Below are 57,671 nucleotides of genomic sequence, written 5' to 3'. Positions count from 1 at the left end.
AAAGGGTACCTCCTCATTTCCGACAATAGCCTCGATTCTCTGAATAAATGGCAGTAGCTCTGGATTATTTTTGATAGCTGCCTTATTAGCAATCAGGCGAGAAGAAATACGGCAAATATCTTCAAAGACCACCAAACCGTTGGCTACCAAGGTATTACCTGTCTCCACAATATCAACAATAGCATCTGCCAACCCTAAGACAGGGGAAATTTCCACACTTCCTTGAATGGAGATGATTTCCACATCTTCCCCTTTTTTCTTGAAATAATCTCTAGCCACCGTTGGGTACTTGGTCGCAATGCGCTTACGCTTATGGTCATCCGGATCATAACTAGGAATGGAGGCCACAGAAAACTTGCAAAGTCCTAAATTCAAGTCCAGCATTTCCAAATAACCTGTTGGATGCTCAATCAGCACATCCTTGCCGACCACACCAAGGTCTGCAACCCCATGCCGCACATAAGTCGTTACATCAGGTGCCTTAACCAAGAGAAAACGAAACTTTTTATCAGGACTTTCAAAGATTAAATTGCGTCCCTTGTCCGCCATAAAGCTCATATCAAGGCCAACTTTTTCCAGTAGCTTAATTGTGTCCTTCTCAATACGCCCCTTGGTGAGGGCAATTGTCAGTTGATTATTTGTCATTTTGCCCCTCCTTGCGAGCTTAAATCATCATGAATGGCCTGGTAGATACTATCCACATCAATAGCCCAGCCAACTGCTGTTAATTCCTTAGCGCCGAAGCGTTCAAAGAGTTTGTCGTAACGTCCGCCTGACACAAAAGCATCAGGTACTTTTTCGCCAAAAACCTTAAACATCATACCTGTGTAGTAAGGCATACGGGACAGCTGGCCAAGATCCACAGTCGCTGGAGCAAAATCTTCTCCAAGCCAAGTCAGCAGATTTTCAATGTCATCAAGGGCTGCCAAAACCTGGGCATTTTGCACCAGATCACGTGCCTTACTGATAACAAGAGCCACTTCTCCAAACAGATAAGGAAGATTTTTGATGAAATCATCAAATTCGCTAGGATGAGACTTGGTAAATTCATTGAGTTCGGTGATATTCTTATCTCTGATAGCAGTTGACAGCTCCTCTGCCACTTCCTTATCCAGAGCCAACTCAGCAAAGATGGTCTGTAAGATAGCAGCGTGCGAAAACTCAAACTGATAGTTTTTAACCTTAGCAACATCTAGGGCTTCTTTGGCAGAAAGCACAGCTTCTTTGAGGGCTTCCTTAGCTGAGAAACCAACAATTTCAATACCTGCTTGTGTGTGCTCATTAGCTAAGCCCCGCATTTCCTCATTGTAGTTGAAAACCTTGCCAGAGTAGGAAAACTTAACAGGGGTATTAACCCGTGTCGATGCAATAACCCGCCCAATCTGGCTGGTAATATCAGGCCTCAGCGCCAACAATTCTCCCTGCTTATCAAAGAGGTTATAATTATTGGCACTAATTGTGTCTGAGAAAACCTCAAAATGCTCCAAAGTAGGTGTTTCAATCCGGTTGAAACCCTCATTTATCAAAAGATCACTGATATCTCGTTCGATCTCATACATGACACGCGCCCGTTTAAAGAGCTTATCATGCATGCCAACTGGTAAACTTGTTTTTTTCATTTCAAATCCTCAATAGTCTTGATAACTGCTTCCATCTCTTCCTGACGGCCAATTGAAATCCGCAAATAATCCTTAATCCTGTCAACTGTTGGAAAATAACGCACATAAATTTTTCTGGCTTCCAAGGCTTTAAACAAGGCTGCCGCAGAAATTCCTGCTGGCTTTGTCAGCACAAAATTTGCCTGACTAGGTAAAACAGCAAAACCCTGCTTGACTAACTGCTGAGAAAACCAATCTCGGGTCTTTTGGATTTTCTTAGCAGTTTTCTGATAGTAAGGCCAATCCTCAACAGCTGCTGCTGCCAATTTTTCTGCCAGCAAATCAACAGAATAAGGATTGATAGAATGTTTGACTGCATTCATCACCGCAATCAGCTCAGGACTCGCAATCGCATAACCTACACGCAGGCCGGCTAAAGCCGCATCTTTAGAAAAGGTCCGCGTAATCACAAGATTATCGTATTTACTAAGAAGAGGAATGGCCGACTGACCGCCAAAATTGATATAGGCCTCATCTAAGATAACAACCACATCACGATTAGCCTGTAAAATAGCTTCAATCTCTGCAAGTGGTTTGTAAATGCCGGTAGGGGCATTAGGATTAGTTAAAATAATCCCGCCATTATCGGCTAAATAATCCTCTGTTTTGATGGTGAAATCCTCTGCCAAAGGAACTTCATGGTAGTTAACCCGATAAAGATCTGCCCAGACCTTGTAAAAACCATAGGTTAAATCCGGAAAAAGAACAGGCTCGTCATTATTGAAAAAAGCTAAGAAGGCGATGGACAAGACATCATCTGAACCATTAGCAATCATCAATTGTTCAGGTCTGACCTGTAAGTTTTCAGCCAAGACAACTCGTAAATCAGCCTGATCCAAAGTCGAATACTTGCGCAAACTATCTGCATCAAAACTTGCTAAAGCCTCACGAACCTTGGGGCTGGCACCATAGGCATTCTCATTAGTATTGAGCTTAATCATATTCTTCTCAGCAGGCTGAGCACCTGCTACATAGGGTTCAATTTGTCGCAATCCTCTAATCATCTTATCACCTCTGCCAGCGATGCAAAAAACGCCCTCGCAAAAAACTTGCAAGGACGCTTGAAACGTGGTTCCACCTTCAATTCAGCAGCCTGTCGCCAGACTACCCTCAGGGAGTTTGAAACTCCAATTCGTAACGTGAATGACCCGTCGAGCACTACTTTCCTCAGATTTGGCACCCGCACTCAAGAATGTGTCGTCTAAATGTCCTGTATGTTCTCAGCTACCATACTCTCTGTTGCTGCCGGATAGATTATCAGCTTGTTCGTGCCTGCAACCCATCCGGTGACTTAGACTTTTTCTCTCATCGCTTTTCTATTTTTCTCTATTTTACAAGAAAATTCTGAATATTGCAAGCCTTAAATTATCATCTGACTTCCGCTAGCCCCCTGTTTACGCTTACTAAAGTAAGCCCCTTGAAGTTAGCGATACCATCACTAACAACCAAAAAGCAACGGCTGCAAAGCCGTTGTGCAGACTGAAGACAAATCTCCATTTGCCTATTTTGATCAGCAAAAGGAGACTACAGACTACCATATAAATTTCCACGAACGCAAACGAGTTAGATAAAGGATACTTCCGCCGTGATGAAAGTGTCAGAAATAGTGAATTTTAGCCAATTCTGACACTCGGAAACTTTGAGACCGTGGCTCAAAGTTTAGGCATGAAATTCCCTAGGAAGTCGCTGCCGTCCGACATCACCTAAGGAAGTATCAAACTTTTTATTTGAGCTAGGTCACTATTATTCCAGTTCTTGGTCATTAATTCATCTATCTACTGTTTTTCAGATGAAAATTGAAAAATAGCAGCAACCATAATTAGAATAAATACAAAACCAGCTAAAACCTTTGACATTGGCCACAAGAGCCAAGCAAGTACCATTGAAGCTAACAGCATAGCCAATAATTTAAGTAGCCTTTTTTGATTCGTTTTTTCTGCCAAAATTCCGCACCTCATTTCCCTACTGCTGAGCATATGCAATTTCAGCAGCTAATGCCAAACCTTGAGCACCCAGAAATACCTAACCAAGTGGATTTGAGGCCTCTGCGATTGCGGCTGCACCAAACCCAAGACAAGTCTTACTTTTCTATTTATTTTTCATAAAATCTACAGCGCCCTTGAAGATTTTGACGAAATCTTTCCAGCAAAGCGCAGTGACCAAGATAGATTCAGCCATAAAAATTCCAAAAATAATAATCTTAACCGTTGTATTTTCAGAAACAGCTGAAACCAATAAGATAATTGGCAGGCTAAATAAATAGGCATAACTTAGATAAACTGATCTTTTTGAAGGTATCATAATGACTTGCCTTTCTATATATTAACTTAAAATGGTAGATTATATCCGGCAATGCCTCCAGTAATAGCACCGCCGATACCGCCAATTGCGGCTGCGTCTTTTCAGCCACAGATAATATTAATTGATGATGTAATCATTAGCGACTAAGATAATTATTTTTCAAATAAATATAAATAATTGCCAGTGCATTAATCACGAGTAGGGCATAGATGAACAGTCTCATTTTATTATTTGGAAATATAACCAACAAAAGTAACAGTATCGGTATAGCTCCCATGATAATATTAATAAATTTAGGAAAGTGCATTTTAATACCTTCTTTAAATCCATGGTCCCCACATGTTAACAGCTGCATTAGTAATAGCGAGCAGCAAGCCTTCTTCTGATTTAAAAAGAAGAGCTGTGTCCGCTGCCCCAAAGTTGTCAAATGTTATTGACTCCAAAGTTAAGGAATTCATCAAAATTTTTCTTTTATTTTTTGCCAATTATCCTTGGCTAACAGTGCTTAGTTTAACAATTTTCCTTTCATTTGACAATATCGCTCAACTTGCCTTAATAAAACGCTAAAAAAAATTGTCTCACAAAGTATAATTTTCTGTATTTTTTAATTACTATCTATTCGGCTACTAAAGTCAAAAACACTGATTAGCCTTGCTAACCAGTGTTGTCAGTATTATTAAAAGCGAATGGTTTCACGCGTTTTTTCATAGGAGGAAACAAAACGATCTGTAACACCAGGCTCTACAGTTTCCAAAGCATAAGAAATTTCATCGAAGGAACTTTGATAATCATAGTCTTCTTCAAAGAGTTTAAGAGCAATATCAAAGCTTTCCTGAACACTCGGCTCAAAGCTGCGGTAGCGGTTTGAGTACTGTAGAAGCTGCTCTGTCAATGTCGCATTTTGAACCACCCGATAGGCTGTTTCTTCCAGGTTTTCAACTGCAGCTGTGGCTGCTTCTGTCATACGGCTCACTGTCTCAATGTGGATGCGGGCACGATTCAGCTCATCCATCAAGGCTTCCAGCTGAGCACTGGTTGTAAAGAAAACACTTAAAAATTCTTGAGGAATACCAGGGAGATTGCGTTTCTCCATAAAACGTTTAATTGCATGCAGATGATTAATATAGCTGTCCAATTTTTGACGCGATGTCTTTTCAATATCTTCAATATCTTTCAAACCATTGAAAACATCCAACTGACCTTCTTCAACAAGATCAAGCTTTTGAATAGCACGGTCAAATTTATCCTCTAGCAGCGAGAATGGTTTTTCCTGTGCCTCAAAGTTTTCAATAATCGGCAGAACATCTTTTTCAATCGTTGTCAGATCTTCATTGAAATCACGGACATTGATTTCTTCTTTTTCATTTAAGATATAACGCTGTGTCAGACGCTCAATTTCTGCTTCCAGCTGCTCGTTGTTTTTCTTAGCATGTTCCAAATAAGCCGGAATAATCTTCTTGCTCTTGACAATTTTCTTATGAGCCCTGATTTCGCGCTCAAAAATATCGTAGAGAGCATCAATTTTTTCTTGAATGGATTTATTTTCTGACTCAGCCTTATCCAAGTCCAAAGAGACCAATTCACTAGAATTACTGCTAATTGCTTCGCGGATTTCTTGGAAACGTTCTTCGATATTTTTCTCAGGGAAATGATAATTTTCTTCCAGAAGCCGGCGATAACCAGACTCTAAATCATCCAGCTGATCAGGGAAATCATCTTCCAATTTAGCAACGATAGCCGGAATCTTCTCAGTCATTTGACCCAGTGCAATGGTATGTTCTTCAGCACGATCAAGAATTTCAGAAGCTTCTACAGGGTCACCTGAAGAATTCAAGGTAACAAACTGTGAAAACTCAGCTTCAATATTTTTGAGCTGTTTCTCAATTTCAGGCATGGTGGTCCCAAAATTGCTATCCCCTTCTTCAACCGAAGCCTGCAGCTTTTCATACATTTCAAGCGCATGCAAAACACGGGCGCTATTCTTTTCTTCCTGTTCTTTTAAGACAGCAAGAGCTTCTCTAATTGCTTTAATATCTTCTTCTGCAAGATTCAGCTGACTTTCAATACTGTTGATTTGATTGTGGGCACGGATAAAATTGAAGGTGTCATTTAAATTTTCTGCTTCAAAAATATGATTTTCAATATCACTGAATGAATTGAGAGACAAGTCAACCCACTTTTGATTCCATTCACGAAAAGTCGTCTGACTCTGACCGATTAGATGGAGTTTCTTAACTTCTTCAATTTCATCATTGACAGGCAAATCAAAAAGATTTTGTTTGCGTTCTTCTAATTTTGTGATTAACGAATCATTTCGTTTTCTGATGATAATAGCAATCAGGTAGGCAGTAATCACCACCAGCACAATTGCCACTATCAGCAATACAATTCCGCTAGACATCCTAATCTCCTTAAATTGTCTTATTATTGTCAAAATAAGCTATAACGTTACGATTATAACATACTTCTAGCTGCTTTTCAAAAAATCTCAGATTAAATGTCAAGCGTACTATAAACCGCATTTTCTTCAATAAATTCGCGGCGAGGTTCAACACGGTCTCCCATAAGCATGTCAAATATCTTGTCAGCTTCTGCTGCATCATCCACTGAAACGCGAGCCATCAGGCGGTTATCTGGATTCATCGTCGTTTCCCACAGCTGATGGTCATCCATTTCCCCTAGACCTTTGTAACGCTGTACCGTCGGCTTAGAGCGACCTTGACTGTATTTTTCTAAAGCTTCCTTCAGTTTTTCTTCCTGATCATTACCCGGCTGGATGTATTCCTTAATGTCGCTGCCAACCTTGACTCCGTAAATTGGCGGCTGTGCAATATAAACATAACCAGCTTCAAGGACAGGACGCATGAAGCGGTAAATAAGCGTCAACAGAAGCGTTCTGATATGGGCACCGTCAACGTCGGCATCAGTCATGATAACCAGTTTTTGATAGCGTGCTTTGGAAACATCGAAGTCTGCTCCAAAACCAGTCCCCATGGCTGTAAAGAGACTTCTAATCTCATCATTGGCTAAAATCTTATCCATGGTAGCCTTCTCAACATTGAGAATTTTACCACGAATGGGCAAAATTGCCTGAAATTCCCGGTTGCGGCCTGACTTAGCAGAACCGCCTGCAGAATCCCCCTCAACGATAAAGAGTTCATTTTGCATAGGATCGTTTGAGGAGCAGTCTGCCAGTTTGCCCGGCAAATTGGAAATTTCCAAACCAGACTTCTTGCGGGTCACCTCACGCGCTCTCTTAGCAGCAATCCGCGCCTTGGAAGCCAGAATACCCTTTTCTACAATCTTTTTAGCTACCTGAGGATTTTCCAGCAAAAATCGACTGAAAGCATCGCTGAAAAGACGGTTAGTAATTTTAACGACTTCTGAATTACCAAGCTTGGTTTTAGTCTGGCCTTCAAACTGCGGATTGGGGTGTTTAACTGAGATAATAGCAGTCAAACCTTCGCGGACATCTTCCCCAGTCAAATTGTCCTCATTTTCTTTGAGAATCTTATTTTTCTTGGCATAATCATTGATGACCCGAGTCAGGGCTGTACGGAAACCTTGTTCGTGCGTTCCGCCTTCATGGGTATGGATGTTATTGGCAAAACTCATGATATTTTCATGAAAACCAGTAGTGTACTGCATAGCCACTTCTACAGTAATACCTTCCATTTCACCGTCTGTATAGATAGGCTGATTAAAGATAACATCCTTATTTTCATTGATGAATTCCACATAGCTGACAATACCGCCCTCGTAATGAAATTCTTCATTTTTTTCCTGGCCAGAACGCTTGTCTGTAATGGAAATTCTCAATCCCTTATTCAAAAAGGCAAGTTCCTGAATACGTTTGGCCAGTTTATCAAAATCAAATTCGGTTGTTTCGGTAAAAATTTCAGGATCAGGCGTAAAATGAACAATTGTACCTGTAGTATCAGTATCGCCAATAATTTTCAAATCATCAACAACTACACCGCGGCGATATTCCTGAAAATGAATCTTGCCGTTCTTATGGACACGAACATCCAATTGCGTTGACAAGGCATTAACAACAGATGAACCAACACCGTGAAGACCGCCAGATACCTTGTAACCGCCACCGCCGAATTTACCGCCAGCATGAAGAACCGTAAAGACTGTCTCAACTGCCGGACGACCGGTTTTTTCTTGAATATCAACCGGAATCCCGCGGCCATCATCGATAACTGTAATGGAATTGTCCTCTTCAATGAAAACCTGAATGTGGCTAGCAAAACCTGCCAAAGCCTCATCGATGGAATTGTCAACGATTTCCCAGACAAGGTGGTGAAGACCTTCTTTAGAAGTTGAACCGATATACATCCCTGGACGCATACGCACAGCTTCCAGACCTTCCAGAACCTGAATCTGGCTGGCATCGTATTCTTGTGCTAATTGATCTAAACTTTTGTTTTCTTCTGTCATTATCCTAACCTTTAATTAATGATTTCTATCAGAGATTTAGAGCCATCTGTCAATACTGTATCAAAACCAGCTGCCTGGCCGGCTTCGATATCAATCCTGCGGTCACCGATAACCAGCGCCTTTTTGATAGCGTATTTTTTCTTGAGGTAAAACATGCTGGCGGGATCTGGCTTTCTGGCAAAGCCGCTACTACTGGTAACAACTTCTGTAAAAAAGGGAGCAATCCCTGTTTTTTCCAGAATCTCCAAAACCTGATCATCTCGGTGAGAGACCAAAAAATTGCGTCCCCCGCTTGCTGTAATCTTCTCAAGAATTTCCTTAGCTCCCTTGAAAAGAATGGGATGTTCTAAAAATTTAGCCTCATTTTTCTTATAGGCCTTTAAAAAATCCGGCTGATCAGGCACAAAATAAGCAATCGCAGCATCTGTTGACTCCCGCAGCTTGTCATAGACCTGCTGATAAGAGGCCAAAATACCAAAATCTGCCAGTGTAACAGCAAATGCCTTGGCTGACATGCCATAATTATCAAGCAGCGTTCCGCCTAAATCCCAGATATAATCCTGATAATTCATATCTTTCATTGTAACATATTTTTAAGATTTTTGATAGTTAGGGCTACAAGAAAAAACAGGATAAACGCATGAAAGATGATGTTTCTCTCTATCCTCTTCTGGTCTTTTTTCTTACAATAAATGATCCAAATAGTGCTCAAGTGCCATACTGATACAATTAAGCTAAATGCCATTTGCTTGTTCAAGGTTTTATTGGCATCTTCTCGAAAAACAGTGTCCAGCTGTCAATGCAGGCTCTCTATATGCTAATGACCTCGCACATAAGCAGCGATAGTTTTCCCAAAAGTCTTCAATATCTCCTCAGTATTTGGCTCCTACTAGTCGGGCAAAGAAAATCAAAAGAACACTATCAGACAAACAGTGTTCTTTTGATTTTCTGCTTATCACGATCATTACGCACCACAATCAGAAAATTAAAGATTTCAGTCATTCAAAACACCACCTAAGTCTATTATACTTAAAGAGGAGAGGTTGTGCTTATGAAATTTTTTCTGACAACATTTTTCTCCATGTGTTTGGCGTATCTGCGTAGCTTAAAATTTGACTTTATATCCTTATCAATGTTAAAATGCAAAGGAACATTGGTAGGAAAATCAGGTTGCGTTATCTGCTCAATGGGCTGCGGTGCTGTCCCTATAGATTCATCTCTTAAAAAACTGGAACTGCGATTGAATAATTCGCCCACAATGTTAGAGAGTGGGACAAAAATCAGTAAATCGTGGTAAAATCACGATTCAGACTGTAGACAAATCTCCAATTGCCTATCTTGATCAGTAAAAAAGTCTGCAGACTACCATATAAATTTCCACGAACGCAAACGAGTTAGATAAAGGATACTTCCGCCGTGATGAAAGTGTCAGAAACGGTGAATTCAAGCCAATTCTGACACTCGGAAACTTTGAGACCGTGGCTCAAAGTTTAGGCATGGAATTCCCTAGGAAGTCGCTGCCGTCCGACATCACCTAAGGAAGTATCAAAGAAAAAGGACTTTTTCTTCAAGCTAAGACTAACTTTAGTTAGTGGGCAATTTTTATCCGAGTCAAAAAAGAAAAGAGTGAGGAAAAATCGATTTCTGCGAAATCACGATTAATCCTCGCTCTTTTTTATATTCCCTTATTATCAGCAGTGATACTGACTTCTCAGACTGCTTCTCTCAATCAACTGATTTGAGTGCTTCCAGCATGTCCAGATTTTTTAAGCGGCGATTAACCAGCAGACCCAAAATCAGCAAAATGAAAACAACAGTAAAGACTGGAACAGCGTAAATATAGCCATCAATAATATTGCCAAACATGATATTATCATTACCAATCATAGACATAATAATCTTATGGAGATAATGACCTGCCAATAGCCCCAGCAAAATACCGATAAGAGACAGCGAAACGGTTTCTCTGTAAATGTACATGGTAACTTCTTGATCATAAAAACCAAGTACCTTGATAGTTGAGAGTTCTCGAATGCGCTCAGCCACATTAATATTGGTTAAATTATAGAGAATAACTACTGCAAGCAGCACCGAAGTCACAACCAAAACGGTCATGGCTCCGTTGAGTGACTTCACGACCAGCTCAACCGTCTTAACAACAGACAGGCTTTGGGAAACAGCCAACACGCCATCCATGGCCAAAAGCTCTCTTGCCTTAGCAGAAATATTATTCGAAGAAGTATCTTTAAGATTAATGAGATAGGCATTGTTTTTAGCGATTTTGCCAAATTTCTTTTGATAATAGCTGTCTGTCATCAAAAGATAATGGCCAACATTCATCTCAGCTACTGCTGCAACCCTCAAACGAATCTTTTTACCATTTTCATCCTTGAAGGTAAATTTATCGCCAGCCTGAACGTGATAATACTTAGCTAACAGTTCGGTGATAATAACGCCCTTATCTGTCAAGCGGAGTTTTTTGCCGCTTTTTATGTCTTTGAGGTTAATGAAGCCATCAAAATGATCATGGCTACCTGCCAGCAAAGAAACAGTCTGCTTGTCAGCAAGCCCGGAAATCTCTGTATTAGTCTGTTGATAGAAAACAGGCAGCTTTTTTGCAATATCTTGGTCCTGCAAAGCCTTGGCCAAGGCTTTTTTGTCTGCTTCATCTGCCTTATCATTCACTGCTGCTAGCAGATTGTAAGGGGTAATCTGATGAAACTGATGATCTATAATTTTATTCAAGGAGGATTGAATTCCCAGACCAGCAAAGAGCAAGGCAACTGAGCCTGCGACTCCGAAAACAGTCATCAGCATCCGCTGCTTGTAACGGAAAATATTTCTAACGGTGACTTTATAAGTAAAGCTCAGACGGTTCCAAATAAAAGGAAGTCTTTCCAGCAAGATCTTAGCCCCCTTGGCAGGCGGTTTGGGCAATAGGAGCTGGGCGGGGTTTTCGGTCAGTTCCCTTTTAGCTACCAAGAAAGCCGGCAAGACTGCACTTAAAAAGCTAATAACAAGTGCCAGCAAACTGTAATCCCAGTAAAAATAATAGTGCATCTGATTAAAGGTCAGACTGCTGGTTGTACTGTTGGAGACGATTGGAGCCAAGACATAATGGCCTGCTAAAATTCCTAAAACTGTACCAATCAGACTGGCAGCTGCACCATAGATGACAAATTTTTGGATGACATCCTTATCGGAGTAACCTAAAGCCTTTAAAACACCTGAATTTGTCCGCTCTTCGTCTACAAAACGTGTCATCGTTGTAAAAGTTACCAGCACGGCAACAAGATAAAGAACAACCGGAAAAAGGTTGCCAATAGCACTGACATTGGCAGAACTGGAAGAAAAAGTCTGATAACCGCCGCCTCCTGGCAGAGTCGAGCGATTGTAGCTGTTGTATGATGGCTCTGACATAGCAGCAATATCAGTTTCAGCCTTTTTGATATCAGCCTCACTCTTGACAATTTTCTTTTCTGCTTCTGCAACAGCTTTTTGGGCAGTAGCCAATTGACTGCCCGACAAATAAGAAAGAGCACCCTTTTGCAGCGTCAGCTGATCTTTGGCTGCCTTTACCTGCTGCCGACTTTTAGAGACTCTTGCCCGAGCAGAATTTTGCAAGGTCTGCAATCGCTTTTTGCCATTGTCACTAAGGAGGCGATCCAAGTTATCCTGATGTGCCATCAGTTTTTTGGTATAGGCATCTGAAAAAGGATCAAGATTTTTTAAATCATCATAGCGAATGCGGGCAATAGTGGCTGTATCGCTATTAAAAGCACCATCAGTAACTACAGCATAATTAGACAGAGAACCATCTCCAGCAGTTGATGTCCCCATGTAGGTTTTAGACCAAATTTCTGAGGAAGTTACAAAACCGACAATACGATAGCTATCCTTCTTTAACAGAGCGTTCTCGGACTGTGTAAAGGCAATCCTGTCCCCAATTTTATAGTCATCTCTCAGTGTGACATCCAAAGCAATTTCTCGGCTGTTTTGAGGCAGACGCCCAGAATTGATGGCGTAGGTTGATATCTTGTCAGCCTTTGAATAGACGCGGACAGCAGAATTTGCCTTCTTAATGGTCACATCAGTCATGCGGCCATAGTCCACCTGAGCCCTTTTCAGTTGGTTTAATTCCTTTTGATCATCCTTGCTCAGACCATAGTTAGCAATCACAGCCAAATCCATAGTATTATGTTTATCCAGATATTCAGCTGCTGACTGTCTCATATCGGGTTCTGTTACTTTGAGACCTACTAAGGCAAATGATCCTAACATCAACAAGAGCAGAATAGATAAAAAACGGCTCTTTGATTTTCGAATGGACTTCCAAATATCCTTCCAATAAGTTTTCTTCACTATTTCCCACCTCCTAGTACTCAATCAAATCAATATCCTGCGGGGATGGGTTAGTTTTAATATCAGCCACCTGTGCATCATGCATATAAATGACCCGGTCTGCAATTGGTGCCAGCGAGCTGTTATGAGTAACGATAATAACAGTTGCTCCTTGTTTCTGCGACATATTTTGCAAAATTTTTAAAACCTGCTTGCCTGTCTTGTAGTCAAGTGCTCCTGTCGGTTCATCACAAAGTAGAATTTTGGGATTCTTAGCTACTGCCCGTGCAATGGATACCCGCTGCTGCTCGCCGCCTGAAAGCTGAGCAGGAAAATTATTGAGGCGTTTTCCCAAACCCACACTCTCAAGCGTTGCTGCAGCATCACGCGCATCAGGAACAATTTCTGAAGCTAACTCTACATTTTCTTTGGCGGTCAGATTGGGTACCAAGTTGTAAAACTGAAAAACAAAGCCAACATCTGTGCGGCGGTAAGCCGTTCGCTGCTTGGCACTGTAACCTGCGATATCCTGACCGTCAATGATAACCTGTCCCTCATCATTGGTATCCATACCTCCTAGAATGTTCAGTACCGTTGATTTGCCAGCGCCAGAAGCTCCCAGAATGATGACCAATTCGCCCTTTTCAATTGAAAAGCTGACATTATTATTAGCTACAATTTCTGTATCACCTGTTTGATAGCGCTTATAGCTGTTTTTCATTTCTATATAAGGCATAATAATTTTCCTTCCAGTCTACCAGATTGAACAGTCTGTTGATTTAATACGGTGCTTATTGTATAATGCTTGTGACAAAATGACAAGAACAAAAATAAACATTCTGTTGATTTAAGCATTTATTTTTTTGAAACTGTTTTTTGACAAGGAGTCACAACATGAGCCAAGCTCGTAAAACTCAAAGTGAAGCTAAAATAAAAGCCGCCTTTATTAGTTTGCTTGAGAAAAAAGAGTTATCTGAAATCACCATTAGTGATATTACAAGTCTTGCTGGCATCAACCGCGGTACTTTTTACCTACATTACTTGGATAAAAACGATCTGGCAAATTCTATTTCCGAGGAGGTCACTCAACGCTTCGCCCTTATTTTCGTCCACAATAATTTTACCAATCAAGATGCTATCACAAAAGCTCTGTATAATATCAAACAGGAGTATGAGAGCTTTTTCAAAATCGTTTCCCAGTTGTCTTTCATTGATTTTCCTAAAAAAGTCCGCCAGTTTTTAGAAGAAGTGATTCACAACAATCCCTCTTCTGTCAAAAAAATCACAAGTAGTATTCACCTACCCGAACCCTATGCGGTAAGCAGTCTGTGTGCAGCTATTGAAAACATTGTTGTTCTCTGGATCAAAAACGGCGTGCGCGAATCACCGGAAGAAATCGCCGCCATGATTGCCAAAATTGACCAGATTTTTGGTATTTCCTAAACAATCAGTTAATATCGTAAAAAGAATTTGTCACAGCTATTGAAGCAGCCTAGCTAAATTTGACAGATTCTTTTATTTTTGGCCTTTCTGAAAAGGTTTTCTTTTTGTATAATAGACTACATAGGATATTTTATGAACAAAGGAGATTTATTATGTCTAAACATTATTTGTCCAAGAGTGTACTGCTACTCTCTCTTTTTGCCATGGCTGGCGGTGTTAATTCTATTGTTCAGGCAGACGAAGCAGCTCCAGCCAATGACATAAATGCTGCGGTTCCATCAGGAGACAACAATGCAGCAACAGGTATGACCCAAGCTGCTCCAGCTGAAAGTCCCGAGCAGCCTGCGGCAGTTCCTAATCAAACAGAAAGCGCTGCAGCACCTCTTAATGCCACAGACAATACTGGATTAAACCCTCAGACACAGGAAGCTGCAGAAAGTGATGCCACTGAAACAGCTCCCGCATCTAAAATAAATATGCCAGTAACTGCAGCAGCTCAGGCTAAAGAGACTGTGAAAACACCAGAGCCTGTTGAAGGACAGACTGTTGACATGCGTATTCTCTCAACGACTGATCTCCATACCAACCTAGTCAACTACGACTATTATCAAGACAAGGCTTCCCAAACTGTCGGACTTGCTAAAACTGCTGTGCTTATTGAAAAAGCGCGTAAAGAAAATAGCAATATCGTCCTTGTTGACAGCGGAGATACTATTCAAGGAACTCCATTTGGCACCTACAAAGCTCTTATTAATCCTGTTAAAGAAGGCCAAACCCACCCCATGTACAAGGCCTTTGAAAAATTAGGCTATGACGCTGAAACTTTGGGCAATCATGAATTTAATTACGGACTTGATTTTCTCAACCGAATGGTTAATACATCAGACGTCCCTATCGTCAATGCCAATGTCCGCGATGCTCATACAGGTCAGCACTATTATCAGCCCTATATCATTCTCAACAAAGTTTTCACTGATACGAAAGGCAGACAAACAACTGTCAAGGTCGGCATTACAGGCGTTCTGCCAAGACAAATTCTAGTTTGGGATAAGGCCAATCTTGAAGGCAAGGTTATCGTTGATGATCCTGTTGAAGCAGTAAAAGCCATCGTGCCAAGCATGAAAGAAGCTGGTGCTGACATCGTTTTGGTTCTAGCTCATTCGGGTATCGGTGATGATAACTATGAAGTCGGCGAAGAAAATGAGGGTTATTTCCTAGCTGGCATTGATGGGGTTGATGCTGTGGCTACGGGACATTCACATGCTGATTTTCCTAATGGTGACGGTACAAGCTTTTACGCCAAATACAAAGGTGTCGATGATATCAACGGTCTCATCAACGGCAAGCCTGTTGTTATGGCCGGAAAATTTGGTGACCACCTTGGTATTATGGATTTGACTTTGACCTACAAAGAGGGTAAGTGGCAGGTAACCAACAGCAAGTCTAAACTCCGTAAAATTGATACGACTTCTCCTGTAGCTGACCAAGAGCTGATTGATATGGTCAAAGAAGAACACCAAGGCACCATTAATTATGTTCGCCAAAAGGTTGGGCAAACAACAGCGCCGATTAATAGTTACTTTGCTCAAGTGCTGGATGATCCGTCCATTCAAATTGTAAATAATGCACAACTCTGGTACGGTAAAAAACAATTGGCTGGTACAGCTGATGCCAATTTGCCAATCCTTTCTGCTGCCGCACCGTTTAAAGCGGGTACGCGCGGCGATGCCACTTACTACACAGACATTCCTGCCGGAGCATTGGCTATTAAAAATGTTGCCGATCTTTATCTCTATGACAATGTCACTGCTATCATTAAACTTACAGGTGCTCAAATCAAGGAATGGCTGGAAATGTCTGCTGGACAATTTAACCAGATCGATCCTAACAGCAGCAAACCTCAGCAGCTGATTAACAGTAACTATCGTTCCTATAACTTTGATGTGATTGATGGCCTGACTTATAAGTTTGATATCACGCAGCCCAACAAGTATGACTACGAAGGAAAATTGGTTAATCCGACTGCCAGTCGTGTTCGCGAACTTAACTATCAGGGACAGCCAATTGACCCCAATCAAACCTTTATCGTCATCAGCAACAACTACCGAGCAACAGGCAATTTCCCTGGTGTCAGAGATGCTGCTGAAAAACGGCTGCTCAATCTGGAAAACCGGCAGGCCATCATTGACTATATAATATCTGAAAAAACCATTAATCCTTCAGCCGATGGCAATTGGTCCTTTACAAGTAGTATCAAGGGCTTAGATATTCGCTTTTTATCGTCTGAAAATGCTCAAAAATACCTAGCTGACCATGCTGAGATTTCTTATATTGGACCATCTGCTTCTGAAGGTTTTGGGGAATATCGCTACAGCTACAAAGATCCTGAGACAGCTCTTCCTGATAGGAACAAACCAACAGACAACAAAACTTTAGATCAGTCCAAACATCAAGATATTTATATCTTGGTAGCCAAAGCCTATGCTGAAACCAAGGCTGCAGCTAACAGTAATACAAGTATTGCCAGCAAAACCAATACCCAAAAGGTCCAAACAAAAGCTAAAGCAGCTTTGCCAAATACAAATTCATCTGAAACCAGCAGTATTTTATACAGTTTATTTGGTTACAGTTTCCTCGCCTTAGCAGGAGTCTTTGGCAAGAAAAAGAAAAAGGGCTAAACGCCAATATTATAGAGCAAAAGGCTAAAAGCCTAATCGATAGCTGTCGATTAGGCTTTTAGCCTTTTTTATATTAAGAAAGACCATTCTAACGGACTTCTGCTCCAAGCAATTCCATCAGTGACTTGGTGATTTTATCCATGTATTTGGCAACTTCTTCGTCTGTTAAGTTGTCGTTTGGATTTTGGAAGGTCAAACTGTAGGCCATTGATTTTTTGCCTGCTTCAATATGATGACCAGCATAAACATCAAAAAGTTTAACCTTGGTCAAGCGTTTCACGCCGCTTGCAAAAATAGCATCCAAGACCTCTTGATGAGTAACTTTCTCAGGAAGCAGCAAGGCAATATCACGGGAAACAGCTGGGAACTTGGTAATATCTTCAAAGACCATAGATGGTTTAAGGACTGCTTCCAGAGCATTGAGATTTAATTCAGCGACATAAGTTTCAGGGATATTATAGTCTTTAGCGGTCTGCGGGTGAACTTGACCCAGATAGCCGATAACTTGACCGTCAAGTTCAATCAAGGCTGTACGGCCTGGGTGCATGTTAGTCATTTCTTTAGTAGCGACAAATTGAACATTGAGACCCAACTTTGCTAGAATTGCTTCAACAATTCCTTTAGCGTAAAAGAAATCAACTGGAGTTGCCTGAGTTTGGAAATCTTTTTCTGCAATTAAACCTGTCAGAGCCATGGCAAAGGTATCAACTTCCTTTGGCAGATCTTTTTGTGGATCAGCTGTCTGTTCGAAAACTTTGCCGATTTCATAAAGAGCAAGATTGCTGCTTTTACGAGCTACATTATAAGCAACGGTATCAAGCATACCAGAAACCATGTTTTGGCGCAGTGCCGAACGCTCAACAGTCATAGGCCAAAGCAACTCTGTTAATTTTGTCGGATTAGGTGTAAAGGCTACTGCTTTTTCTGGTGTTGTCAGAGCATAGGAAATAATTTCTGACAGTCCAGCACCCTCAGCCAAGCTTCTTACCTTGCGACGGAGCTGCTGCATCTGAGTCAGCTCTCCTGCAGTCCCCTCAGCCTTTGGCAGGGTTGTTGGCAGCTTATCATAACCATAAATCCGGGCAATTTCTTCAACTAAATCAGCCTGAATACTAATGTCCCAACGACGGCGCGGAACTGAAACGGTAAAGGAAGCCTCATTTCCAGACAAACCAAAGCCTAAACGAGCAAAGATGGTTTCAATATCTGAAAAGGTCAGTTCTGTTCCCAAACGAACATTAACATAATCAAGGGTCGTTGACACCTCTACATCATCTGTCGGCACAGCACCGGCACTTACTTGGCCAGACAGGACTTCAGCGTCAGCCAATTCAGCAATCATGGCAGCCGCAAAATCGAGAGCCTTAGCAACATCGTTGTAGTTAATTCCCTTTTCAAACCGTGATGAACTTTCAGAACGCAGATTCAAGCGGCTGCTGGTCTTGCGGACAGCCTTGCCATCAAAGACAGCTGCTTCAAGAACAATATTTTTCGAAGCTGCATCAATTTCAGTTGAGGCTCCGCCCATGACTCCAGCCAGAGCAACTGGCTTGTCTGCCACAGTGATGACAAGATCTTCGTCGATTAAATCGCGTTCTTCTCCATCAAGAGTGACCAATTTTTCACCCTGGTGTGCCTGGCGGGCAATAATCGTGTCTGATTCGAATTTGTCTAGATCAAAAGCATGCATGGGCTGACCAAAATACAGTAAAACATAATTGGTTACATCAACCACATTATTGATGGGGCGGATTCCCGCATTCATCAGCAAGTTTTGCAGCCACTGAGGACTTGGTTTTATCGTAACATTTTCAAGAACGCGGGCCTTGTAGGTCAGAACACCGTCAGATTCGATGGCTACTTTGATAAGATCTGCTGCCTTTTTCTCACTTTCACGCAGCGTTTTCTCTTCAAAGTCAACAGTTTTATCGTAGATTGCAGCCACTTCGTGGGCAACGCCGCGCATGGACAGAGCATCCGCCCTGTTAGGTGTAATGGATAGCTCGATAATCTCATCATCCAAATCAAGATAAGGGAAGATACTGTCACCAACTACAGCCTCATCCGGCAAAATTTGAATCCCATCCGCAAATTCTTTAGGAACAATCGAATCAGACAGCCCCAGTTCCTGAAGAGAGCAAATCATGCCGAGCGACTCCATACCGCGGATTTTACCTTTTTTGATTTTGTAATTATCCGCAATACGGGCTCCTGGAAGCGCTACAATAACCTTAATACCAGCTCTGATATTGGGAGCACCGCAGACAATCTGCCTAGCTTCCTCATCACCAGTGTCTACCTGACAAAGATGCAGATGAGTTTCCGGAACATCCTGACAAGAAAGTACCTGACCAACTACAAGCTTAGAAAGTCCTTGTGATGGTACTTCCACACCTTCAACTTCAATACCTGTTGTTGACATTTTCTCTGCCAATTCCTGACTGGGAACATCAATGTCAACCAATTTTTTTAACCATTTATAACTTACTAACATATTAAAACAGCAAAAACCTTATGCCTCTTTAAAACGAGGGAGTCACTTTCGCCTTTGCTGGCAAAACAAACTCAGCCTCAAGCAAAGAAATTCTAAACCTTCAAACTTCTTTGCATAAGATTTTCTATCCCTTCCTTTTTTAATTTAAAAGCCTTGATTACAGGTCTATGCCTGCTTCAGGCTCTTTTTCAGCAGCCAATCCGTATCAGCCTTGTCACCAACCATAAAACGGTGCTGACTAAAACGCTCAAAACCATATTTTTTGTATAAGGCCTGCGCCTTAAAATTATATTCCCAGACACCAAGCCACACCCAGTCACAGCCTGAGGCATAGGCTTTCTCCAGAGCAAATTCTAGTAACTTTTTCCCTAAACCCTGTCCTTGGAAGGCTTTGAGAATATATACCCGCTGAATTTCGATGGCATTATCAAGCTTTTGTTCAGTCTGAGCTGACCCTTGATTAAGTTTGAGAAAACCAACGATACTGCCATCTATTTTAAGAAAATAGTTTTGAGATTCAGGATCTGTCAGCTCTTTAGATAAAACAGCGATTGATAAATCCGAGTTAAAAAATGCCTGCAGTTGCTCCTCAGTATTATCGTGCCCGAAGGTCTCACGAAAGGTTTTGATGGCAAGCTCTCTTAAAGTCTCAACTTCTTCTAGTAAAATAGGTTCAATTGTTATCATTTAAACTGCTCCGTAAAGCGGCTGTCACCTTGATAGAAGCCGCGGATATCATTAATTCCATAGCGCAGCATGGCAATTCGTTCCTGACCAAGACCAAAAGCAAAACCTGAGTATTCTTCAGAGTCTACACCAGCCATCTCCAGGACTCTTGGATGAACCATACCAGCCCCGAGAATTTCAATCCAGCCTGTTTTCTTGCAGACATTGCAGCCTTTACCGCCACATTTAAAACAAGAAACGTCTACTTCAACAGAAGGTTCTGTAAATGGGAAATAGGATGGACGCAGGCGAATCTTGCGATCTTCACCAAACATCTTTTTACTAATCATCTCAAGCGTACCTTTAAGATCACCCATAGAAATATTTTTACCAACGACCAAGCCTTCAATCTGATGAAATTGATGAGAGTGTGTCGCATCATCCGTATCACGGCGGAAAACACGTCCCGGTGAAATCATCTTAAGCGGACCCTTTGAAAAATCATGCTTATCCAGAGTACGTGCCTGAACAGGACTGGTATGTGTCCGAAGCAAAATATCTTCAGAAATATAGAAAGTATCCTGCATATCACGCGCCGGATGGTCTTTAGGCAGATTCATACGTTCAAAGTTATAATAATCTTGCTCTACTTCATAACCATCAACAACCTGAAAGCCCATTCCCAAGAAAATATCTTCTATTTCCTCAGTTACTTGGCTGAGAACATGACGGTTCCCCACCGAAATCTTGCGGCCTGGCAGTGTGACGTCTAAAGATTCAGATTCTAATTGAGCCTGAATCTTAGCCGCTGCAAGAATCTTGCCCTGCTCTTCAAAAGCCTTGGTCAAGACATCGCGCACCTCATTAACCTGTTTACCGACAACAGGCCGCAGTTCATTGGGCAGATCTTTAAGTCCTTTTAAGAGTTCTGTCAAAGAGCCTTTTTTACCCAAAACCTTAACACGCAAATCCTGCAGTTCCTTAGCATTTTCAGCCTTGATGGCCTGCAACTGAGCCTGCGTGCTCTTTTTTAATTCTTCTAATTGTGCTTGTAAATCCATACTTCCTCCATCTACAAAGTCTAGGCAGAACTTGATACCAACAGCCAAGCTGCTAGGTAACATGTCTTGCAGGCTATTAAAAAACCGCCTGCCATCACTCACATCGGAGCGTTGACACGCGGTACCATCCGTTTTTATCCAGCATCTGCCGGACCTTAATTTCCAAGTCTGCTGCCTGAGTGAATTCACTAAACTTTCATCCAGCGAGCTTCCAGTCACGGCTCGCATTCCCTGTCAGACTACCATAAAGTTACTAATCTCATAGACTTTCTTTATTCAATTGTAAACATTTTATCAAATTTCAAAGACTTTCACAATAGCCACTTTAAAATTAATGCTCAATAACCAATAAAAATCAGATACAAAACAAGTGCAGTGCTTTTTATGACACTGTATCAACTTCCTTCAGTTTGACAGAGACAATCTTTGAAACACCTGATTCCTGCATGGTTACACCGTAAATACTGTCAGCCGCAGACATGGTTCCCTTGCGGTGGGTAACAACGATGAACTGGCTGGACTTGTCAAAACGGTTGAGATAATCGCCAAAGCGTTTGACGTTAGCCTCATCGAGGGCTGCCTCAACCTCATCCAAAATAACAAAAGGAATGGTCTTCACACGAATAATGGCAAATAAAAGTGCTAAGGCAGACAGAGCCTTTTCGCCACCTGACATCAAGTTGAGCGACTGAATTTTCTTGCCTGGCGGCTGCACGGAGATTTCAACACCAGTGGTCAGAAGATCTCCTTCTGTCAGCAGCAAATCAGCACTGCCGCCACCAAACATCTGCGTAAAGGTCGTCTTAAAGCTTTCCCGAATAGCTTCAAAGGTCGTCTTAAAGCGCGCCTTCACTTCATTATCCATGTCATGAATCGTACTCAGTAAAAGATCTTTGGCACGAACCAGATCATCTTTTTGCCCATTTAAAAACTGCAAACGTTCAGACACTTCTTCATATTGACCAATAGCATCCAAATTGACCGGTCCCAGCTGTTTGATTTGTTTTTCTAACTGTCTTAGATGAGCCTTGGCAGCTTCTGGATTATCCACCGCCTGAGCCTGTTTTTTCGCCTCATCCAAGCTCAGCTGATAATCTTCAGCAAGATTTCCAGCAAAATGGCGCAATTGATCAGATATCTGGTCAATCTTAGCTTCGAGCTGGGTCTGACTGCGGATTAATGCTTCGTTTTTCTCATTGGCTTTTAAAAGACTGGCCTCAATTTCTTCCAACTGGGCTTCACAGTCTTCTAATTCAAAGCGATAACGAATCATAGCTTTTTCATTATCTTCTTTTTTAGCTTGACTGGCAACTAGCTGCTGTTCAAGGGCAGGCAGACGTTTTTCATCCAAGTCCTCTTCTTGGCTGTTTAGGAGCTGAGTCATGTCGGCTTCGTTTTTTTCCAATTCTGCCAAATCAGCAAGTAATCGGTCTAAATTGCTCTTTTCAAACCTCTGACTATTGGCCAAATCGCGTTCAGAGAGACGCAGAGCAGACAATTCTTGACTGAGAGCTGCCGTTTTTTGTTGGATACTGTCCTTGTTTTCCTTGAACTGGGCAATTTCTTGGCTGAGCTTTTCCTTATCTACTGCTATTTTTTGAAGAATCTGCTCCAGCTCCTCTTTTTCTTTGTCCAAGTCATGAACAGACTCCGTACTATCAGACTGAGTCAGCTGTTCATAAAGAAGGGTCAGTTCTTCTAGGCGGGATTGCAGTTGCTGATACTCCAATTCTGCCTTTTGCTCAGACAGTCTGGCCTGATTTCCCTCCTCTCGAAGCTCCAGCAGCTTCGCCTTCTGGTTATCCAAGTCCTCTTTGACTTGATTTACCTTTTTTTCCTGCTGGACTTGCTGCTCTTCTAAAAGAGCCAATTCCTTGGTCAAACTGTCCAATTCTGGTTTGATAAAGGTACTGTTATTTTGGCGGTTAGCACCTCCTGAAAAAGAACCACCTGGACGAATTTCTGTTCCATCAAGTGTTACCAGACGCACTTGATAGCGCAGTTTGCGCGCCGCCTGATTGGCATGGTCAAGGCTGTCAAAAACAGCGGTGACTCCCAATAAATTGCTAAAAATCCCTTCCAAGCGCGGCTCAAAGCTTACCAAATCACGTGCTAAACCGAGAAAACCTTGACTAGATAGTAATGCAGCCTGATTTTGTTCCGACAGGCGCCGCGGTTTAATCGTAGTCAAAGGCAGAAAGGTAGCCCGCCCTTGACGATTTTGCTTCAAAAAAGCAATGGAGCGTTTAGCTGCCGCTTCATCCTCAACAATGATATTTTGACTGCTGCCACCTAAAGCAATTTCAAGAGCTGTCTGATACTTTTTATCAAAGGTCAAATGCTCACTAACAGCACCGACAATCCCTTGAATGCGGTCTGCCTGCTGCAAAACTGACCGGACACCAGCGTAAAAATTACTGTGATTCTTTAAAATAGACTCTAAACTGTGCTGCCGCGCTCTTTTCTCCTTCAGTTCGTCCAGCATGGTAAACATTTGATCCTGCTGCTTATTGTAGTCAGCTTCCAGATTTTGAACAAGCTGTGCTGCCTTCTGATAATTTGCCAATAACTCTTGAACTTTGGATTTAGAAGCTTTTAGGACTTCTGCTTCCTTTTCTGTCAGCTGTTTGGTCTTATCTAAATCTGCTTTTAATTGCTTAATTTCAGCGGTCTTATTTGCTGACTCTTGCTTTTGATTTTCGATCTCAGCCTTTAAAATAGTCAGCTGATTAGAGCTGTCTGCTTCTTTTTGCATGAGCTTGACAAAATCTTCCCGCAGATTTTCAATCATTTGATCAGGATTGGTTGAAAAACGGGATAATTCAGCTTCCAAGTCCTCAATTGCCTGCTTTTTTTGCTGGCTTTTTGTTTCTAAATCGGCTAATTCACCTTCTTTCTCAGCAATCTCAGCTTTAAGAGTATCTTTTTGAACTACTAGCTGAGACAAGCGTTCCTGAGTAGACTGTTTTTTTTCCGCTTTTTGACTGGACTCAAGTTTAATGAGCTCAATCTTTCGTTCATAATCACTGATGAGTCGGGTCACTTCAAGCAGCTCAGCCTGCTTTTGGTCAATCTGCTGAGACAGATTGTGACGTTTCCCCTTCAACTGCTGATTCTTAGTCTCTAGCTGCCCACGCTCCTGATAGTAGGCTTGCAGGTCTTCCTTAATGCCCATTAAGCGGTTTTGATGAGCTTCTAGCTCTTCTTTATGATGCAAGATTTGGTAAACCAGCAAATCCAGATGCTTTTCCTTGCGTTCTGCTTCTAAAACTAAAAATTCTTTAGCCGTCTTAGCCTGTTTCTCCAGCGGTTTAATCTGTGTTTCCAGCTCATAGATAATATCATCCAGACGGTCCAAATTGTCCTGGGTCTGATTTAGCTTGGATTCAGTTTCTTTTTTACGCGTCTTATATTTTAAAACACCGGCTGCCTCTTCAAAAATAGCACGGCGCTCTTCAGGCTTGCTGTTAAAGATTTCTTCAACCCGCCCTTGGGAAATAATCGAAAAAGAATCTCTGCCTAGGCCCGTATCCATAAACAAATCATGAATATCACGCAGGCGGACCTTTTTACCATCAATCAAGTAATCACTGTCACCATTGCGGTAAATATGACGCTCTACCCGAATTTCTTTTTGAGCCTCTTTAATAAAGCCGTCACTGTTGTCCAAAACAACAGTGACCTGTGCATAATTGAGGGGCTTTCTGTTCTCAGTTCCCGCAAAAATAACGTCTGGCATCTTGCCGCCGCGCAGACTCTTGGCGCTTGATTCCCCTAGAGCCCAGCGCAGGCTCTCCGTAATATTGCTCTTGCCAGAACCATTGGGGCCAACAACAGCTGTTACACCCCTGTCGAATTCAACCTTGGTCTTGTCAGCAAAGGACTTAAACCCCTGCATTTCAATCTCTTTTAAAAACATTAGGAACCTCGCTGGAGTTTTTCAAGTGCATTCTTAGCGGCCTCTTGTTCTGCCAATTTCTTGGAGCGGCCTGCTCCCTTGCTTAGTTTCTTATGATTCACGGCAACAGAAACTTCAAAATACTTGGCATGGGCTGGACCTGTTTCTTTTAAGACTTCATAGTCAATTAAAACATCACCATCAACCTGCAGCATCTCCTGTAAAGCCGTCTTATAATCCGTCACCCGTTCATAATTGCCATTTTCAACCTGCGGAATAACAACCTGACCTAGGAAGTCCTCGACAGCTTCAATGCCTGCATCCAGTAAAAGGGCGCCCAAAAAGGCTTCAAATAAATCGCCCAGAATGGTTGCCCGCTTGCGACCACCGGATTTCTCTTCACCCTTACCTAATTTGATGTAACGATCAAATTCACAATTTTTAGAAAAACCAGCCAAACTCTCTTCTCGAACAATCATTGAACGCATTTTGGACAAGTCCCCTTCAGCCTTTTTAGGGTACTTCTCAAACAGATAACGAGAAATGGTCAATTGCAGAACGGCGTCTCCTAAAAATTCCAAGCGTTCATTATGTGAAATGTTTAGGAGGCGATGTTCGTTAGCATAGCTGGTATGCGTAAAAGCCGTTCCCAGCAGTTCCTTGTCAGCAAAAACAATGTTAAAATCTTCTGCCAATTTTTTTTCTAGTGCTTTCATATAAATCCTTTCTTTTGTTGTCAGACCATTCTATTATAGCAAAAATTACTCAGAACGGCTAATTCTGAGTAATCCCATGTTTATTCTTTCTTGTCAGGAATAACCCTGAAAAGATAGTAGGTAATGAATAACGTTAAACAAAACAAAGCTATTTTCACCCAAACTAGAGGAGCAAAATAAATCGAAATAGCCATCAAAAGATAAATCTGCAGGATAATCTTTTTCTTGCGACTAGCCGAGATACTTTTACTTTCTGCATAATCAGCTACATAGAATTGATAAATTCTGCTTGAACGCAGCCACTTTTCAAATCGTTTAGAACTTCTAGCAAAACAAAAGCCAGCCAAGAGTAAAAGCGGCGTTGTCGGAAGGATAGGAAGAATAATTCCCGCTAATCCGACAGCTAAACTTGTACAGCCTGCTATTAAATAAAATAAACTTTTCATAAATCGTCTATCTAAATCTTTGTCAAAGGCAGAGGAGTGTCAGGCGAGGTATCATAAATTTTAAAATCATGACCCACAGCCAAGTCTGCCTGCATAAGAGCATTTTCCATGGTCATATGAGCCAGTTCCTTAATATTATTTTCCTTACTAAGGTGACCTAGATAGATTTTCTTGGTTTTATTTCCCAGAGTTCTAATCATGGTTTCTGCACCATCATCGTTTGATAGATGTCCCTTATCGGACAAGATCCGCTGTTTTAGACGCCAAGGATAGGCACCAGAACGCAGAATTTCAATATCATGGTTGGATTCAATCAGATAGCCATCAGCATTTTCAATAAGACCGGCCATCCGGTCACTGACATAGCCTGTATCTGTCAGCATTACAAAGCTCTTTCCGTCTTTCATAAAACGATAAAACTGCGGTTTGACAGCATCATGGCTGACACCAAAACTCTCAATATCAATGTCACCAAAGGTCAGCGTTTTTCCCATCTCAAAAATATGTTTTTGGCTGCTGTCAACTTTGCCGATAAGGCCATCCATAGCCTGCCAGGTTTCTTCATTGGCATAAACATCCAAGCCGTATTTTCTGGCCAAAACACCGACCCCATGAATATGATCCTTATGTTCGTGCGTAATTAAAATAGCATCAACATCATCCAATTTCCGATCAATGCCTGCCATCAGCTGACTGATTTTCTTTCCCGAGAGCCCTGCATCAACCAAAATTTTTTTCTGAGGAGTTTCAAGATAAAAACTATTACCACTTGAACCAGACGCCAGAATACTGTATTTAAAACCTGTTTCTGTCATGATTCGTCTTCATCTTCCTCCCATTCCTCAATCGTACCATTGTCACTTTCATAAGGCAGAACAATTGTAAAAGTTGAACCTTTGCCTTCTTCACTGTTAGCCCAAATAAAGCCCTTGTGCTGTTTAATAATTTCTTTAGCAATTGCAAGTCCTAAGCCGCTGCCGCCCTGTGCCCGGCTTCTCGCCTTATCAACCCGATAAAAGCGGTCAAAGATAAGCGGAAGATCCTTCTTAGGAATCCCCAAACCTTGGTCAGATATGGAGAGAATGACCTGCGTATCGGTTGTCTGCATATTCACAGTAATCTTGCCGCCATCAGGTGAATATTTAATCGCATTGTTTAAAATATTATCAACCACCTGGGTCATCTTATCTGTATCAATTTCAATCCAGACAGAACTATCAGAGTAATCTCTAACAATATCATAAACCTTGCTGCCTGACTGTTGACTTTGAATCTGGTCAAAGCGATCCAAAATATAATTCATAAAAGCTGTGAAATTAGTCAGCTCAACATCCAAACGGCTAGTCTGATTATCAATCCGCGACAGGCTGAGCAAGTCTGTAATCATCCGCATCATTCGGTTGGTCTCATCTAGCGAGACCTTTATAAAGCTCGGAGCAACCGATTCAGTCAGAGCACCATCATCCAAGGCCTCCAAATAGGATTTTACAGAGGTCAGCGGTGTCCGCAGCTCATGGCTGACATTGGAAACGAAAAGACGGCGTTCGCGCTCTTCTTTTTCCTGCTCAGTAGCATCATGCAAAACAGCAATCAAACCCGAAATAAAGCCGCTCTCACGCCGATTCAGAGCAAAACGAATCCGCAGAGTAATAAATTCATCATACTCATCGCGGCGGTTTAGGACAATCTCAGGCGTCTTAGTGATTAAGTCATTATAAGTATAGCTGTCATCATCCAAAATATCAATAATATTGTACTCTAGAGCCTCTTCGAGTGTCAGATTAAGCTGTTTTTGAGCCATATCATTAATCATGGTAATTTTTCCGCTGCGGTCTGTCGCCAGCACCCCATCAGTCATGTATGCCAAAATACTGGTCAAGCGATTTTTTTCCTGAGCCAGATTTTCATGGGTCAGCCGAAACACCTCAGACAGATCATTGACATTTCTAACCAGATCTGACAACTCAGGGTTAGCCTTAAACTTTAATTTCTCAGTATAGTCACCAGCAATCAAAGAGCGAACCTTAGCATTTAACAACTTAATGTGATTGTTGTTCTTGTATTCTCTGTAATTGAGAAAGACAAAATAGATAAGGAGCAGAGTCAGTAAAACTGCTAATAATATTCGTAAAAATAAAGGGCTTGATTCAAAAGTATTAGTCATATGATTTCATATAATAACCGACACCGCGCCTTGTTAAAATATATTCAGGACGGCTCGGTGTATCTTCAATTTTTTCACGTAAGCGGCGGACAGTTACATCAACGGTTCTGACATCACCAAAATAGTCGTATCCCCAGACAGTTTCAAGCAAATGCTCACGGGTCATCACTTGACCAGTATGGGTCGCCAAATGATGCAGCAGTTCAAATTCGCGATGTGTCAGCTCTACTTCTTCACCGTGTTTTTTGGCTACAAAAGCATCCGGCAGAATCTGCAGATCCCCAATGACAATCTCAGGCATTCCTGAAGCATTTTCTTCGGCTACAGCCGTCTCAATATTTTCTGTCCGACGAAGGTGTGCCTTAATCCGAGCCAGCAACTCGCGGTTTGAGAAGGGCTTAGTCACGTAGTCATCCGCACCAATTTCAAGTCCGATAACCTTATCAAATTCACTGTCCTTGGCTGAAAGCATAATAATAGGTACATGACTGCTTTTTCTAACTTCTTTGGCTACTTCGAGACCGTCTAATTCCGGCAGCATCAAATCGAGGATAATTAAATCAGGATTTTCCTCTTCGTACTTACTAAGTGCCTCACGTCCGTCAAAGGCCGTAATCGTATCATAACCTTCTTTTGCCAAGTTAAACTTAATAATATCAGAAATTGGCTTTTCATCATCAACGATTAAAATTTTTTTCATCATGAATACCTCACTCTATGGTTCTAAAAAGAGTGTCATAAAAATAAGCGGGAAATTTCAAAAATCAACACATTTTTTAATAATGCCTGACTTTTATTTCAAACTTATTAGAATTTCTCTGTAACAGAACCATTCTTATTTTACTTCAAACCTTATTGTCTAAAGTAATCTCCTTACGATTATATCAAAATCACCAACAAATGAAAACCAACAAGTTTATTTCAAATATTATAAAAAGTTATCTTACTGAATTTTCTGATAATATTTGACAAGTCAGATTTTATATGATAGGATAATTGTACAATGTTAGAAAATCTAACAATGAATTTATGTTCAACAAGGAGAGGACTATGGCGCTGATTACCTTCAAAAATGTCGAAAAATACTACGGGGATTACCATGCCCTTCGCAATATTAACTTAGAAATCGAGAAAGGACAGGTTGTCGTTTTGCTTGGGCCGTCTGGTTCTGGCAAGTCTACGCTGATTCGTACAATCAACGCCCTTGAATCTATTAACTCCGGTGAACTTATCGTTAACGGCCATGAAGTTACTAATGCTTCTAATAAAGATTTGGTTCAGCTGCGTAAGGAAGTCGGCATGGTTTTCCAGCATTTCAACCTCTATCCTCATAAAACTGTGCTAGAAAATGTGACATTAGCACCCATAAAAGTTTTAGGAATGGACAAAGACAAGGCCAATGCCATCGCCGAAAAATATTTAACCTATGTTAATATGTGGGATCGCAAAGACTCCTATCCAGGTATGCTCTCTGGCGGACAAAAACAACGGATTGCTATCGCCCGCGGACTTGCCATGAATCCAGAGCTCCTGCTCTTTGATGAGCCTACTTCTGCACTTGACCCCGAGACTATCGGTGACGTTTTAGCTGTTATGAAAAATCTGGCTTTAGAAGGAATGAACATGATTGTGGTTACTCACGAAATGGGCTTTGCCCGGGAAGTTGCTGACCGCATCATCTTTATGGCTGATGGTGAGATTCTTGAAGACACAACCGATGTCAGAGGTTTCTTTGAAGATCCAAAAGATCCACGAGCCAAGCAATTCCTCAGCAAGGTCATCAATCATACCAGCGACCGTGTTACTGCTAAAGAGCAAAGTAATGAAGGAGAAGGCTTATGAAATTTAAAAGAATAGCAGTTGCTGTCAGTCTCCTTTTAATTCTGCTTATCAGCTTGGCAGGCATCCAAAAGGTTTCTGCAGACACAGCCAAAGAGGTCCAAAAAATTCAAAAATCCGGCGTTCTAAAGGTTGGTGTTAAGCAAGACGTGCCTAATTTTGGCTATTACAGTGCTGAAACCGGCAAATACGAAGGTATGGAAATCGACGTTGCCCGCAAGATTGCCAAATCTCTGGGAGTTAAACTAGAGCTCGTTCCTGTTACCACACAGACACGTGAACCGCTTATGGATAATGGACAAGTCGATCTTATTATCGCTACTTACACTATTACTCCTGAACGTCAGGCTTCCTACAGTATTTCTAAGCCTTACTATTACGATCAGATTGGTTTTTTGGTTCGCAAATCCAGCAAAATCTCAAAAATCTCTGACTTAGATGGTCTGACTATCGGGGTTTCTCAAGGTGCAACGACCAAGGTCAGCTTAGAAGCTTATGCTAAAGAACATCATTTAAAATTTAAGTATGTTCAGTTAGGAAGTTACCCTGAATTAGCTGTTTCTCTCTACTCTAAGCGTATCAATGCCTTTTCGGTTGATAAGTCAATTCTAACCGGCTATGTCAGCAAGCAGTCACGCTTGCTTAAGGCAGGCTTCAATACACAAGAGTATGGAATCGCTACGAAAAAATCAAATACCGGATTAACTAAATATGTCAATCAGTTACTCGATAAATGGTCAGCTGACAAGAGTCTGGAAAAGATTTACAACAAATACAATCTGGAATCAGCTAAACCAGACCGTCAGAAGTAATTGAACACGGCTACGACACTGAGCTAAAAGCGTCGAGAAAAAGATAGCCTGCCTTATGCGCAAAGCGCATGGCGGTAGGCTCCTATTTTCTTCTCGCTTTCTTAACGCCCTTTGCGACACTTCGTTTGGTTAGTCGATTTTACTAACCAAACGAAGTTAGTGGGAGAGGCAGCCAATTCACTATGGTGATTGGCGTTTGTTATCAAGTGCAAAGCACTTAGATAACAATCCTCTGCTGTATCTTATGTAATTGAACACGGGCTAAAATCCTAGTAAAAAAGATAAACTTCCTTGTGTCTTAGCGACACGGCGTCAGTTTCCTATTTTTATACGGATTTCTTCACGCCCTTTGTATCTTAATTAAAGGAGACATTATGATACTACTTACAACAACCTCTGGACCTTTTGCCTTGAGCCGCTGGGGGGCCTTCTTTGCCAACTTCGGAGAATTCTTAAAAGGTTTTTTGTATACCCTTGAAATGTCAATTCTTGCCCTGCTTCTTTCTTTGCTTTTAGGCATTGTTTTCGGGGCAATGGGATCTTCTAAAAACAAGGTTCTTAAAGGATTGGCTCGTGTCTATGTTGAGGTTTTTCAAAACACTCCCTTGCTCGTACAGTTTGTTTTTGTTTACTATGGCTTAGCTATTCTTACAAACGGAGCTGTCATGATTTCAGCCTTTTTCACAGCCGTTCTCTGTGTGGGCGTTTACCATGGTGCCTATATTGCAGAAGTCATTCGTTCTGGTATCGAATCGGTTCCTAAAGGGCAGACAGAAGCAGCCTTATCTCAAGGATTCACCTATCGTGAAACCATGAGTCTGATTATTCTACCGCAAGCTGTCCGGACAATTCTACCGCCGATGACAAACCAAGTGGTTAATCTTATCAAGAATACCTCAACGGTTGCTATTATTTCTGGTGCAGATATCATGTTCACAGCCAAGGCCTGGGCCTATGATACAACCAACTATGTTCCAGCCTTTGCTGGCGCTGCTCTTCTTTACTTTATCATGTGCTTCCCGCTTGCAACTTGGGCGCGCCGTAAAGAAGAAGCCAACAAAAAAGCCTATAATTTATAAAGGGAGGTTAAGTAATGAAAGAACTCTTAACATCAACAAATATCAAATTCTTACTTGAGGGTTTATGGTTAACACTCTATATCTCCTTTATTTCTATCGTCCTGTCAACGATTTTCGGCACTATCTTAGCCGTTATGCGTAATGGTAAAAACAAACCTCTCAAATGGATTGCCAGCATTTATATCGAATTTGTCAGAAATGTTCCCAATCTTTTGTGGATATTCATTGTTTTCTTAGTCTTTCAGATGAAGTCAACACCTGCTGGTATCACGGCTTTTACCGTATTTACCTCTGCTGCTTTGGCAGAAATTGTCCGCGGTGGCCTCAATGCCATTGATAATGGACAGACAGAAGCTGGTCTGGCACAAGGATTTACCCAGTTTCAGATTTTCATTTATATCGTTTTCCCGCAAGCTATCCGAAAGATGCTGCCTGCCATCATTTCTCAGTTTGTAACGGTAATTAAGGATACGTCCTTCCTTTATTCTGTTATCGCCCTCCAAGAGCTGTTCGGCAAGAGCCAAATTCTCATGGGACAATATTTCGAAGCCAATCAGGTTTTTGCGCTTTATGGTATCATTGCAGCAACTTATTTTGTCATCAACTTTATCATTTCAAGCTTCTCACGCCGTCTGGCTAAGCGTTGGGAACAGGCTGCTGACTAAAAAATAAAATCTTCATTCAAATACAGTAAAAAGTGCCGGATTAACAGTGATGATCTCTGTTAATCCAGCACTTTTTTTGATCTTCAATTGGTCCTAACCTGACCTGTGGCATAGTCAAAGGTTAAACCATTTTGAACATTAGGAATAAAGACATTGAATTCTAAACTGCCATCAGAAGATTTTGCCTCTAAATGGCGGCCACTTGCTAAAATATTATTACCTTCGTAAACAAGGGTCACACGGTAGCGAACACGCTTATGGCGATCTAAAGCTCTTCTAATCATCGTTTCATAATAATTCTGACCAGTTGAAGCTTTACTGCTGGCTTGATTAGACCAAGCCGTCTGGGTTGCCACATTTTTCGGATTGCTTGTTGACGCATCAAAGCCTTTTAAACGGCCAATTAAAGCATAGGCCAAGAGATGGCCGCGATCAACAGCATGATCATAGTCCCCATTCAACCCAGACAGCTGATGCCAGCCTGCAGGCCGCCAATCGCTTGTCCCATTCCCTGTTTCTTCGCGGTTTCTGTACTGGCGTGTTGCCTTGGTCAAAAGTGCATTGGCAACTGTTGGAACAAGCTCTCCCTGAACTGTTTTTGTCTGATTGTCAGCATAAGGAAGACTGGCAACATCTGCCTTCAGACTTGTCTTGTTATGATTGATGATAAAAGCACCAGCCCCATTCCATTCAATATGGGAGCCTAGCGATTGCCTAACAGAAGCTGTCAAAACAGTATTGGCTAATTCCTGACTGGGAGCCATTTGACTGCTTGGCGAGCTATTTGGGGAGTTGTTGGGAGCCTCTTTTTTTCCAGTTACCAACTGAGCCACTTGCTTTATCGGATTGCTGTCAGCAAGACGGTCATCTGTTGCAACATGAGTCAAAAGCAACACAAGCAAAGCTGCAACCAGAGACATCAGCAATTTGGTTTCTTTTTTCTTAGACCTGTAATTCCTTCTCACCATAAAGAGTCTCCTTATTATTCCTAGATATGCCAGTAAAAAAGCAGGGAAGCCCTACTTTCCTGTAAATTTATCAATAATTGACTGCCACTTATCCCAAGATAAAATGGCTAAGGAATTTTTACCTTCACCAATGAAGCTGTAACCAAACATCAGGCCAAGAGCTAAAAAGACAAGGCATAAAAGGGTAATAAGAACAATAAAGGCCAATTGATTGCGAACATATTTCCAGCCATTAGTCATAATCATTCTCCATTAACACGTTGAATTGTTGCACCTAGTTTAGCTAACTTATCATGAAATTGAAAGTATCCGCGGTCTAAATGATTTAAATTACCAACAATCGTCCGTCCGTCAGCTACCATTCCAGTCAAAATCAAGGCAGCGCTGGCACGCAAATCGGTTGACATTACTTGTGCTCCTTGAAGCTGGCGACCACCGTGAATCATAGCAGTATCTCTCAAAATTTCAGACGTCAGGCCCATTCGGCGCATTTCTTCCAAATGCTGGAAACGATTTTCAAAGACAGTCTCAATCATGGTAGATTCTCCCTGAACGACAGCCATTAAAGCTGTAAATTGAGCCTGCATATCAGTCGGAAAACCAGGATGCGGCATGGTCTTCACGGTGACTGGCTTTAACTTGGTCACATCAGAGACCACTCGAATCCCTTCATCTTCTTCAGTGACCTGCACTCCCATTTCTCTCAACTTAGAAATAAGCGGGCGGTTATGCTCCCAAACAGCATCTCTAACCAAAACATTGCCACTGGTCATGGCGGCAGCCACCATGAAAGTCCCTGCCTCGATACGGTCCTGAACAACACTGTGTTTAGCACCATGCATTTTGTCAACACCGATAATGGTCAGAGTTTCAGTACCTGCACCGACAACTCTAGCTCCCATTTTATTGAGAAGGTTAGCCAAATCAACAATTTCAGGCTCACGCGCAGCATTTTCAATAATTGTCGTTCCTTCTGCTAAGGTAGCAGCCATCATCAAATTTTGCGTTGCACCGACACTAGGAAAGTCCATATAGATATTAGCACCCTTCAAACGGTCAGCACTGGCTGTAATATCCCCGCCGGCCTGCTCAATTTTAGCTCCCATAGCTTCTAGACCCTTAAGGTGCAAATCAATAGGACGGCTTCCGATTGTGCAGCCCCCCGGCATAGAAACCTTAGCATGACCATTTCTTGCCAAAATTGGCCCCAAAACAACAATGGAAGCACGCATTTGACTAACATATTCATAGGGAGCCACATCAAGAATATCTCCCGTCGCATCAATCCATATCTGGTTGTTTGCTTCATCAAAGTCCACTTTGACATTAAGACCCCGCACAACATTATTCATTGTAAACACATCAGACAGAATCGGAACATTTTCCAAAAGCGTCTGACCTTCAGTTGGCAAAATAGCAGCCGCTAAAAGAGGCAGAACTGCATTTTTAGCGCCTTCAATAATAACGTCCCCCTTAAGCTGTGTTTTCCCGCCTTCAATAATAATTTTATCCACGAATTTCTCCATTCACTGTATTTTATTCCTGCATTATATCATAATAAACTATTCAGACAATTAATTAGACCGCAAAAAAGAGATCCTGACTCAAAGAAATCACAGACCAAATAAAAGTGCTGGTCATATAACCTACTGCAATGCTGATAAATAATAAAAATAATTTTAAACGCGTAACATTTTCAGAACTATTTTTAATTATTTTTGACCAATCAAACAGATTAACAAGTAAATTATAGAAAATAGCTATAAAAATCAAATGGCTGATCAGCATTACAACATTATTTAAAATATCCATGAATCCATTATACCAAAAAAGGAGGTAAGACAGAACCTGAAAACTTAGATTTTCAGTTCACAGTCTTGCCTCCTAAAATGTTAAGGCTTAAAAGCTGATAAAATCAGCCTATTAGCCCCAGACAATCTTTTAATGATTATTAAGAAAAGTAATTTTTTACTTTCTTAGCAATTCTTATTTAGAACCAACATTAATTCGGTTAAGCGCACGCCTGAGAGCAACCTGAGCACGCTGCACTTCATCAATACGATGATGTTCTTTGGCTTCTTCAATTTCTTTTTCTGCTCGGATTTTAGCACGTTCAGCTCGAGATACATCAATATCGCGCTCACGTTCAGCTGAGTCGGCAACAATGGTCACAACATTATTCTTGATTTCAAGAATGCCGCCATTAACTGCTACCCAGTCCACATGTTTGTCATCATCAATACGTCTGATTTTCATTTCGTGAACTTCCAGCGGCGCCATTAAATTCTCATGATTAGCTAAAATTCCCATTTCGCCATCAAGCGTTTTTACCAGAATAAATTTAGCATGGTGGTCATATTTTAAACCGTCAGGCGTTACGATTTGTACAGTCATTTCTGCCATTAAATCACCTCATTAAAAGCCCATCTTTTTAGCCTTTTCAACGACATCCTCAATAGCACCGACACTGCGGAAAGCATCCTCAGGAAGGTCATCGTATTTTCCTTCAAGAATTTCTTTAAAGCCGCGGACTGTCTCAGCAACTGGTACATAAGAACCAGGCTGACCGGTAAATTGTTCCGCAACATTGAAGTTTTGCGAGAGGAAGAATTGAATGCGACGAGCACGACCGACCAGAGTCTTTTCTTCATCAGATAATTCATCCATCCCAAGAATGGCAATGATATCCTGCAGTTCACGATAGCGCTGCAGCACATGCTGTACTTCTGTCGCTACGTCATAGTGTTCCTGCCCAACGATTTCAGGTGAGAGAGCACGAGAACTTGATGCCAAAGGGTCAACAGCCGGATAAATACCCATTTGCGTCAGACGACGTTCAAGATTGGTTGTTGAGTCCAAGTGAGCAAAGGCTGTTGCTGGCGCAGGATCCGTATAGTCATCAGCAGGGACATAAATAGCCTGAATTGACGTAACAGAACCTTTTTTCGTTGATGTAATCCGTTCTTGCAGCTGACCCATTTCAGTCGCCAAGGTTGGCTGGTAACCAACAGCAGAAGGCATACGACCTAAGAGGGCCGAAACTTCAGATCCCGCTTGGGTGAAACGGAAGATATTGTCAATAAAGAGCAAGACATCCTGTCCTTCAACATCACGGAAGTATTCAGCAATGGTAAGACCAGTAAGAGCAACCCGCATCCGAGCTCCAGGCGGTTCATTCATCTGTCCAAAGACCATAGCCGTCTTTTCAATAACGCCAGATTCCTTCATTTCCCAATAAAGGTCGTTACCTTCACGTGTACGTTCACCAACACCAGTAAAGACTGAGATACCGCCGTGCTCTTGAGCAATATTGTGAATCAGCTCCTGAATCAAAACGGTCTTACCAACTCCGGCACCACCAAAGAGGCCGACCTTCCCGCCTTTAAGATAAGGAGCCAAAAGATCGATAACCTTAATCCCAGTTTCTAGAATTTCAGTTGAAGTAGATAAGTCATCAAATGCCGGTGCCTTTTTATGGATAGGCTGCCGTTCAGCCTCTTCTGAGAAAGGTTCATTAAGGTCAATGGTGTCTCCAAGAACATTGAAAACACGGCCCAGAGTTTCCTTACCGACTGGTACACTGATGGCACGGCCTGTGTCAAAGACTTCAAGACCGCGTGTCAGACCGTCTGTTGACTCCATGGCAATGGTACGCACAAGGCCATCGCCAAGTTCAAGAGCCACTTCAAGAACGATTCTTTGCTTTTTATCGCCCTCTTTATAAACAACCAATGCATTATTAATCTCAGGAAGTTTATCATCTGCTGCGAATGCAACATCAACAACAGGACCGACTACCTGAGCAATTTTGCCTGTGCTCATTTTCTTCTCCTTAAAACTTAAGATATATGGTAGAGGATTGTTATCTAAGTGCTCTGCACTTGATAACAAACGCCAATCACTATAGTGAATTGGCTACCTCTCCCACTAACTTCGTTTAGTTAGTAAGATCGACTAACCAAACGAAGTGTCGCAAAGGGCGTGAAGAAAGCGAGAAGAAAATAGGAGCCTAACGCTATGCGCTTTGCGCATAAGGCAGGCTGTCTTTTTCTCGACGCTCTTAGCCCGTGTTCGATTTTATAGAGAGATTAGTCTAGGGCGTTGGCACCCGCAACAATCTCTGTAATTTCTTGTGTAATCGCTGCCTGACGCACACGATTATATAATTTGGTTAAATCTTCAATAACCTTATCAGCATTATCTGTTGCTGTCTGCATAGCTGTCATACCTGCTGCATGCTCTGCTGTTTTCGCATCAATAATTGCACCATAAATCAGGCTTTCTGCATACTGAGGCAAAAGTTGCTCTAAAATAGTTTCCCGATTAGGTTCTAGCTCGAAGCCGGTTACATTGCCCTCACTGGCTTCATCTGCATCCAAATCTGAAATAGGAAGCATCTTTTCAACACGTACCTGACTAGTCAAACTATTGATATGATGCGTATAACAAACATAGAGTTCATCAAAAATTTCATTTTTGTACATTTCAACTGATTTTGAAATGATGCGGTTAACCTCTTCAAAACTTGGATTGTCTTCCAAGCCGCGCAATTCAAAGGCAACAGGAATATTGCGAGCCTTGAAAAAATCAGAGCCCATGCCGCCGATAGAGATAATAGTGTAATCACTGCCATCTGGATGATAATCCTTGATAGTATCCATAACAGCCTTGAGGATGGTTGAATTGTAAGCTCCAACCAAGCCTTTATCTGAAGTAATAACGATATAGGCTGTCTTTTTAATTGGCCGTGATATCAGCATGGGATTAGTTGATCCCTTGGTTAGATCCGAATGCAGCAAATCTGTTGTAATTTGACGGATTTTAGAAGCATAGACTTGAAAATTTTTAGCAGCTTGTTCAGACTTCACCAATTTAGCAGAAGAGACCATCTTCATGGCACTTGTTATTTTACCTGTTTTTTGCGTTGAAGTGATTCTCACTTTAATTTCACTAAGAGAGCCTGCCATATTAGATCCCTCCTGTATTAACTAAATTGTGACTGATCTTTAAAGCTTTGAATGGCATCATCCAAAATAGATTCTTCTGGAAGGTCTTTTGTCGTCCGAATCGTTTCAAAGATATCATTGTAATGTGAATCAAAATAATCAAACATATCATCTTGGAAAGTCAAAATATCATTGACAGGGATATTATCCAAGAAGCCGTGCGTCAATGCGTAAAGGATAAGCACTTGTTTTTCAACAGCCAGCGGTTTATGCAGACCCTGTTTAAGCACTTCTACCGTACGGCGACCGCGGTTGAGCTTGGCCTGTGTTGCAGAATCAAGATCCGAACCAAACTGCGTAAATGCCTCAAGTTCTCGGTAAGAAGCCAGGTCCAAACGCAGAGTCCCTGCTACCTTTTTCATAGCTTTAATTTGAGCAGAACCGCCGACACGAGATACTGAAGAACCCGCATCAATAGCTGGACGGATACCTGAATTAAAGAGATTTTCCTGAAGGAAGATCTGACCATCAGTGATCGAAATCACATTCGTCGCAATATAAGCTGAGATATCTCCTGCCTGTGTTTCAATAAAAGGCAGAGCTGTAACAGAACCACCGCCTAACTCATCTGAAAGTTTAGCGGAGCGTTCTAAGAGTCGGCTGTGAAGATAGAAAACATCACCCGGATAAGCCTCCCGTCCTGGCGGACGGCGAAGAAGAAGCGAGAGTTCACGATAGGCTACTGCTTGTTTTGACAGGTCATCATAAACAATCAAGGCATGTTTGCCCTTATACATAAACTCTTCTGCCATGGCGACTCCGGCATAAGGAGCAATATAAAGCAGAGGTGACGGCTGTGAAGCAGAGGCCGTTACCACGATAGTATAATCCAGAGCCCCATATTTACGAAGAACTTCCACTTGACTGCGAACTGTGGACTCTTTTTGACCGATAGCGACATAGATACAAATCATATCCTGACCTTTTTGATTAATGATTGTATCAATAGCAATCGAGGTCTTACCTGTCTGGCGGTCACCGATAATCAATTCGCGCTGACCTCGGCCGATTGGCACCAAAGCATCGATGGCTTTGATTCCTGTTTGCAGAGGCTCAGACACAGACTGACGCTGCATAACTCCGGGAGCTGGTGTTTCAACAGGACGGGTGTCCTCTGTCGCTATTTCTCCCAGCCCATCAACAGGCTGGCCAAGCGGATTAACAACACGGCCGATAAGTGCTTCACCAACCGGTACTTCCATAATTTTTCCAGTACGCTTAACTGTATCGCCTTCGCGAATACTGTCAAAATCTCCCAGAATAATGATACCAACATCATTAGATTCCAAGTTTTGCGCCATGCCAAAAGTTCCATTGCCAAATTCAAGGAGCTCTCCGCTCATAGCATTATCTAAACCGCGGGCACGAGCAATACCATCCCCGACATAAGTAACAACACCAGTCTCTGTGACATCAAAATTTGGCTGGAAGTTTTCAATTTGCTTTTTAATTAAAGCGCTAATTTCTTGTGCGTTAATTGCCAAAAATTACACCACTTTCTATTTCAGATTCATTTTTAACTTTTGTAATTGGCTGCGAATACTAGTGTCAATTACCTTATTATTCGCCTTAAGGATAAAGCCGCCAATGATCTCTTCATCAATTTTTTCAATAAGATTTCGCTTGGTCAAATTAAATTTCTTTTCAGCTAGTGCACTCAGCCGCTCTTTTTGGCTATCTGTGAGAGCAACAGCTCCTGTTACCTCAATATCAAAGGTCTGAGTTTTAATGCTGAGCTCCTTCAAAACCTCTTCCATAATAGGCTTGAGCAAGCTCTGACGCTCATTTTGCAGAATTATCTCAAGAAAATTTTTCATATAATCTGAACTAGACTCTTGAAATAACCTAACCAAACGAGTCTTCTCAGACAGACTGACAGCTGTACTAACTAAGAAATTCTGCACTTTTTTATCATCAAGGACACTTAAAATGGCTTTAACATCATCGTAGATGTCAGCTGTTGAATCTTTATCAATGGCCACATCTACGAGACTCTTTGCATAGGTTTCCGTTAAAGCCTGCGTTTTTTTATCCATTAAGCATCTCCTAGTTTATCTAAGTAGCTGTCAATCAAGTCGCTCTGAGCTGTTTTATCAAGATTTTTTGCCATGATTTTTTCAGCTAAGAGGATAGTGAGATCTGCCACATCAGTTTTAACGCTGGACAGTGCTTCTGCCTTGCTGGTAGCAATATCCTGATCAGCCTTGTCTTTAAGACGACTGGCTTCTTCATGAGCTTCTGTCACAATTTTAACTTCTTGAGCCTTGCCAGTTTCCTTAGCATTCTCAATAATTTGGGCAGCCTCATCCTTGGCCTGATTTAATTCAGCCTGACGCTTATTTTCTAAAATCTGAGCATTTTGACGTGCATTTTGGGCATCATCAATGTCTTTTGAAATTTTTTCTTCCCGAGCTTTAAAAATAGCAGTAATTTGAGACCAAGCAAACTTCTTAATAAGAACAAACAGAAGAACAAAAGACCCTGTAGCAATAATAAAATTTCCAACGAACTGTTCAACTGATACTGACATTTATTCTCCTTTCTTATTCTCCATTAACTTTTTTACTCAAATATATAGACGTCAGCAGGGTGAAAACATAACCTTGCAAACATGAGATAAAGACAGAAAAAGCTGTCCACATCAAGTTAAGGGCAAGAGCAACGGGAGAAGCAAAAAGACTAAAGTCGGCTAATCTTAAAATAAGACCTGTGACAACTTCTCCCGCATAAATATTCCCATAAAGACGCAAAGCAAGGGATGCTAAATTAGTTACTTCTTCTAATAGATTCATCGGTGTCATTCCAATAGGTGTAATAAAGGCCTTAAGATAGCTTTTCAGCCCACGGCGTCTGATACCTTCAACATGGATGATGATGGTCACAAAAAGGGCAAGACCAAAGTCATACATCATATTAGAAGTCGGTGATGTCCATAAATTATACTTACTTGTTTCAATCCTGCTCATTAATCCAAGATTATTAGCAAAAGCGATAAAGGTAAATAAGGTAAACAGGAAAAGCGAATAGCGCTTCCCGTTTTCTTCACCTAAATTTTCCTTGGCAATTCCTGTTACAAAATCATAGAGATATTCTAAGACATTTTGTTTACCCTTAGGCTTTAACGTCATATGACGGCTAGCCCAAAAGACAAATCCAAAGACAACAAGAACTATTAAAAGAGACATGGCAAGTAAGGTCAAATCAAATGTTACCGGTCCAAAACTAATTGTTGGTGTGTTTGATTCCAACTAACTCCCCCCTTTTCTAAACAGACAAGTTACAAATCTTTTATTTAAGAAGAAATGTCATGCCAAGGGTAACGAAGAAGGTACCTTCGATAAAGGCAACACCCAGAATCATAAGAGTTCTTAACTGACCAATAATTTCAGGCTGACGAGCTGCTGCTTTAAACAAGTTACCTACCAAGTAACCTTCTGCCAAACTAGCACCAAAACAGGCTAAACCAAGAGCCATAATACCTAAACTCATTTTGAATTCTCCTTTTAAATTTTTTTACTTGTTTAGTTTATTCCTATTTTCAGTGTTTGTCAACGAAAAGTAAAAATTGTTTGCGCTTTCCTGACCTTTAAATTTAACCGCTTCCTTTAAACCTCTATTTTCATCGAAAAAGCTTAAAAATCCCCTTAAAACCTGTATTTTTAAATTAAACTTCTATCTAACCAACCAGTATCGCTAAAATAGGACTAATTCAAAAAATCTGGCCACCTTTTGAAGCGGGAAAAAGAACCAGCAAAACTAGTATTAGCCACCCAACGAACCTATAATTTTCAAGGAGCCATGCTGCAGCTAATTTTCTGACTATTAGGGCCAAAAGAAAAAGAGAGCAAAGGCAAATTTTATGAGAAACTTAAAATTTGCTGTTTTACTCCCTTTGGGAAGGCTTATTTTTCTAAATGCCAAATGTCTTTGGCATACTCTGTGATGGTATCATCAGAGGTAAATTTATCAGAATTAGCAATGTTAAGCAGACTCATGCGAGCCCAAGCTTCACGATCGCGGTAGAGAGCATCAATTTTTTCCTGCGCTTCCACATAAGAAGTGAAATCCTCAAGCAGGAAGTACTCGTCATTATGAGTAATCAGGGCTTCATAAATTTCGGTTCCTTCACTTTGACTGTTAGGAATTGTTCCGTTTATGAAAGTATCCACAACGCGTTTGATAACTGGATTAGACTCATAAACACCGCGTGAATAATAATCATGATTGCGATAGTGACGATAAACATCATCCTTATTCATACCAAATATAACAATATTATCATCGCCAACTTCATCTTTAATTTCAATATTAGCGCCATCAAGTGTTGCCAAGGTAATAGCACCTGTCATCATGAATTTCATGTTAGATGTTCCTGACGCTTCCTTAGACGCTAAGGAGATTTGTTCAGAAACATTGGCAGCTGGGATAATGAGCTCAGCTAAGCTGACATTGTAGTTTTCAAGAAAGACAACCTTAAGTTTTCCTTGAAGAGAATCATCATTATTAACGAGATTAGCTAATTCATTGATGACTTTAATAACAGACTTAGCAAAATGATAGCCTGGTGCTGCCTTAGCTCCAAAGATAAAGACACGTGGGACAATATCAAGATCTGGATTGTCTTTTAAATCCCAATACAGTTTTACAATATGAAGGACATTGAGCAACTGGCGCTTGTAGGCATGGAGCCGTTTAACCTGTACATCAAAGATAGCCTCTGTTGATACTTCAATACCTGTTGTCTTCTTGATATAGGCTGCCAATTTTGCTTTTGCATCCTGTTTAACACGGTAGAAGGTTTCAAGAACATCTGAATCTTCAATAAAATCATTCAGTTTTCTGAGTTCATGGATGTCAGTACGCCAGCCATTGCCAATTGCTTGATCAATTGCTGCTGATAATTCAGGCGCTGCAATCTGTGTCCAGCGGCGCTGCACAATGCCATTGGTCTTATTATTGAATTTATCAGGATAGAGCATATAGAAATCATGCAAAGTATCCTCTTTAAGCAGTTCTGTATGAAGTTTAGCAACACCATTGACAGAATGGCCACCGATAATAGCCAGATTGGCCATATAAATCTGATTGTCTTTTACAATCCGGGTGTTTTCAATGACATGCGGATCAATATTTTTTTGTGCCAGACCACCGACAAAGCGATTGTCAATTTCTAGAATAATTTGATAAACACGAGGCAGAACATTTTTGAAAAGTCCAGCATCCCATTTTTCTAATGCTTCTGAAAGAATGGTGTGGTTGGTGTAACTCATGGTCTGTACCGTCGTTTCCCAAGCCTGATCCCACTCTAAACCGTAATCATCAATTAAAAGGCGCATAAATTCAGCTGGTGCTACTGCTGGGTGAGTATCATTAATATGGACAGAGACCTTTTCATGAATCCGCTCCAGCGGCAGCCCTTGCTTCAGATAAGATTTAATAATGGTTTGCAGACCAGCACTTGTCATAAAGTACTCTTGGATTAAACGCAACTCTTTTCCTTCATAATCAGAATCATCCGGATAAAGAATGGCTGTAATATTTTTCACCCGTCTGCGATCTTCCAAGGTTGGGTAATTAAGCTCATATTCCTCAGGAATTTCGACATCCCAAAGACGAAGATTGTTGACATTGTCATTGCCAAAACCAATCTGCGGAACATCATAAGGCACAGCGCGAAGAACCTGAGCACCATCGTAGGCAGGAACAATACGACCTTCTTCATTGGCCTGCAAATGCACATTGCCAAAGAGTTTCACTTCAACAGCATCATGGTCCTTGCGGGTTTCCCAGACATTACCGACCGATCCAAACCAAGAATCAGGCAGCTCGGTCTGATAACCATTAACAATGCGCTGTTTGAACAAGCCGTATTTATAACGGAGGCCGTTGCCAAAGCCAGGATAACCAGTCGTTGCTAAAGAGTCCATGAAAGCTGCTGCCAAACGGCCAAGACCGCCATTACCAAGAGCCATGTCATGTTCAGCATTTTTCACATCTTCAAAGTCAACACCAAGCTCAGCAAACCCTTCCTTGACAGTATCTAAAATACCAAGGTTAAGTAAATTTGTTTCCAACATGCGGCCAGGAAGAAACTCAATAGAAAAGTAATAAGCTACCTTTTGCTGATTTTCTGAAATGTTGCGGTTTCTTTCCAGCCAAAGCGGTGTATAGTATTTACGAATAACCTTGGCCAAAGAGCTAAACAGTTCAGTTGGTGTCGCATCAGGTACTTTAATCAGCTGTTCTTCATGAAGAGTGTCTTTGAAATCGCGAATGAATTTTTCTTTTGTTAGTTGCATTTTTTTCCTTTCATAAGAGACTGCAAAAGTTGTCAGGCTGACTTTTGCCTTTAGTTAGAATCCCATAGCTGTTTTTCAGTTGAGAATTCAAAGAACAACAAGCCGGCTGACCTTGTGGCTAGTAAGCCACTAGCAGGCAACCTTAGAGGTAGAAGCAAAAATCTGCTCATGCAAAAACAGTTTTGCCTTGCTTTTTATTTTGCTATTTCTTTATAGAGATGTTCATAGGCCTGACTGGCAGTATCCCATGAGAAATCAATGCTCATAGCATTTTTCTGCAAAATTTTCCAGTCCTCGTTCCTATTATAATAAACATCCAGCGCAGTCTCAAGTGTTTTGACCAGCCAATAGCCTGAGAAGTCTTGGAAGCCAAAACCTGTTCCTGTTTTTTCAAATTCATTGTAAGGAACAACAGTATCTCGCAATCCTCCTACTTCATGGACTAAAGGCAGGGTTCCATAGCGCATGGCCATCATTTGTGACAGCCCGCATGGTTCAAAGGCACTAGGCATCAAGAAGAGGTCGCTGGCAGCATAAATCTGCTGAGCCAGCTCTAAATCAAAGGTAATGTTGGCAGATATTTTATCTGGATAAGCATAGCTAAACCATGAAAAGGCATTTTCAAAATCAGCATAGCCTGTCCCCAATAAAACAATCTGCAAGTCCAGCTGCATGATTTTATTGAGCTCGTCAACAACCAAATTAAAGCCTTTTTGATCTGTCAGACGCGAAACAATACCAACCAATGGCACATCATCGCGTACCGGCAGTCCGACACGTTCCTGCAGGGCCGTCTTATTTTTAGCCTTTCCTGACAAGTCATCTTTTGAAAAATGAGCCGTTAAATGCGGATCTGTTTCCGGGTCAAATAAGTCAGTGTCAATACCGTTAACTACACCGCTGAGTTTGCCTGATTCCATCCGCATGATCTGATCAAGACCCTTACCAAATTCCGGTGTCATAATTTCTTTGGCATAACTTGGAGACACCGTTGTAACACGATCAGCATAGAGAACGCCTGCTTTCATCCAATTCAGGCAGTCATTCCAGCGCAGTGTCCCATCACGGTAACGCTCATCTCCGACACCGAAAAGTTCTCCCAGCATTGAAGGATTAAATTGGCCTTGAAATTCAATATTATGAATGGTGAAAACCGTTTTAACACCCCGATAAGCATTAATCCAGTGATACTTTTCCTTCAGTAAATAAGGAACCATAGCTGTATGGTAATCATGCACATGGAGAACATCAGGTATAAAGTCAATTCTTTCCATAGCCTCTAAAGCAGCCAATTGGAAGTAAGCAAAACGTTCACCATCATCAAATTCTCCATAGATTTGACCACGGTAAAAATAATGCTTATTATCAACAAAATAAAAGTCAACCCCATCCTTAAAAATATGCTTAATGCCAACATATTCACGACGCCAGCCAACATTGGTAAAGAAGTAAAAAAGATCTTCTATCTCCTCACCAAATTTGGCATCAACAGCATCATAGTAGGGAAGAATAACACTGACATCATTCCCATTTTTAACGAGGGATTTAGGCAATGCCCCAATGACATCGCCTAATCCGCCAGTTTTTGCAAAAGGTGCTCCTTCTGCTGCTATAAATAAAATTTTCATTAAACAATATCCTCAACAATTTCGCTTGTTTTTGCTATAACAACAGGTTTATCAGCTGTTCCGCGAATCGTTACTCCCGGAGCAATCGTAACATTCTTATCCAAAATTGCATTTTCAACCACAGCTCCCTCACCGATGGTAACTTTCGGGAAGACAATACTGTTTGCAACTCTTGAATTATCTGAAATACGGCAATTTCGCGAAACAATAGAATGCTCTACCGTGCCTCTAACGATGCTGCCCGAAGCAAACTGAGCGTTCTTCACTGTTGAGCTAGGTGCGAAATAAGTGGCTTCTTCGTTTTTAACCTTGGTATAAACCTTTTGGTTGGAATAAAGGAGGGAATAGAACTTTTGAGAATCCAGCATATCCATATTGGCATCGTAATAAGACTTAACTGAAGAAATATTAGCAAGATAGCCTGTATATTCAAAGGCCAGGGCTCTTTCAGAAACTGTCAAATCACGCAGCAAGAAACGAAGGTTTTGAGGATTTTCTTTTTGATCCTCTTTTTCCATTTGCTCAATCAGCCAAAGCGTATTAACAATGTAAATACCCGCAGACATCTTTGCAAGTTCATCACCAACATAACTGTCATGACGTCCAACAACGGTATCTGATTCATCAATCTCTAAAATATCATTAGCCTTAGAAATAACATCAGCAGGCAGTTTCTTATAAACTACTGTCATATTACGCTTATTAGCGTTATGCAGATGGATAACCTGCTGAAGATCAATATTGCAGAGAATATCACAGGACATGTAAATGGTTTGATCTGAACCTGAACGTTTTAAATAAGTCAGTATTTGATCATAGTAATCCTTGTCCGCATAGATACTGTCTTCCCTTGTGTTATAAAATCCAAGGAAATAATGACTCAAAAGAGTATTTAATCCCCATTCGCGGCCGCTTCTGATATGGTCAAAAATGGAACGAATATTTTGTCCGCGGAAAATACCGTAAATACTGCGAATACCAGCATTGGCTAAATTGGAGAGCTGAAAGTCAATCAAGCGGTATTTGCCATCAAAAGGCAGACTTGCCAAAGGACGTGCATTTGTCAGTCCTTCCATTTCAGGAAAGCCAATGGCACTGCCTAAAATTGCAGAATATTTATCAATCTTCATTTGGAACCCCCACTACTTCATTGTAACCAATAACTTGAACTTCATCTGTTCCGTCAACTACCACACCTTCACCGATTTTAGCGCCTTCACCAACGATAGCACGTGTAATCTTAGCGCCTTCGCCAATGACAGCACCGCTCATGATAAAGGAATCTTTAATCTCAGCACCTTCTCTTACCTGAACGTTGGTTGACAAAATCGAGTGTTCAACCTTGCCAGATACAAAGCAGCCATCGACAACAAGTGAGTCCTTAACATCTGCTTCATCGGTAATGAAGTTAGGCGGTGCGATTAAGTTTCTGGAATAGATTTTCCAAGAACGGTCGCGGCTGTGAAGCTCATTGTCTTCTCCAATATATTCCATATTAGCTTCCCAGAGCGATTCGATTGTTCCGACATCCTTCCAGTAACCTTTGAAATTATAGGTGTAAACGCGTTCACCTGATTCAAGGTAGGCAGGAATAACATTTTGACCAAAATCAGACATATCAATATTATTTTTTTCAGCATCTACAAGCATGGTCCGCAGACGGTCCCAATTAAAGATGTAGATTCCCATTGAAGCCTTGGTTGATTTAGGTTCTTTTGGCTTTTCTTCAAACTCAACGATACGGTCATTTGAATCCGTATTCATGATACCAAAACGGCTGGCTTCTTTAAGAGGGACATCAATAACAGCTACAGTCAGACTGGCCATATTGTCCTTATGTGTCTGAAGCATGTCATCGTAGTCCATCTTATAAATATGATCTCCTGATAAAATCAATACATACTCAGGATTAATGCTGTCAATATAATCAATATTTTGATAAATAGCATGACTGGTTCCTTGGAACCAACGATTTCCTTCTGTTGCAGAATACGGCTGAAGAACTGTTGTTCCAGAGTCAATGCCATCAAGACCCCAACTTGATCCATTACCAATATGGTTGTTAAGAGCCAGCGGCTGGTACTGGGTAATCACACCAACATTATTAATTCCTGAATTAGCACAGTTTGACAGTGCAAAATCAATAATACGGTAACGTCCCCCAAATTGAACAGCGGGCTTCGCAATGCTTTGTGTCAATTTGCCCAGACGTGTCCCTTGTCCTCCTGCGAGGATCAAAGCTAACATTTCATTCTTCATGTGAGTTTCCTTCCCAAATATTTTTATTTTTTCAAACGACGTTTAACTCTCCAGATACTTGCTCCTAAGGCCGGCAGAGTAAAGCTGAGCGTATTTTCATAGTCCTTCCACAAATCTTTTTGAGTTTTGACTGTTTCATTGTGCTCCTTCCAAACACCGCCAAATTCCTCAAGTTCTGTATTCCAGATTTCTTCGTAAATACCGGCAACCGGTACACCTATAGTAAAATTCTTGCGTTCCACAGGAACCATGTTAAAGACGCAAACCAGCAAATCTCCTTTCTCATTTTTACGGATGAAAGACAGAACACTTTGATCAACATTGTCAGCATCAATAATTTCCAAGCCATCATAGCTGGTATCAACCTGCCAAAGAACTTTGTGGTCCTTATAGAATTGGTTGAGTTTGCTGGTGAAAGCCTGCATTTTTAAATTCAGTTTATCTTCTTCTTCTAAATTGCCCCACTCCAATCCATGATCATATTTCCATTCTAAAAATTGACCGAATTCACTGCCCATAAAAAGCAGCTTTTTACCGGGATGGCACATCTGATAGGTATAGAGATTGCGCAGTCCGGCAAACTGATTGTAACGGTCTCCCCACATCTTATGCATCAGGCTTTTCTTGCCGTGAACGACTTCATCATGTGAGAAAGGAAGAACAAAGTTCTCAGAAAAGAGGTACATAAAGCTAAATGTTACCAAATTAAAGTCATATTTACGGTAGATAGGGTCTTCTTCATAGAATTTAAGGATATCATTCATCCAGCCCATATTCCATTTGTAATCAAAACCTAAGCCCCCTTCTTCGCGGCGGCCTGTAATTTTGGTCATAGCGGTTGATTCTTCAGCAATCATCATAACATCTGGATGAGCTAACTTAAGTACCGTATTTAAACGCTGCAGGAAGTAATAGCCTTCCATATTGCGGTTTCCACCTTCTTGGTTTGGCTGCCAAGGACCCTCATCATAATCCAGATAAAGCATATTGCTGACAGCATCAACCCGAATACCGTCAATATGATAAAAATCTATCCAAAATTTAGCACTGGAAATAAGGAAAGACTGCACCTGATTCTTTCCGAGATCAAAATTCAAAGCTCCCCAACGGTAGTTGTGTGCCCTGTCATGATCCTGATATTCAAAGGTAGGTGTGCCATCAAAGTAAGCCAAAGCATCATCATTGATCGTAAAATGCCCCGGTACCCAGTCAACAATAACGCCAATGTTGTTTAAATGGCAGGCCTCAACAAAATCTTGAAACTGCTCCGGTGTTCCGTAAGTATGTTCAAAAGCAAAGAATCCCATGAGCTGATAGCCCCAGCTCATACCCAGAGGATGAGCCATAAGCGGCATAAACTCAACATGCGTATAGTTCATCTCTACCAGATAAGGAACCAATTCTTCTTTCAATTGGTCAAAGGTATAAGGAGTACCATCCTTATTTTGCTTCCAAGAGCCAGCATGCACTTCATAGATATTGACCGGACGCTTAAAGAACCCTAAGCGTTTGCGGCGACCCAGCCACAAGCCGTCTTTCCATTTCTTTTCAGGAATGGTTCTAATCATAGATCCTGTTCCCGGACGTTCTTCCAGATAGATAGCAAAAGGGTCAATCTTTTCAACAATCTGTCCGCCCTGACGTGTCACCAGATATTTATAAATATGGCCTTCCTTGGGTAAATCAGTAAAGACCTCCCAAACACCAGCCTCATTTCTTTGCATCTGCAAAGGATTATCAAACCATCCTGTAAAATCACCGATCAATTGAAGATTTTCAGCATTTGGTGCCCAGACTCTAAAAACATACCCTTTAATGCCATCTTTTTCAGTTTCATGAAAACCAAAATAATGCTGGGCATGAAAATTTTCACCCGTTCCAAATGTTCTCAGCGCCTCTTTTTCATCCATTCGACCACCTCCTTAGTATGTTCATTAAAAATATGATAAATCTGCTTTAAAAAAACAAAAATAACCCAAGTAAAAACTTGGATTATTTTTTAATTCAAGGACCTAACTATTGAATTTTCAAGTTAATGATTTTCAATATGAAAGCGCTATCTATATCTTTATTCATATTATAGCATACTTTTCATTCTATGTCATATTAATTTCAGTCTTTTTCTCATTTGCATTAAAAACTAATTGGAATACTTTACCAGCACCGCTAATATTAACAGTGACAAGGCCAGAACCGTAATTTGCTGATGCTACATAAACATGTCTGCGGATATCCTCAAAACTTTGATATGAAAAGGCAGTTTCCTGAGTTTTCAAACGAATCAGCTCTTTAACAAAATCAACAGTCGGCTTATAAAGAGTCACATGATTCCAGTCGATTTGATTGACAGCATCTGGGGCATTGTAGCTGTTCATAGCACGCTTTTTATCTGCAGCAGTTAATTCTCCCTCAGGACCAGTCGGAAACAGCTTGGTTCGCAGAAATTCCTGTCCTAGCTGCATAAAAGCCATGCCCTGCATAAGAATTCCCAGACTATTTGCCAGCTCTACCCGCTTAATATGAGTAGTTGTGTCATCTTCAGGATGAAGCTCTAAAAGAAGATCATTTAGATTGTAGTTATCATGCGCTTCAACATAGTTAAGAACCTGATCAGGAGTCAGATAGGAAGCCAGCTCATCACTGCCCAGCATTCCCTTAGCCAGCTCATATTCTGTTGCTTCTCCAGAAACAAAGCCGCGTTTAAAATCGCCATAAACTTCAGCTCCTTTAATAGCATTTCTGACATTATCATTGAAGAAACCAATTCGAGGCATCTGATAGGCGTTGTCCTTTTTCGCCTTATTTTCAGGCAGGAGTCCAACCCCCATATCCCATCCTTCACCGTAAAGCAAAATATTGGGGTCGACTGCATTAACAGCCTGCCTAATGGCATTCATTGTTTCAACATCATGAAGTCCCATCAAATCAAAGCGAAAACCATCAATATTGTAAGCTTCTATCCAATAAAGGATCGAATCAATCATATATTTGCGGAACATTTCCTTTTCGCTGGCGGTTTCATTGCCGCAGCCAGAGCCATTTTGGAAAGAGCCGTCACGGTTCATGCGATAGTAATAATCAGGCACTGCCAGCTGAAAGGCCGAATCTGAGTTTGAATAAGTGTGATTGTAGACAACATCCATAATGACCCCTATACCTGCGTCGTGATAGGCCTGAATCAGCTGCTTAAGTTCAAGAATTCGCGTCGTTGGTGCATGAGGATTGCTGGCAAAGCTGGCTTCAGGAACATTGTAATTTTCGGGATCATAACCCCAATTGTAGGCATAAGAACCGTCAGCTTCAAATGTTTGATGATGGTCAAAAACAGGCTGCAGCTGAACATAATTAATGCCTAAATTTTTAAGGTAGTCAAAAGTAGTTGAATCACCATACTGATTTTTTGTACCTGTTTCAAAGGCTCCCAAAAACTTACCACGGTTTTCCTGCCGAACTCCCGATGTTTCAGATTTAGAAAAATCCCTGATATGCATTTCTGAAATAACTGCTTTGTTAGGATTGCTGAGCCGCCAAACAGCCTCCTTGCCATGTTTGACTGTAAAACCCTTAGGCTTTAAATCAGCATTGGCAACAACGACAGAACGTCTTCCATTTGCTGTTGTAGCAACAGAATAAGGATCTCTCGTATCTCTGAATGTACGTTTGCGGTAATAAACGCGGTAGCGATAAGCATGAAAGTTTAGGTCTCCTTTTACCTCCAAAGACCAAACCCCGTGAGTATTTTTGGCATGATTACTAGGGGTTCTACTGCTGCCTCGGCTCATGCTAATTACTTGACTGACACTAGCATTTTCAGTGGTCGAACTGTAAAGAATCAGCTCAACTCTTTTAGCAGTTGGTGCCCAAAGACGAAACTCAGTGGCATCTTTTTGGTAAGAAAAGCCAAGCCAACCCTGAAAAGCCCACTCGTAGTCAAAACGCTTGCTGTTAACAGCCATATCAAAGGCATGGGGCTGCCGCCGACGGTAGGCATGGCTTGTAACAGCAGCCTGTCTGGAATAATAAAGAGTATCATCTCCCTCAACAATCCAAACCTCAACTTTAGAAAGCCCAGGATGGCAGTTAATTTTGAAGTCAGGTGTTCGAACAGACCAGTCTGTATTTTTGACAATCAGATAAACCTGATCTTGAAAATAATCTGATTCATAGTTGAGGCTGCCGACAATTCCAAAACTGTCAAAACGAGAAAAAGAAGTATCTCTTCCCATCTGGCCTTCTAGCCATTGCCACATGCTAAAATTAAAATAATTTCCCTTATTGCTGTGGTAGTGTACAACTACAACATTTTTCATGTATTCCTGCCTAACTAATTTGTCTCCTCTGGCTTATCCAGCTTGTCCAAACTTTCTGCTTCTTTAGCAAATTTTTGAGCAATCGCTTCTAATGCTAGCTCTTCCGTATCAAGCGTGATAGCATCGTCGGAAATCTCGTCTGTGTTGGCGAAAAATTCGATATGATTATTCAAGTTGCGCAATTCAATCGGCGCATCACCGCCGTATTCTCCATCAAGATTAATCATCATCCTTTTAGGAGGATTGCCTTGCGGAATTATTTTTAAGTAACTTGTCTTAATGTACTCAATTTTTTTATGGTTGATGTGCCTTCCTCCTGTCAGAACAAGGCGAATCAGATCAGTCAGTTCGAAAAGATTGGCTGTCTTAACCAAAATCAAGGTGAACTTGCCATCGTCTAACTTGGCATCTGGAGCAATGGTTTCAAAGCCGCCGACCGAATTGGTCAGTGCCACAAAAATCATTGAAGCCTCGCCTTCAAAAACACCATGATCGTGAAATACCTTGACAGGAACATTGCGGACGCGCGGCAGCAGCTCAGCTCCCTTAACCAGATAAGCCAAGTAGCCAAACATGGTTTTTAACTGGCTGGGCACGCTGTAGGTTAATTCGGTCAGGCTGCCCGCTGCAGCAATATTGATAAAGTATTTATCTTTGTAAGCCTGACCGATATCCATGTGAACCGTCTGATTCTTGCCGATGAGCTTGGCAGCCTCCACGGGATTGCCGCGGGGAATTTTAAGCGCCCGTGCAAAATCATTGGTCGTACCGGTGGGAATAATGGCCATCTTAGGACGTCGTTTCAAGGGAGCAATACCGCTGACAACTTCATTGATTGTCCCGTCTCCGCCTGCTGCAATGACAAGGTCAAAGCCTGCCACAGCAGCGCGTCTAGCCTCGTTTTTGGCAGAATCCGGCTCAGGAGTTGTTTGAAAGGCGCTGGTTTCATAGCCGAAACCTTCCAAAAGGTCCAAAACATCTGCTACATTTTTTTTCATGATTTCCTGACCAGAGGTCGGATTATAAATCAAACGTGCACGTTTGCGTTTTCTTACCATATTTCTTCTCCCCTCACAAACTTTCTAACCAAGCCTCATCTTTGATCTCAATGCCTAAACTTCTGGCCTTGTCTAATTTTGAACCGGCGTCGCTTCCTGCCACCACCAAACTGGTTTTCTTAGAAACACTGCCGGCAACGTTAGCGCCAAGATTCTGCAGCTTTTCCTTGGCCTGACTGCGGGTCAATTTTTCCAGCTTTCCTGTCAGGACGACGGTCAGACCAGATAGAGCCGCATCACTTGATACGCGTTTGCCTAGATAAGCCAAATTTAAACCTGATGCCTGCAATTCAGTCACAAGCTTTTGAGCGCCGCTGGTTGTAAAATAAGTTTTCAGTGACTGAGCAATAACTGTTCCTAGTCCATCAATAGCAGCAATATCTTCAAAATCTGCCGCAGCTAACTGTTGGATAGTGTCAAATTTTTCCATTAAAAGTCGACTGGCCTTGCTGCCGACATGGCGGATTCCCAAGCCAAACAGCAGTTTTTCAGCCGAATTTTCCTTGGAAGCCTGAATAGCCTTATAAAGTTTGGCTGCTGACCTCTCCTTGACACCTTCAAGCTGCATCAAGTCCTCAGTGCTCAGCTGGTAAATATCAGCCACATCATGAATCAAATCCGCTGCAAACAACTTCTCTACCATTGCAGGACCAAGCCCCGCAATATTCATGGCATTGCGGCTGGCAAAATGAATCAGCTTTTCCTTGAGCTGGGCGGGGCAGCGAGGATTGACACATCTCAGCGCCACCTCATCTTCAAAATGAATCAGCCCACTTTGGCAGGATGGACACAGATTAGGAATCGGCATTGCTTTCTGCTTATCTCGCTTGGATTTGACAACATGCAGAACAGCAGGAATAATATCGCCTGCCTTATACACAACGACCGTGTCTCCGATTCGAATATCCTTATCAGCAATGTAATCGACATTGTGCAGGGTTGCCCGGCTGACAGTAGTTCCTGCCAGCTGCACTGGCGTCAGATTAGCTGTCGGTGTCACAACACCGGTTCGGCCAACTGTCCAATCGACCGATAGAATTTCTGCCTCTTTTTCCTCCGCCGGAAATTTATAAGCAATGGCCCAGCGCGGCGCCTTAACTGTAAAGCCAAGCTCCTCCTGCATGGCTAAGCTGTTGACCTTAATGACAATGCCATCAATATCATAGGCCAGCTGAGAGCGCTCCTTTTCAACAGCTTCAATAAATTGCCAGATATCATCCATTGATGAGGAGACGATATGACGCGGGTTGACGGTGAAACCCAGCTCAGCAAAGCTCTCAAGCACCGCTTCCTGACTTTGGGCAGCAGTCGGTCCCGCTTCTTGATAGATGAAAGTTGCCAGCCTGCGTTTGGCTACGATTCTTGTATCTAACTGCCGCAGGGTTCCTGCTGCAGCATTTCGGGGATTGGCAAATTCTGCTTCTCCATTTTCACGGCGCTCAGCATTAATACTTTCAAAAGAAGCCTTAGGCAGATAGCACTCGCCCCTCACCGTCAGATTGATGGGCTGAGGCAGGTGCAAGGGAATATCCTGAACGCGTTTTAGGTTTTCCGTTATGTTTTCACCGACCGTTCCGTCTCCCCTCGTAGCACCGACCTGAAGAATTCCGTCTACGTATGTCAGAGAGATAGAAAGACCGTCAATTTTCAATTCTGCTAAGTATTCAACCTGCGGAAATTCCGTTTTCACCCGCTGGTCAAAAGCTTCCAACTCCTCCCGAGAAAAAGCGTCCTGCAGAGAAAACAAAGGATACTCATGCCTATACTTTTCAAAACCTTCTAAAACAGGTCCGCCCACACGGTGAGTAGGGCTGTTAGGCAAAACATCCTGCGGGTATTTTTCTTCTAACTCTGTAAGTTCCCGATAGAGTTTGTCATACTCTGCATCAGAAACACTGGGATTGTCTTTTGTATAATATTCTTTGGCATATTGGTTCAATAGCTGAACCAACTCACTCATACGTTCTTTCATACCTTTTATTTTACCATATTTTCACTGGCTTTCCTTAATTTTTAAATCAGAAAATAAAAACAAGATGAAAATTCACAAAAATGATTTCACCGACTGAAACGAAGGCTCTGCTGTGCGCTCCTAAACCATAATACTAGCAGACTGCTTAAGCTGATAAATTCGGCAGAGTCTTCCTGTACATTGCCCTTCTTATATTAAAAATAGACTGGCGATGAGCTGCAGGCTGTACTAAACAACATGTATAGTTTTGATTTTTGAAGAGTATCAAAAAAATAACCTTCACACAGAAGATTATTTAGTAAAATCAATATGCTTGGCCGCTCGGTCAACCACTAGCGCACCAACAAGCAAGGAAGCAAATTCTCCCAGAGCTGTTGTCAGCCAAGTTGCTAAAAAAGGCGTATTAAAAATCATTTTCAGCTCTGCCGCAATGGTAAACATAGACAGAGAAAAGAAGATGGCAAAATAAAAGAATGCCTTATTAATGAAGCCCTTAAAAAGATAAGCATCTTTGTATTTAGCAAAAAGGATAACGCCTAAGCTGACAAAAACCAAGGTTGAGCCGCCGCCCACAAAAACATCGATCAGACCGATTGTTCCCAAGGCATTAGCAATCATGCAGCCCAAAGTCACAGCAATAATATATTTCGAATTGAAAAAGGCCAAAAAATAAAGCATCTCAGCCAAACGAAACTGGATGCCGCCGTAAGACAGAGCATTGAGAGGCGGTGTGGCTGTCAAAACGACATAGACAGCTGCTACAATAGCGATGTGGCTTAAATCACGAACAGTTAATTGTTTCATTAGTTCTCCTTTAACGGCTCTACCGTTTATAATATGCTTGGTGAAAGGGACATAAGCACCAAGGGCTGCTTGAGCGCAGCTTATTCAGTATAGCATATTTTCACTTTTTTTGATATAGTAAGTTTATGAAAAAATTATTGACTAACAGCTTTGTCCAAAAAGTTACCCAGCATGAAGTTTTCAAATATTTAGTTGCAGGCGTCCTAACAACTATCTTTTATGCCATTCTTCGCATTGTAATCATCTACCCTCTTTTGAAAAACGCCACCCTAACAGCGACTATCGCTAGTGTATTGGCTATTGTCTTTGCTTTTGTGGTTAATGATACCTATGTCTTCAATCAGGCCAGACAGGGCTGGCAAAGCCGCTTTGTGAAGTTTTTCCTGGCGCGCCTGTCGACATTATTTTTGGATACTGGTTTAGCCTATCTTTTAGTTGACCAATTCCCGGGAATTATCGGCCAGTTTGTCGGCAATAACATGTCCTGGGTCAATGCCATCGCTACCTTGATCGGTCAGGTCTTAATCATGGCGACCAACTATGTTATCAGTAAATTTTTTATCTTTAAAAATAAAAAATAATAGGTGAGGGCGGAGCCGTCATGGATGTCTGTCCCACTCTCCTGCCAAAAGAAAAGGCTCATGATGTGATATCATGGCC

48 protein-coding genes, 1 pseudogene and 1 riboswitch (1 of these 50 running past the window's edge) are annotated in these 57,671 nt (G+C 41.5%); of the genes and pseudogenes, 7 read left to right on the top strand and 42 right to left on the bottom strand.

Going from position 1 to position 57,671, the window contains the following annotated elements; genetic code table 11:
• The 12 genes and pseudogenes from hisG to SCSH_RS08605 form a co-directional block, all read right to left on the bottom strand.
• Positions 1–645, bottom strand: partial view of an ATP phosphoribosyltransferase gene (gene hisG / locus SCSH_RS08650; protein WP_057491489.1) — the 5' portion only. Its footprint begins 6 nt before the window's first position; 645 of the gene's 651 nt are visible here — the first part of the coding sequence; the start codon lies at positions 643–645; its stop codon lies off the left edge, out of view.
• Positions 642–1,619 (bottom strand): ATP phosphoribosyltransferase regulatory subunit, encoded by a 978-nt coding sequence (locus SCSH_RS08645; protein ID WP_057491488.1) that lies wholly within the window; start codon positions 1,617–1,619, stop codon positions 642–644. Before SCSH_RS08645 ends, hisG begins: the two co-directional genes overlap by 4 nt.
• On the bottom strand, positions 1,616–2,662 hold the full coding sequence (hisC, locus tag SCSH_RS08640; RefSeq protein WP_057491487.1) for a histidinol-phosphate transaminase: 1,047 nt from the start codon (positions 2,660–2,662) through the stop codon (positions 1,616–1,618). The genes SCSH_RS08645 and hisC overlap by 4 nt, the downstream gene beginning before the upstream one ends.
• A gap of 771 nt (positions 2,663–3,433) precedes the next feature.
• A complete protein-coding gene (locus SCSH_RS08635; RefSeq protein WP_057491486.1) occupies positions 3,434–3,616 on the bottom strand; it encodes a hypothetical protein in 183 nt (60 codons plus the stop codon).
• A gap of 130 nt (positions 3,617–3,746) precedes the next feature.
• Positions 3,747–3,959, bottom strand: coding sequence for a hypothetical protein (locus SCSH_RS11130; RefSeq protein ID WP_057491485.1), 213 nt, complete (start codon positions 3,957–3,959; stop codon positions 3,747–3,749).
• Between the two features lie 320 nt (positions 3,960–4,279).
• Entirely contained in the window at positions 4,280–4,417 is a 138-nt protein-coding gene (locus SCSH_RS11125) for a hypothetical protein (protein ID WP_370695918.1), read from the bottom strand.
• 218 nt (positions 4,418–4,635) lie between these two features.
• Positions 4,636–6,360 (bottom strand): septation ring formation regulator EzrA, encoded by a 1,725-nt coding sequence (gene ezrA, locus SCSH_RS08625; protein ID WP_057491484.1) that lies wholly within the window; start codon positions 6,358–6,360, stop codon positions 4,636–4,638.
• A gap of 92 nt (positions 6,361–6,452) precedes the next feature.
• Complete coding sequence (gene gyrB / locus SCSH_RS08620; RefSeq protein ID WP_057491483.1) at positions 6,453–8,405, bottom strand: DNA topoisomerase (ATP-hydrolyzing) subunit B; 1,953 nt, start codon at positions 8,403–8,405, stop codon at positions 6,453–6,455.
• An 11-nt stretch (positions 8,406–8,416) separates the two neighbouring features.
• Positions 8,417–8,977 carry an HAD-IA family hydrolase gene (locus tag SCSH_RS08615; protein ID WP_305851982.1) on the bottom strand — a complete coding sequence of 187 codons (561 nt, stop codon included), beginning with the start codon at positions 8,975–8,977 and terminating at the stop codon, positions 8,417–8,419.
• Positions 8,978–9,129: 152 nt separating this feature from the next.
• Positions 9,130–9,255: pseudogene (locus SCSH_RS11480) on the bottom strand (ISAs1 family transposase); the annotation flags it as partial.
• A gap of 875 nt (positions 9,256–10,130) precedes the next feature.
• Positions 10,131–12,770 carry an FtsX-like permease family protein gene (locus tag SCSH_RS08610; RefSeq protein WP_057491504.1) on the bottom strand — a complete coding sequence of 880 codons (2,640 nt, stop codon included), beginning with the start codon at positions 12,768–12,770 and terminating at the stop codon, positions 10,131–10,133.
• 10 nt (positions 12,771–12,780) lie between these two features.
• The gene (locus SCSH_RS08605; protein WP_057491481.1) at positions 12,781–13,482 is read right to left on the bottom strand and encodes an ABC transporter ATP-binding protein; all 702 of its coding nucleotides are present in this window, start codon (positions 13,480–13,482) and stop codon (positions 12,781–12,783) included.
• A gap of 158 nt (positions 13,483–13,640) precedes the next feature.
• On the opposite strand from SCSH_RS08605, the gene SCSH_RS08600 reads away from it, so the two are divergent.
• Both SCSH_RS08600 and SCSH_RS08595 read left to right on the top strand, forming a co-directional pair.
• On the top strand, positions 13,641–14,189 hold the full coding sequence (locus tag SCSH_RS08600) for a TetR/AcrR family transcriptional regulator (protein WP_057491480.1): 549 nt from the start codon (positions 13,641–13,643) through the stop codon (positions 14,187–14,189).
• Between the two features lie 152 nt (positions 14,190–14,341).
• Positions 14,342–16,867: a bifunctional 2',3'-cyclic-nucleotide 2'-phosphodiesterase/3'-nucleotidase gene (locus tag SCSH_RS08595; protein ID WP_057491479.1), complete on the top strand. Its 2,526-nt coding sequence runs from the start codon at positions 14,342–14,344 to the stop codon at positions 16,865–16,867.
• An 88-nt stretch (positions 16,868–16,955) separates the two neighbouring features.
• Here the strand turns inward: SCSH_RS08595 and pheT are convergent, their stop codons facing one another.
• From pheT to yycF, 9 genes are all read right to left on the bottom strand, one after another.
• Positions 16,956–19,361, bottom strand: a complete 2,406-nt coding sequence (gene pheT, locus SCSH_RS08590) for a phenylalanine--tRNA ligase subunit beta (RefSeq protein WP_057491478.1) — start codon at positions 19,359–19,361, stop codon at positions 16,956–16,958.
• A gap of 165 nt (positions 19,362–19,526) precedes the next feature.
• Positions 19,527–20,048 carry a GNAT family N-acetyltransferase gene (locus SCSH_RS08585; RefSeq protein WP_057491477.1) on the bottom strand — a complete coding sequence of 174 codons (522 nt, stop codon included), beginning with the start codon at positions 20,046–20,048 and terminating at the stop codon, positions 19,527–19,529.
• Entirely contained in the window at positions 20,045–21,088 is a 1,044-nt protein-coding gene (gene pheS, locus SCSH_RS08580) for a phenylalanine--tRNA ligase subunit alpha (RefSeq protein WP_057491476.1), read from the bottom strand. Before pheS ends, SCSH_RS08585 begins: the two co-directional genes overlap by 4 nt.
• A 382-nt stretch (positions 21,089–21,470) precedes the next feature.
• Entirely contained in the window at positions 21,471–25,007 is a 3,537-nt protein-coding gene (gene smc / locus SCSH_RS08575; RefSeq protein ID WP_057491475.1) for a chromosome segregation protein SMC, read from the bottom strand.
• The gene (gene rnc / locus SCSH_RS08570) at positions 25,007–25,702 is read right to left on the bottom strand and encodes a ribonuclease III (RefSeq protein WP_057491474.1); all 696 of its coding nucleotides are present in this window, start codon (positions 25,700–25,702) and stop codon (positions 25,007–25,009) included. Before rnc ends, smc begins: the two co-directional genes overlap by 1 nt.
• An 80-nt stretch (positions 25,703–25,782) precedes the next feature.
• Positions 25,783–26,148: a YbaN family protein gene (locus tag SCSH_RS08565; RefSeq protein ID WP_057491473.1), complete on the bottom strand. Its 366-nt coding sequence runs from the start codon at positions 26,146–26,148 to the stop codon at positions 25,783–25,785.
• A gap of 11 nt (positions 26,149–26,159) precedes the next feature.
• Positions 26,160–26,963, bottom strand: coding sequence for an exodeoxyribonuclease WalJ (walJ, locus tag SCSH_RS08560; protein ID WP_057491472.1), 804 nt, complete (start codon positions 26,961–26,963; stop codon positions 26,160–26,162).
• A complete protein-coding gene (gene vicK, locus SCSH_RS08555; protein WP_057491471.1) occupies positions 26,960–28,312 on the bottom strand; it encodes a cell wall metabolism sensor histidine kinase VicK in 1,353 nt (450 codons plus the stop codon). The genes walJ and vicK overlap by 4 nt, the downstream gene beginning before the upstream one ends.
• A complete protein-coding gene (yycF, locus tag SCSH_RS08550; RefSeq protein ID WP_027975693.1) occupies positions 28,305–29,012 on the bottom strand; it encodes a response regulator YycF in 708 nt (235 codons plus the stop codon). Before yycF ends, vicK begins: the two co-directional genes overlap by 8 nt.
• A gap of 350 nt (positions 29,013–29,362) precedes the next feature.
• Between yycF and SCSH_RS08545 the strand changes: the two genes are divergently transcribed.
• The 4 genes from SCSH_RS08545 to SCSH_RS08530 all read left to right on the top strand — a co-directional run bounded on the left by SCSH_RS08545 (position 29,363) and on the right by SCSH_RS08530 (position 32,707).
• Positions 29,363–30,154, top strand: a complete 792-nt coding sequence (locus SCSH_RS08545) for an amino acid ABC transporter ATP-binding protein (RefSeq protein ID WP_057491470.1) — start codon at positions 29,363–29,365, stop codon at positions 30,152–30,154.
• Positions 30,151–30,963, top strand: coding sequence for a transporter substrate-binding domain-containing protein (locus tag SCSH_RS08540; RefSeq protein ID WP_057491469.1), 813 nt, complete (start codon positions 30,151–30,153; stop codon positions 30,961–30,963). Before SCSH_RS08545 ends, SCSH_RS08540 begins: the two co-directional genes overlap by 4 nt.
• Before the next feature lie 374 nt (positions 30,964–31,337).
• Entirely contained in the window at positions 31,338–32,042 is a 705-nt protein-coding gene (locus tag SCSH_RS08535; protein ID WP_057491468.1) for an amino acid ABC transporter permease, read from the top strand.
• A 14-nt stretch (positions 32,043–32,056) separates the two neighbouring features.
• Positions 32,057–32,707: an amino acid ABC transporter permease gene (locus tag SCSH_RS08530; RefSeq protein WP_057491467.1), complete on the top strand. Its 651-nt coding sequence runs from the start codon at positions 32,057–32,059 to the stop codon at positions 32,705–32,707.
• An 83-nt stretch (positions 32,708–32,790) separates the two neighbouring features.
• Here SCSH_RS08530 and SCSH_RS08525 read toward each other — a convergent pair whose 3' ends face one another.
• The 21 genes from SCSH_RS08525 to SCSH_RS08425 form a co-directional block, all read right to left on the bottom strand.
• Entirely contained in the window at positions 32,791–33,675 is an 885-nt protein-coding gene (locus tag SCSH_RS08525; protein ID WP_057491466.1) for a DNA/RNA non-specific endonuclease, read from the bottom strand.
• A gap of 51 nt (positions 33,676–33,726) precedes the next feature.
• The gene (locus tag SCSH_RS08520; protein ID WP_057491465.1) at positions 33,727–33,915 is read right to left on the bottom strand and encodes a DNA-directed RNA polymerase subunit beta; all 189 of its coding nucleotides are present in this window, start codon (positions 33,913–33,915) and stop codon (positions 33,727–33,729) included.
• 2 nt (positions 33,916–33,917) lie between these two features.
• On the bottom strand, positions 33,918–35,189 hold the full coding sequence (gene murA / locus SCSH_RS08515) for a UDP-N-acetylglucosamine 1-carboxyvinyltransferase (protein WP_057491464.1): 1,272 nt from the start codon (positions 35,187–35,189) through the stop codon (positions 33,918–33,920).
• Positions 35,190–35,253: 64 nt separating this feature from the next.
• Positions 35,254–35,487 carry a DUF1146 family protein gene (locus tag SCSH_RS08510; protein ID WP_057491463.1) on the bottom strand — a complete coding sequence of 78 codons (234 nt, stop codon included), beginning with the start codon at positions 35,485–35,487 and terminating at the stop codon, positions 35,254–35,256.
• A 174-nt stretch (positions 35,488–35,661) separates the two neighbouring features.
• Positions 35,662–36,078: a F0F1 ATP synthase subunit epsilon gene (locus tag SCSH_RS08505; RefSeq protein ID WP_057491462.1), complete on the bottom strand. Its 417-nt coding sequence runs from the start codon at positions 36,076–36,078 to the stop codon at positions 35,662–35,664.
• Between the two features lie 12 nt (positions 36,079–36,090).
• A complete protein-coding gene (gene atpD, locus SCSH_RS08500) occupies positions 36,091–37,497 on the bottom strand; it encodes a F0F1 ATP synthase subunit beta (RefSeq protein WP_057491461.1) in 1,407 nt (468 codons plus the stop codon).
• 266 nt (positions 37,498–37,763) lie between these two features.
• Positions 37,764–38,642: a F0F1 ATP synthase subunit gamma gene (locus tag SCSH_RS08495; RefSeq protein ID WP_057491460.1), complete on the bottom strand. Its 879-nt coding sequence runs from the start codon at positions 38,640–38,642 to the stop codon at positions 37,764–37,766.
• 17 nt (positions 38,643–38,659) lie between these two features.
• Positions 38,660–40,165: a F0F1 ATP synthase subunit alpha gene (atpA, locus tag SCSH_RS08490; protein WP_057491459.1), complete on the bottom strand. Its 1,506-nt coding sequence runs from the start codon at positions 40,163–40,165 to the stop codon at positions 38,660–38,662.
• A 15-nt stretch (positions 40,166–40,180) separates the two neighbouring features.
• On the bottom strand, positions 40,181–40,717 hold the full coding sequence (locus SCSH_RS08485) for a F0F1 ATP synthase subunit delta (RefSeq protein ID WP_057491458.1): 537 nt from the start codon (positions 40,715–40,717) through the stop codon (positions 40,181–40,183).
• Positions 40,717–41,211 carry a F0F1 ATP synthase subunit B gene (gene atpF, locus SCSH_RS08480; RefSeq protein WP_057491457.1) on the bottom strand — a complete coding sequence of 165 codons (495 nt, stop codon included), beginning with the start codon at positions 41,209–41,211 and terminating at the stop codon, positions 40,717–40,719. The genes SCSH_RS08485 and atpF overlap by 1 nt, the downstream gene beginning before the upstream one ends.
• 13 nt (positions 41,212–41,224) lie before the next feature.
• Positions 41,225–41,929, bottom strand: a complete 705-nt coding sequence (gene atpB, locus SCSH_RS08475) for a F0F1 ATP synthase subunit A (protein WP_057491456.1) — start codon at positions 41,927–41,929, stop codon at positions 41,225–41,227.
• A gap of 40 nt (positions 41,930–41,969) precedes the next feature.
• Positions 41,970–42,170: a F0F1 ATP synthase subunit C gene (locus SCSH_RS08470; protein ID WP_057491455.1), complete on the bottom strand. Its 201-nt coding sequence runs from the start codon at positions 42,168–42,170 to the stop codon at positions 41,970–41,972.
• A 413-nt stretch (positions 42,171–42,583) separates the two neighbouring features.
• Positions 42,584–44,980, bottom strand: coding sequence for a glycogen/starch/alpha-glucan phosphorylase (locus SCSH_RS08465; protein WP_057491454.1), 2,397 nt, complete (start codon positions 44,978–44,980; stop codon positions 42,584–42,586).
• A gap of 194 nt (positions 44,981–45,174) precedes the next feature.
• A complete protein-coding gene (gene glgA, locus SCSH_RS08460) occupies positions 45,175–46,608 on the bottom strand; it encodes a glycogen synthase GlgA (RefSeq protein ID WP_057491453.1) in 1,434 nt (477 codons plus the stop codon).
• On the bottom strand, positions 46,608–47,738 hold the full coding sequence (gene glgD / locus SCSH_RS08455) for a glucose-1-phosphate adenylyltransferase subunit GlgD (protein ID WP_057491452.1): 1,131 nt from the start codon (positions 47,736–47,738) through the stop codon (positions 46,608–46,610). The genes glgA and glgD overlap by 1 nt, the downstream gene beginning before the upstream one ends.
• Positions 47,728–48,867: a glucose-1-phosphate adenylyltransferase gene (locus SCSH_RS08450; RefSeq protein ID WP_057491451.1), complete on the bottom strand. Its 1,140-nt coding sequence runs from the start codon at positions 48,865–48,867 to the stop codon at positions 47,728–47,730. The genes glgD and SCSH_RS08450 overlap by 11 nt, the downstream gene beginning before the upstream one ends.
• A 23-nt stretch (positions 48,868–48,890) precedes the next feature.
• Positions 48,891–50,777: a 1,4-alpha-glucan branching protein GlgB gene (glgB, locus tag SCSH_RS08445; protein WP_057491450.1), complete on the bottom strand. Its 1,887-nt coding sequence runs from the start codon at positions 50,775–50,777 to the stop codon at positions 48,891–48,893.
• A gap of 186 nt (positions 50,778–50,963) precedes the next feature.
• Complete coding sequence (pulA, locus tag SCSH_RS08440) at positions 50,964–53,177, bottom strand: type I pullulanase (RefSeq protein WP_057491449.1); 2,214 nt, start codon at positions 53,175–53,177, stop codon at positions 50,964–50,966.
• Between the two features lie 14 nt (positions 53,178–53,191).
• The gene (locus tag SCSH_RS08435) at positions 53,192–54,235 is read right to left on the bottom strand and encodes a diacylglycerol kinase family lipid kinase (protein WP_057491448.1); all 1,044 of its coding nucleotides are present in this window, start codon (positions 54,233–54,235) and stop codon (positions 53,192–53,194) included.
• A 13-nt stretch (positions 54,236–54,248) separates the two neighbouring features.
• A complete protein-coding gene (ligA, locus tag SCSH_RS08430) occupies positions 54,249–56,207 on the bottom strand; it encodes an NAD-dependent DNA ligase LigA (protein ID WP_057491447.1) in 1,959 nt (652 codons plus the stop codon).
• 291 nt (positions 56,208–56,498) lie between these two features.
• Positions 56,499–57,011: a QueT transporter family protein gene (locus SCSH_RS08425; RefSeq protein ID WP_057491446.1), complete on the bottom strand. Its 513-nt coding sequence runs from the start codon at positions 57,009–57,011 to the stop codon at positions 56,499–56,501.
• Positions 57,009–57,108: riboswitch (PreQ1 riboswitch) on the bottom strand. It overlaps the preceding gene by 3 nt.
• 28 nt (positions 57,109–57,136) lie before the next feature.
• Between SCSH_RS08425 and SCSH_RS08420 the strand changes: the two genes are divergently transcribed.
• Positions 57,137–57,592 carry a GtrA family protein gene (locus SCSH_RS08420; protein ID WP_057491445.1) on the top strand — a complete coding sequence of 152 codons (456 nt, stop codon included), beginning with the start codon at positions 57,137–57,139 and terminating at the stop codon, positions 57,590–57,592.
• The last annotated feature ends 79 nt before the right edge of the window (positions 57,593–57,671 follow it).

The sequence above is a fragment of the Streptococcus orisasini genome, assembly GCF_001431045.1.
GTDB lineage: Bacteria > Bacillota > Bacilli > Lactobacillales > Streptococcaceae > Streptococcus > Streptococcus orisasini.
The sequence above is the reverse complement of the archived record's forward strand: the minus strand, read 5'-3'. Positions and strand labels throughout refer to the sequence as shown.

Bases quoted from the DNA above. Each gene is read 5' to 3' on its own strand.
- pheT (WP_057491478.1), bottom strand. From the start codon at position 19,361: ATGTTAGTAAGTTATAAATGGTTAAAAAAATTGGTTGACATTGATGTT.
- SCSH_RS08435 (WP_057491448.1), bottom strand. From the start codon at position 54,235: ATGGTAAGAAAACGCAAACGTGCACGTTTGATTTATAATCCGACCTCT.
- SCSH_RS08495 (WP_057491460.1), bottom strand. From the start codon at position 38,642: ATGGCAGGCTCTCTTAGTGAAATTAAAGTGAGAATCACTTCAACGCAA.
- SCSH_RS08485 (WP_057491458.1), bottom strand. From the start codon at position 40,717: ATGGATAAAAAAACGCAGGCTTTAACGGAAACCTATGCAAAGAGTCTC.
- SCSH_RS08520 (WP_057491465.1), bottom strand. From the start codon at position 33,915: ATGACTAATGGCTGGAAATATGTTCGCAATCAATTGGCCTTTATTGTT.
- ezrA (WP_057491484.1), bottom strand. From the start codon at position 6,360: ATGTCTAGCGGAATTGTATTGCTGATAGTGGCAATTGTGCTGGTGGTG.
- SCSH_RS08635 (WP_057491486.1), bottom strand. From the start codon at position 3,616: ATGAGGTGCGGAATTTTGGCAGAAAAAACGAATCAAAAAAGGCTACTT.
- rnc (WP_057491474.1), bottom strand. From the start codon at position 25,702: ATGAAAGCACTAGAAAAAAAATTGGCAGAAGATTTTAACATTGTTTTT.
- SCSH_RS08530 (WP_057491467.1), top strand. From the start codon at position 32,057: ATGAAAGAACTCTTAACATCAACAAATATCAAATTCTTACTTGAGGGT.
- yycF (WP_027975693.1), bottom strand. From the start codon at position 29,012: ATGAAAAAAATTTTAATCGTTGATGATGAAAAGCCAATTTCTGATATT.
- ligA (WP_057491447.1), bottom strand. From the start codon at position 56,207: ATGAAAGAACGTATGAGTGAGTTGGTTCAGCTATTGAACCAATATGCC.
- SCSH_RS08600 (WP_057491480.1), top strand. From the start codon at position 13,641: ATGAGCCAAGCTCGTAAAACTCAAAGTGAAGCTAAAATAAAAGCCGCC.
- glgB (WP_057491450.1), bottom strand. From the start codon at position 50,777: ATGGATGAAAAAGAGGCGCTGAGAACATTTGGAACGGGTGAAAATTTT.
- hisC (WP_057491487.1), bottom strand. From the start codon at position 2,662: ATGATTAGAGGATTGCGACAAATTGAACCCTATGTAGCAGGTGCTCAG.
- SCSH_RS08425 (WP_057491446.1), bottom strand. From the start codon at position 57,011: ATGAAACAATTAACTGTTCGTGATTTAAGCCACATCGCTATTGTAGCA.
- SCSH_RS08450 (WP_057491451.1), bottom strand. From the start codon at position 48,867: ATGAAGAATGAAATGTTAGCTTTGATCCTCGCAGGAGGACAAGGGACA.
- smc (WP_057491475.1), bottom strand. From the start codon at position 25,007: ATGTTTTTAAAAGAGATTGAAATGCAGGGGTTTAAGTCCTTTGCTGAC.
- SCSH_RS08420 (WP_057491445.1), top strand. From the start codon at position 57,137: ATGAAAAAATTATTGACTAACAGCTTTGTCCAAAAAGTTACCCAGCAT.
- SCSH_RS08545 (WP_057491470.1), top strand. From the start codon at position 29,363: ATGGCGCTGATTACCTTCAAAAATGTCGAAAAATACTACGGGGATTAC.
- SCSH_RS11125 (WP_370695918.1), bottom strand. From the start codon at position 4,417: ATGAATTCCTTAACTTTGGAGTCAATAACATTTGACAACTTTGGGGCA.
- SCSH_RS08465 (WP_057491454.1), bottom strand. From the start codon at position 44,980: ATGCAACTAACAAAAGAAAAATTCATTCGCGATTTCAAAGACACTCTT.
- SCSH_RS11130 (WP_057491485.1), bottom strand. From the start codon at position 3,959: ATGATACCTTCAAAAAGATCAGTTTATCTAAGTTATGCCTATTTATTT.
- walJ (WP_057491472.1), bottom strand. From the start codon at position 26,963: ATGACAGAAACAGGTTTTAAATACAGTATTCTGGCGTCTGGTTCAAGT.
- SCSH_RS08605 (WP_057491481.1), bottom strand. From the start codon at position 13,482: ATGCCTTATATAGAAATGAAAAACAGCTATAAGCGCTATCAAACAGGT.
- SCSH_RS08525 (WP_057491466.1), bottom strand. From the start codon at position 33,675: ATGGTGAGAAGGAATTACAGGTCTAAGAAAAAAGAAACCAAATTGCTG.
- SCSH_RS08535 (WP_057491468.1), top strand. From the start codon at position 31,338: ATGATACTACTTACAACAACCTCTGGACCTTTTGCCTTGAGCCGCTGG.
- SCSH_RS08470 (WP_057491455.1), bottom strand. From the start codon at position 42,170: ATGAGTTTAGGTATTATGGCTCTTGGTTTAGCCTGTTTTGGTGCTAGT.
- SCSH_RS08585 (WP_057491477.1), bottom strand. From the start codon at position 20,048: ATGATAACAATTGAACCTATTTTACTAGAAGAAGTTGAGACTTTAAGA.
- SCSH_RS08595 (WP_057491479.1), top strand. From the start codon at position 14,342: ATGTCTAAACATTATTTGTCCAAGAGTGTACTGCTACTCTCTCTTTTT.
- SCSH_RS08505 (WP_057491462.1), bottom strand. From the start codon at position 36,078: ATGGCAGAAATGACTGTACAAATCGTAACGCCTGACGGTTTAAAATAT.
- SCSH_RS08645 (WP_057491488.1), bottom strand. From the start codon at position 1,619: ATGAAAAAAACAAGTTTACCAGTTGGCATGCATGATAAGCTCTTTAAA.
- glgD (WP_057491452.1), bottom strand. From the start codon at position 47,738: ATGAAGATTGATAAATATTCTGCAATTTTAGGCAGTGCCATTGGCTTT.
- pheS (WP_057491476.1), bottom strand. From the start codon at position 21,088: ATGGATTTACAAGCACAATTAGAAGAATTAAAAAAGAGCACGCAGGCT.
- pulA (WP_057491449.1), bottom strand. From the start codon at position 53,177: ATGAAAAATGTTGTAGTTGTACACTACCACAGCAATAAGGGAAATTAT.
- gyrB (WP_057491483.1), bottom strand. From the start codon at position 8,405: ATGACAGAAGAAAACAAAAGTTTAGATCAATTAGCACAAGAATACGAT.
- SCSH_RS08565 (WP_057491473.1), bottom strand. From the start codon at position 26,148: ATGAAAAGTTTATTTTATTTAATAGCAGGCTGTACAAGTTTAGCTGTC.
- SCSH_RS08510 (WP_057491463.1), bottom strand. From the start codon at position 35,487: ATGGATATTTTAAATAATGTTGTAATGCTGATCAGCCATTTGATTTTT.
- atpF (WP_057491457.1), bottom strand. From the start codon at position 41,211: ATGTCAGTATCAGTTGAACAGTTCGTTGGAAATTTTATTATTGCTACA.
- SCSH_RS08540 (WP_057491469.1), top strand. From the start codon at position 30,151: ATGAAATTTAAAAGAATAGCAGTTGCTGTCAGTCTCCTTTTAATTCTG.
- glgA (WP_057491453.1), bottom strand. From the start codon at position 46,608: ATGAAAATTTTATTTATAGCAGCAGAAGGAGCACCTTTTGCAAAAACT.
- atpD (WP_057491461.1), bottom strand. From the start codon at position 37,497: ATGAGCACAGGCAAAATTGCTCAGGTAGTCGGTCCTGTTGTTGATGTT.
- SCSH_RS08615 (WP_305851982.1), bottom strand. From the start codon at position 8,977: ATGAATTATCAGGATTATATCTGGGATTTAGGCGGAACGCTGCTTGAT.
- vicK (WP_057491471.1), bottom strand. From the start codon at position 28,312: ATGACTAATACTTTTGAATCAAGCCCTTTATTTTTACGAATATTATTA.